Genomic DNA, 57,671 nt, shown 5'->3' with positions numbered 1-57,671 from the left:
GAGCGACTTGCTGCGATTACGATAGAGCACGGGTTCTTCACGTCGCTTTTGACGGCGCACCGCATCCGTTTCTAACTCGTCCGGAACTTGGAAGGTCACTCGGGTGATCAGGTCACGTGAGAGAATCTCTCCTTTGCGATAAGCAAATGGCGGCTTCCACGATTGGCACAACACCAACATCAGAAACGCCGCCATCACCGCCATGGCGACTCGCAGTGAAAAATCTCCTTTGTCGCCTTGCTCCCACCACTGGATGAAACGCGGCTTGGGGATTCCAAGCGACTCGATGCGTTCGGCGCGGGTCCGTGGTTTGTTGGTAGTGCTACTCATCGCGATGAGTATCGTATGCTTTGACGATTCGCCTGACCAACCGATGTCGTACGATATCGGATTCCCGAAGATGGACCGAGCCAATCCCTTCAATTTTGCCGAGACGATGCATCGCGTCCTTCAAACCGCTGGTGATTCCTCGCGGTAGGTCTTGTTGTGACGTATCACCACTGACCACCATTTTACTTTGCTCGCCCATTCGGGTGAGAAACATTTTCATTTGGGCTACCGTCGTATTCTGGGCTTCATCCAAAATAATAAACGCATCGTTAAGTGTTCGGCCACGCATATACGCCAACGGAATCACCTCGATTACATCCTGCTCCATTAAGGTCCGAGCTTGATCGTAATCAATCATTTCGCCTAACGCATCCATCAACGGCCGCAGGTACGGGTTAAGTTTGGCACGCAAATCCCCCGGAAGGAACCCCAAACTCTCTCCCGCCTCGACTGCTGGACGCACGAGCACTATTTTTCGGACTAAACCAGCACGCAGTGCTTCAACGGCCATCGCAACTGCTAAATAGGTCTTTCCGCTTCCGGCTGGCCCCGAGGCGAAGGTCAAATCGTGGCGTCGAATGGTATCAACATAATTCGCCTGTCCCGGCGTTCGCGGCTTGATTCGACGCCCAGCATGCTGGATATCGATCTCGTCGCCGCCGATTCGCGGGATAGCTCCTTCGACAATCGCTCCGTATTCCGTCGCCACACCGTCGACGTCGTCGATGCTGAGCGTCCCTTTCTTCAGAGAAATTTGCCGCATTTTTTCGAGGGCACGCGTCGCCTGCTGGACACGTTCTTCCTCACCTGCGATCCGAATTTTGCCGTCTCGCTGCGTGATACTGACATCAAACAGACGTTTGAGTTTGCGCACATGCTGATCGCGAGGCCCAAAAAGGGCCAAGATTTCATCCGCATTGGCGATCGCTAGAGTCGCTTCGGTCATTCAAATTCCTGTTGGATTCGCTCAAAAAAGGAGGCCCAACAACCGTCGCCCAGGCGGCGGGACCTCTACAAACATGCTCTGACGAGCGTTGCTACTTTCTTTTCTGACGATCTTTCTTATTACATTCCGAAAGGGTGAAAATACAAAGACTTTTCACTCTCGTCGCCGAGACGCAAAAGCCGCAAACTACCTACATCATTGGTCCTGCAACGCCAAAGGCAAAGCACAAATACGCCGGCATCACTGCTGCGATCAACGAATCCGTCACATCCCAAACTCCACCGAGCCCTGGCAGCCAATTGCCACTGTCTTTTGCCGCAGCATCACGCTTGACCAAAGATTCCGCTAAATCGCCGAGCATTCCGGACACTGCCAACATCGGACCGAGCACCAAGGCTCTCCAAAAAGGCGGTACCCCCATCGCTGCAGCGTCCGCAGGAGCCGTAGCTGCCATGAACGATGGAAAAATCCAAGCCAGAAATACAAACGCAACGATCGTACTGGTTAGGACTCCACCCAACGCCCCTTCGATGGTCTTACCTGGGCTGAGCCGCGGAATCAATTTGTGTCGCCCGATCGCCCGACCAACAAAATAGGCTCCGGCGTCAGATGACTTTGTCACCGCGATCGTGGTCAACAGGGCAAGCAACCCCCAATTCCCGCTACCCATCCCTCGCAGCGAAACGAGCATCGCCATTGGCAGCCCGACGTAAAGCGACACGAATACGGCCGATGAGGTGCGGTCGATTGCGGAACCATTTTGGTGTTTTTTTTGGGCAGATTCTTGATCGGAATTTGGGCTCCGATCTTCTTGCGAATCCTGATCGGAGTTCTTCGTCAGGTCCGCGCCGTGAAAGACAGCCATTTCGCGTCCGATTGCAATCATCACTGCAACGATGGCACCAATGACGATCCAGCCTAGGTTCCCAATCACAACATTCCCAACCGACGTCCGACCGGAAACCGACCAAAACAGCGGCACCCCCGCAGATATCGTCACCGTCGCCGTAGCGGCCAACGTTGTCGATCGTGAAATCGACCGACCACTCGCTTTCACGAGTCCCGACAAATCCCATGCCGTCCCGAGGGCAAAGAACAACAACACGGGCAACAACCACAAGCCTTCGCCACCAGAGAACGAATGCTTCGCATCCAAATAAACGAGCGCTCCGATGAGTACGATCAAAACGGCGGAAGTCTTTAGGCGATCAATTAACACGCGAAATTACTCATTAACACTAAGGCCACCGAATCGACGTTGACGCACTGAGAACTCAGCAATCGCGGCAAGAAAATTCTCTCGCGAAAATTCGGGCCAACACGTTTCGGTCACCCAAAATTCCGCATAGCTCAATTGCCACAGCAAGAAATTACTCACTCGCATATCGCCCCCGGTACGGATCATCAAATCAACTTCGGGTAGCCCAGCGGTATAGAGCCTTTCGGTGATGGATGCTTCGCAAATTTCAGATTCGGTGATCGAACCTTCGGCCACTTCGCGAGCTAATTCCCGAGCGACTTTCGTGAGCTCGTCTCGGCCACCATAGTCAATCGCCAACACCAACTGAGTGCCGGGATTGTCTTTGGACATCTCAAGCGTCTTGTCCATTTCGGCAATCACCCCATTCGGTAACCGGTCTCGCCGCCCAATCACCTTAAGCCTCAGTCCCTGATCCATGATCGTGCGGCGTTCTTCAACCAGATACTGCTCGAGCAAATGCATCAAGAAGTCGAGTTCCTGCTTGGGTCGTTTCCAATTTTCGCTCGAAAGGCAATACAGCGTAACGGCCTCGATCCCAAGTTCCGTTGCCGTTTCGCTGATCATTCGCACGGTCGAAACGCCGCGTCGGTGACCTTCGATCCGTGGCAATCCACGCGACTGGGCCCAACGACCGTTTCCGTCCATGATAATCGCAATGTGTCGGGGACGATTCGCGATAGGAGTCTCGGTCATCGGCTCAGCCAACAGGTTGCAGTTGCAAAACCGAAGCAGCTTCGGTGAAAATCGTTTGTGCTCGATCGGGCCCCACCGACAACACACCTACGGGAACGCCAACCAATTCTTCGATTCGGCGAACGTAAGCCAGTGCTTTTTCAGGAAATTCTTCCACGCTGCGAACGTGATCCACTGGCTCGTTCCATCCCGAAATCGTTTCATAGATCGGCTTGCAGCGTCGAAGCTCATCGGCGTGACCTGGGAAACGCGTGATTTGTTTTCCATCAAGTTCGTAAGCCACACATACTTTCAGTTCATCCAAGTGGGCCAACACGTCCATCATCATCAGCGACAAACGCGTCACGCCACTCAATCGAGCGGTATAGCGAACGGCAACCGCGTCAAACCATCCACATCGTCGAGGACGCCCGGTCGTGGTGCCATATTCATTTCCAAGTTCGCGAATCCGGTCGCCCGTGGCATCACTTAATTCCGTGACAAACGGACCGCCACCAACGCGAGTGCTGTAAGCTTTGCAGACCCCCAGCACGTGGTCGATCCACTTCGGCGGCACACCCGCGCCAGCACACACCCCGACACCGCTGCTGTTGCTACTGGTGACAAACGGATACGTCCCGTGGTCGATATCCAACAGAGCTCCCTGAGCTCCTTCGAAAAGAATCCGTTTGTTTTGCTCTGCGGCATCAAGCAACAAATCAGTCGTATCGCCGATCATGCCTGACAATCGCTCGGCCCAGGCCGCAACCATCGGGATAACAACTTCAGGTGCGATCCGTTGCAATTCTTCTTCGGATGCCCCAAGGTTTTTGAGCAGTTCCATTTTCTGCAACGCAACCGTTCGGATGCGATCGTCGCGATGGGCTTGAACCAAGTCGGTCATTCGAATCGCGTGTGTCCGTCCGACTTTGTCGCGGTAACACGGGCCAATTCCTCGATTCGTCGTCCCAATCGATTCGCCGCGAACTTCGGTCGCGTTAATTTGACGATCTTCGGCCATATGCCAAGGCATGACCAAGTGAGCCCGTTCGCTGATCAACAGGTTTTCTTCGCACTTTACGCCACGAGGTGCCAATGCATCGATTTCGTCGAGCATCGTAGCCGGGTTAAGCACGACACCAGGAGTGATCAGATTTTGGACGCGAGGGTGCAAAATCCCGCTGGGGATATGATGCAATTTGTAAGTTTCATCTCCTGCGACGACCGTATGCCCCGCATTCGCACCACCTTGGTAGCGAACAACTAGGTCAAATTGGGGTGCGAGCAAGTCGACTAACTTACCCTTTGCTTCGTCGCCCCACTGCAATCCAATGACACAAGTACCCGACACCAAACAAACTCCCATAAAATGATTTTTCTCGGGGATTCGCCCCGAAGGCGCAAACGGAAAAGCGTAAGCTGCTGTGCCGATACTGGCAAGAGCCTGACGGGATTGGATTTTGGGAGGGGATGTGGGCAATCGAAGCCGCAAATTTCCGCATTTGGGGCCTTGGACGGCCAGTCGAACTAATACCGGGCTGTGGAAGAGGCTTCCGATTTGCTTCGCTCGCCTTCACTCCGCTCGCTTGATTCGCGAAACAAATCGGCAATGACGTCCTCGAGAGGCGGATCTTCGACCGAAACGTCCTCAATCGGATTATCGCGAAGCGTTTCGGCCAACACACGCGGCACGTCCGCCCGGCTGACACGCACCCGGACTTTGGGCCAATTCTCGTCGAGCACTTCGCCAAATGCCGCCAACGAAGGGCGATGACCATCGGCAAATTGAAGCGTAATGATCTTCGAGCCTGAAAATTTGTCGATAATTCCCGCCAAGGAGCCGTCGTATTCAATACGGCCCCCGGCGACAATCACGACACGCTTGCACAAAGCAGCGACATCTTTCATGTAGTGGCTGGTCAGCAGGATCGTGATTTTGCGTTTTTCTTGGTAATACCGTAAGAACTTCTGGATGTTGTGTTGAGCGATCACGTCCAGCCCGATCGTTGGCTCATCCAAAAACAACACTTCGGGGCTGTGCAGCATCGCGGCGATCAATTCCATCTTCATCCGTTCACCGAGCGATAGCTCACGGACCGGTTGGCTAAGCAAGCGCGTAACGTCAAGCAAATCCGACAATTCGTTTAGGGTCGCTTGGGCCTGTTCCCGATCGAGTCCGTAAATTTGTTGATGCAGCCGGTAGGACTCCTGGGCAGGCAAATCCCACCAGAGCTGATTTTTTTGGCCCATCACTAACGCAAAACGGCGACGATACTCGTTTTTTCGCTGCCAAGGCACGAATCCCATCACCTCCGCAGTGCCGCTGGTCGGGTTGATGACGCCGCTTAGCAATTTCAGTGTGGTTGTTTTACCAGCCCCATTGGGGCCCAGAAATGCAACGAACTCACCCTGTTCGACGTTCAAGTCGATCCCTCGCACCGCCTCGACTTCGCTGTATTCGCGATGGAACAATCCGCGGATGCTGTCCGCCAATCCCTCGCGTTTCTTGTAAACGCGATAAGACTTGGTTAGGTTGCGGACTTCGATAATCGACATAGAACCGTTTACTTGGGCTGAATGGACCTGAGCTGGGGTGTCCAGCGTGAATGGGTCTCCCGATCGAATCGGTATCCCGCTTATTGGAATATTGGTCAGGGCACAATCGCGATGGTGTCGGTTATTTTAGCACCGATCGTCAAGCCCCCATGGTGAATTGCCTCCCTCTTACTGCTGAACATCGACCCTTTTTCAGAGCATCGAATGACTCCCTCCGTTCCCCCTTTTCGCATTGGCCTTGGTTACGATTCACACCGTCTTGGTAACGGAGGCCCGCTGCGCATCGGCGGGGTCGACGTTCCTGCGGAAGTCCATGCAATCGGCCATAGCGATGCTGATGTCGTGCTGCATGCCATCACCGATGCGTTGCTGGGGACCGTTTGCGAAGCAGACATTGGCCGATTGTTCCCAAATCATTCCGATGAAAACCGTGATCGCGACAGTTGCGATTTCGTTCACGAGGCACTTCGACGCGTTCGCCACCATTCGATGGATATCGTCAACATCGACTGCGTCATCTTGGCGGAACGTCCCAAGATGGCACCTCACATCGACGCCATGCGACATGCGATCGCCGAATTGCTTGACATCACCATTGATCGAGTCAGTGTCAAAGCCAAGACAGGTGAAGGCATCGGAGCGATCGGAAACGAAGCAGCCATCGCCAGCCACGTCGTTGTGTTGGTTCACGCGATTTAGCGATAAAGAAAAAAGAAGAACCAAATGCTTTGTCGGGCTCGGGGCTAACGCTTAAACAAAGGCCATGTGAGTCATCGGATCCATTAGAGGGCTCGCTGTGACGAATCCGCACCGAAGGCAATTCGGCACCGAGTCGCTCGCCAAATGCACGACCTCACCTCGCTTCACTGTCACCTAACGGGTCATGGAGCACGCCACTGTCCACACCGCGAAAACACAGCGAAAACACAGCGAAAACACAGCGAAAACACAGCGAAAACACAGCGTGAAGGGAAAGCGGCACCCGGATCAAAACCGCGATGGCTCACCAAATCTCGGCGTGCTCCAGGCAATGCAAAATAACGCTGATACGCGCAAGAGATACGGTGCCACCATGCTCCTACGTCGTCAAAGACGCCGCTGCCTTCATTAACGATTGGAACCTTCTTCGATCAGCAATTCCTCGACGATGTGACAATACGAATCGTAGCGCCGAGCATCAATCCGAGAATCGGCCACCGCGTTCTTGACCGCACAGGCGTCCTCGTTCAAATGCAAACAATCGGGATAGCGACACGCGCTGACGTAGGGACGCAAATCAGGCATCAAACCGGAAACCTCATTCGAGGCAATATCCCAAAGTTGAAATTGCCGGATTCCAGGCGTGTCAAACACCGCTCCGCCAACGGCCAACGGAATCAGCGTCGTCGCCGTCGTCGTATGCCGCCCTTTCTCGTTATCCAAGCTCACATTCGATACCGCTAAGCCAAGCCCCGGCTCAATCGCGTTAAGCAGACTGCTTTTCCCGACACCACTTTGTCCGGCCAATGCGGTCTGTTTTTCAGTAAGCAACGCATGAAGGTATTTGATGTTCACGCCCGTTTCGGCGCTCGTCATCAGCACTCGGTAGCCAAGTGATGCAAACACCCCGATCATGCTTTGTAGCGGCACGGGGTCGATAAGGTCCACTTTGTTGATCACCACCACGGGCTCAACACCACAGTGTTCGGCGGTCAGCAAAAAACGATCGATCAGTGCGGGCTTTAGTCCTGGCTGCGCGGCGCTCGTGATAATCAACAAGTAATCCACGTTGGCGGCAATCACATGTTGGCGTCCGCGACTGGTTCGGCTAATCACACCACCACGCGGTTCGATACTCTCGATCATACCATCGACCGGCGACTCGGCACGAAACCGAACACGATCTCCGGCAACGATGACATTTCGCTGTTCGATGTTCAGCGACTTGAGAACTTGGCGAACGGCGCATTCATAGAATTGACCGTTTTCACCGAGTACTTTGCTCTTCAAACCATGAACGCTGACCACGCGTCCTGGCAACAGCGACTCATCGGTGGCCGCACTCATTTCCGATCCGCTCTCTTCGAGAGTCTGGCTAGTGACGGTCCGCTTGCGAGTCAATTCGCCTTTGCCACTAACTCGTTCGGCGTTAACGATGTCAGCCAATTTTTCCTGATCACCGATCTGGAACGATCGCGTCATATCGCCCTTGCGAACGCGTCCCTGGTACTTCTTGCGAAAATCCGCTCGTTGCTTCGACCGTTTTTTTTTCGCCATAATCGCTTACCGCGATTCCGAATCAGCGGACGCATCTTTAGACGAAGCCGATGGACCACTGACAGCGGAACCTGGACTATGCGCACTCGCACTTTCGGGTGAAAGCGATTGTCCAAGTGCCATCGGGTCGCCTTGTTTGCGTTGTTTGGATTGGATCGAAGGCCCAATTAACTCGGTTAAATCGGCTTCCCCAAGCTCTTCGTGTTCAAGCAACGCACGAGTGATCGATTCCAGTTCGGCGCGATGTTCACGAAGCAACTGCTCTGCTTTCTGATCCGCTTCCAGGAGTAGTCGTGCGACTTCCTCGTCGATCAACTCTTGCGTGTGCTCGCTAAAGTTACGCGATTGATGAATCTCACGTCCGAGGAACGGATCTTCGTCGCTCGTCTTGTAACTGACGGGACCGATCTTGGGACTCATCCCCCAATGGGTCACCATTCGACGCGCGATACCGGTCGCACGTTCGAGGTCGTTTTCCGCGCCGACGCAGGTTTCGTTGTAGATGATTTTCTCGGCCGCTCGACCACCCAACAAGACGATCAATTGATGATCAAGTTCACGCTTGCTGATACTCAAACGATCTTCGCTCGGAACGTACTGCGTCGCCCCTAAAGCTCGGCCACGAGGGATAATCGTGACTTTGTGAACCACGTGTGCTCCGTCGAGATGCCAAGCGGTCAGGGTGTGGCCCGCTTCGTGATAGGCCGTCTTTTCTTTCTCGCTGTCCTGTAGAATTTCTTCGCGTTTGGCTCCCATTAGGATCTTGTCGCGAGCGTATTCGAAGTCGTCCATTTCGACCATTTTCTTGTCTTGCCGAGCAGCCCATAGCGCCGCCTCGTTGACCATGTTACGAATATCTGCACCGGTCAAACCAACGGTTCCGGCCGCCAATCGTTTGAGGTCGACGTTTTCGCTGAGTGGTACATCGCGGACATGGACTTTGAAAATCTCTTCGCGGCCCTTCATCGTCGGGCGACCGACGGTGATATGCCGGTCAAAACGTCCGGGTCGCAGCAATGCTGGATCAAGCACGTCCGGACGGTTGGTCGCAGCGACGACGATTACCGCTTGGTTGGAACTAAACCCGTCCATTTCACCGAGAATTTGGTTGAGCGTTTGCTCGCGTTCGTCGTTACCGCCACCGAGCCCCGCGCCTCGTTGGCGACCAACTGCGTCAATTTCGTCGATGAAGATAATCGATGGGCTATTCTCTTTCGCCGTGCGGAACAAATCACGCACGCGGCTGGCACCGACGCCGACGAACATTTGAATAAATTCGCTACCGTTGACGGAAAAGAACGGCACGCCCGCTTCACCGGCAACCGCTCTAGCAAGCAGTGTTTTGCCGGTTCCCGGAGGCCCGTTCAGCAAGACGCCCTTGGGGACGAAGCCTCCGAGACGCTGGAACTTTTCCGGTGTCTTCAAATAATCCACAATTTCCTGTAGATCCGCTTTCACCCCTTCCAGACCCGCGACGTCATTGAACGTGATCATTTTCTCGTTCGCTTCAAATCGCTTCGCAGGACTCTTGCTAAACCCAGACAAAAACCCGCCCCCCATCATGTCACTGCGGGTGCGCCGGAGCATCATGAAAAGGAAAAACAGAATCGCCAGCGGCAAACCGATAAAAGCGATCATGCTGAGAATTTGCTGCGTGTTGTCGAGCGGTGCGATCGAATAGGGAACATCCGCACTACGCAATTGCAGCTCAAGCTCCGAGGTTGCCCCAGGATCAGCGGCTCGAATCACCATGAATTCCTTGGGCAACTTCAGCGGTTTGCCCGCATCATCGGTGGGCTGTTTTGCAACGCCGTTTTCGATCACTTCCGGTGCAATCGGTTCGACCTTGAACGTTCCATAAATGCGACGCTCTGCGATCTCAACCGCTTCAATATTGTTGTTTGCGAGCTGCTTGTAAAAGAAACTGCTTGGGACTTCCGTCTTGTCCGCCCCTCGATTCATAAATAACATCGCGATCAGCGCAGCGACCACCACCGCAATCATGAACGAATTGTTCCCACGCTTGTTCTGAGCGGAATCGTCTTTTCCTGAATTTTTCTCGTCGGACCGATTATCCATTAGTTTCCTTTTGAAGCCTCAAGCGATTGGCTTGATTGTTGACCTAAGTTTGGAGACAAATTGTCAGCCAATGAGGTTAAATGAAGCGGTGTGCATCTCTTATGCCACCGTTGTACTTATGTTGCAACTTGTTTCAGATACGGCGTTTACGTCCATTCCAAAGACAGTCTAGCGGATCATCAAGCGGGAAATCACTGGTAGCGTCTTTCGCTTTCGCCTCGAAGCGATTGTATCGAATCGATCGCAGAATGCCTAACCGGCCAATTTGACAGCACTTTTGATCGGTTTCCCGGCCTCAACGCTCAATGAAAAGCGAAAAAAAACACCGAAGCTTCTGGCTCACAACCGTGAAGTCTACAGCCCCCCCACGCGGTTTAGCGAGCGTGGATGCTATCGGAGGAACCATTTTGGATCGACCGGATGACCAGCCTCGGCGGCCTCTTTCAACTCGATGGCCAACGATCCGACGCTACAGCGCCGAATCAACGCGATTTGGCTCATCGTGTAGCCGTCGCGAAACAGCCGCCACGTCCAATACGGATCACTCCCGTCCTGATCCAATTCATCGTCGCCTTCCTGCTCCTGCGACTCAGTTTCCGCCACCGGTTTTTTTTCGGCCTCTTCCTCAGCCTCTTCCTCAGGCTTCTCCTCAGGCTTCTCCAAAGGTGCCATTTCGCAGTCGATTTGGTCACCTCCATCCGCCTCGATGACATCCTCTGATGGGTCTGGGTTGAGCGTCAATAAAATCAACTCGACCAAGTCGTACCCAAATTGCTCGATCGTGGCCGGCCCAACGCCCGAAATGCACTCCAATTCGGAGGTCGTTTGCGGTGCTGCATCCGCAATTCGGTCCAACGTTGCATTGGTCAAAACACGATAGGCCGGAATCCCCAATGCTGCGGCGTTTTTCTGGCGCCATCGCTTGAGGCGTTCTGCTAATTCCGCCTTATTGTGAGCGTGCGACTTTTCAGTTAGCGATTCCGCCGTTCCTACTTGGCTTGTTGCGGGTTGTGACGACTCTTGCCCCGCATCATCCGCAGACGAACGAGCCTCCTCGTTCACATCACCCGATTCGATATTTTTTGCAGCCGCCGCCAACCGTTTTATCAGTGGGAACTTAAGGTCAAGCGCATCCTCAAGCGGATCGAGCGCGTGCATCACTCGATTACCCGGTTCGCTCATATGAATCGTCGGCCGCCGCTCGTCGACTTCCTGTTGAACCAAAAAGCCGCGAGCGATCAAAGCATCCATTACCGCGACCACTTCGCTTTGTTTCAATAGCGACAACATCCCGTAGGTACTCAAGCGATGCAATTTCCACTGCTGCAATTTTTTGCTTTTCGATCCGCAAAGCATTTGCGCGACAAGATTTTTACCGAACCGTCCATGCATACGTGTTACGCCACTGAGCACCACCCGCACCCCGCGAATGAAATCATCACGGTCGACTCCCGCGAACGGATCGCCCGTCGGTTTTGCATGAACGACGGTGGTTGACTTAGCCCCAGTCGGGTCACAACGGTCGCAGCGATCACAATTTTTGCTTTGAGGATCACCGAAATAATCGAGAATCACTTTTTGCCGACAACCGTTCGCACGAGCAAAATTAATCACTGCTTCAAGTTTACCGTGCTCGGCTTCACGGCGACGCGCCAACTCATTGAAATCGATTTCGAGACTTTCAAACGGAATGCCATGCTCGATCAAATGGACCGCACGCCCTCGAAACGGCGGCACGTAGTCAAAACCCTTTAAACGCCGCAAATCCCGCAGCGTTCGAGCGAGTTGATCGCGATCGACGTCCGCCATTTCACAAAGCCGCTTGGGGGTAACAAAGACATCCTCGCCCCGTTGATTACCAACCACCTTTTCAACCGCCAACATCACACGACGCCGGACCTTCGCTTCTTTGGGCAAAAAATCCAACATGGTTGGAGCGGTGCTGTCGATGCGAACCACGGCACTGTTGGCCGAGTTATCCAATCGTTTTAGGACCCCGGCTTTGGCCAACAAGGTTTGCGACGTTCCTATCGCTTCGTTTCCCTCTTTGACATCGATCGCCGCACGAACTTGCTCCAAAGTCAACTCGATCGGGTCTTCATCGCGCGACAGCAAGAATTCGTAAACTTTCTTAACGACTTCGCGTGACGGATAGCGATTCTCAATAAAGAATTCTTGGATATAGCGGTCACTGTATGAGAACAACAACAAACACTCGCTGTCTTTTCCGTCGCGACCGGCGCGGCCCGCTTCCTGGTAGTAGGCTTCCAAACTGCCGGGCATGTTGTAGTGGACGACATAGCGAATATCGGCTTTGTCGATCCCCATCCCAAACGCGTTGGTGGCAACAATCGCCGACAACTTTCCCGACATGAAATCATCTTGAACCTTACGACGTTGAGATGGATCTAATCCCGCATGATAGACTCCGACAGGACGCCTAGTTTTCTCTGGCAACCAAACGGCTATCTCTTCGCAGCGTTTGCGTGTGGCAGCATAAATGATCCCCGCGCCGTCTCGCTGTTTCAAATAATTCAGCAACTGTTCATTCTTTTCCGCGTCCCCTTTGGAATGGAGCACCGAGAATCGCAAATTAGTTCGCGCGAACCCCGTCACAAACGTCTTCGGATTACGAAGCCTTAGTAAATCAACAATGTCTTGACGAACCGTCGGAGTCGCGGTCGCGGTCAAAGCAATCGTTTGCACATTGCTAAGATAGCGATCGCGAAATCGGCCTAGCCGCGAATAGTCGGGACGAAAATCGTGGCCCCATTCACTGACACAGTGGGCTTCGTCCACCGCCAACAAACTGACATTGGCTGTTGAAACCGCTTCGAGAAACCGCGAATTGCGAAGGCGTTCGGGTGCGACGTAGACAAGGTCCAAAACCCCCATCGCCATTTCTTGCATGACACTGGTTTGCTCGGACAAACTCAAACTACTGTTGAGAAGCTTCGCATTGATCCCGTGTGTCGTCATCGAGTCAACTTGGTCTTTCATCAACGCGATCAAGGGGGAAACAACGATTGTCGTACCAGCGCGGCCAAGACTGGGTAATTGATAGCACAGACTTTTCCCGCCACCTGTCGGCATGACGCACATCACATCGTGCCCGTCGTCCACGGCATCGACGACGTCTCGTTGCCCAGGACGAAAACGGGACAACCCGAACCGGGCCAGCAACGTTGTCGGGTCGACATTGGTTCGGGGCATGGCGATGACTAAGAAAACGAGGATGAGAAGCAAACCTAAGTAGCAAACCAATTGTCGCAACGTGGAGTATAAGACATCATGACGGAATCATCGAGAACGGTTCTGCCGTTTCAATTTAATCTCGCAGTAACCCGAGTTAGTCTCGCAGTAACCTGAAAAACGGAGCACCGAAATGGATAGCGAAGGAAGCTATATCTGTGACAACTGTGGCGAAGAAATTGTTATTCCTGTCGACCCAACCACAGGGACTCACCAACAGTTTGTCGAAGATTGCCCCGTCTGCTGTAACCCCAATGTGATCCATGTCGATTGGAACGACGGCGAAGTTCAAGTCTTTGGCGAACCAGAACAGGATCGGTTTTAGCCCCCAATGCATATCTCCACTTCGCTGCTGCCACAACCGAATTTGAACGCAACGGATACCGATATCGCCATTGTGATCGATATTCTAAGAGCGTCGTCAGTGATCACCACATCACTCGCAAATGGCGCAAACCAGGTAATCACGACAAGCCAGGTCGATGAGGCGAGAGCACTAGCATGCGAACTCCCCCAAAAACCGCTGCTTTGCGGCGAACGTGGTTGCGTCGTCATCGAGGGGTTTGATTTAGGTAACTCGCCAGCCGATTATCGCGCGGAGGTGGTGACGAGACAAGATTTGGTTTTAACGACCACCAATGGCACTCAAGCGATTGAAGTGGCCTCCGCGGCAAAAGAAGTCTGGATCGGTAGCTTCTTGAACCTCTCTGTGATTGTTCGATCAGTACCCTGCAACGCTCGAATCGCCTTCATTTGTGCTGGGACAGACGGATCGATCACAATGGAAGATGTACTTTTTGCGGGTGCGGCCGTCACGCAATTAGAGAAACGATATTCGGCTCAAGTTGATGATGGGTCACGAATTGCGAAACAGCTTTGGCAATCTTGGTTCGGCCCTGACCGATTGCCGAATCCGAAGGAATTAGCAGAGAAGCTTAATGAATCCCGGGGGGGACGAAATCTGATTCGGTTGGGCTATGAAGCCGACATTCAGTGGTGTGCCAAAATTGACTCTGCTCCAATTGTCCCGGTGCGAATGCAAAAATCACCAACGTCGTTTCGGTGCAAAATGCCTGACAATCGCCTCGAAATGTAACTGGCTTGTAATAATCGATCGACTCCGACCGCAGGGAAACCCTTCCCATTCGCCGTAAACGCTTCTTCCATAAAGACTTAACAATTCTTAATTACCTTTTCACTTGGAGTTGACTCTGGCATGAAAGCTGCGATGCTTCCAATGGTATCCTCCGTTTGACGAGCGATCGCATTTGGAGAGGGGCTGGCTATTACCTGCCTGCTTTTTCCTAACGTCTTTTGGGCGGAAGGGAACCGGATGACCGATCGAGTGAAGAGGTTTTAGGTCCAACATGAGTAGCGCGACGCCGACGAAGGCAAAGAAATCCATCCAACCGCACCGCAGTCGCTTATACAACAACTTGGTACCGGTTTACCAAGGATTGTGGCCCGCCGTGGCGAAGCGAAACATTCGCAGTGCGATCGCGGCACTCAACATTCCGACCGACCGAAAAGTGCTGGAAGTCGGAGTCGGAACGGGGCTTTCACTCGACAGCTATCCTCGCGACATCCAATTGACCGGCGTTGACCTGTCTGAAAGCATGCTCGCCGAAGCTCAGCAATTGATTGAGGAACGTCATTGGCATCATATTAACGTCTTGCCGATGAATGCCGAATCACTGACTTTTGATGACGATAGTTTCGAAGTGGTGAGTTCTTTTCACACAATCAGTGTCGTATCGAATCCGAAAGCCATGATGAGCGAGATGATCCGAGTTTGTCGGCCGGGCGGTCGAATATTGCTCGTGAACCATTTCCGAAGCGACAATCCGGTCATCGCAAAAGTGGTTGACTCCGCTGGAAACATCACTCGCCATTTGGGGTGGCGAACCGATTTGGACATTCACGACGTCATTCGTGGTTTGCCGCTAAGGCTTGACCGCTGCTACAAAGCGACACCGCTTTCGATCTTTACGATCATGGAAGCGACGGTTTTGTAGTGCGGCGCAAGTGATTGCTAACGCGGCTTTTCAATTTTGACGATTTCCGCGTCAAAAATTTCGATGCATGATTTTACCAACGGATGATTTTCGATCTCTTTCATCCTCTGCAACCGTGCTTTCGCAGGTGGAATCGGCGCAGTTTTTACAGCCACTTGCTTCGGTGGCAAGAGCTGCAACTCAATCGCAATCTCTTGGCCCGCCAATTCCGAGACCGCTTGAGCGAGCGAATTCTTGTGATGAGGATTCTCACATCGGTTATGCGCCAGCTTCGATTCACCTGGGAACACTAACCGTAAGCGGCCTTCTTCGGCGACGACATGCTTGACCGCATGAGCCAAGGTCTCCGTCATCGGCTCGACCTTTTCCATGGCCTGTTTCCAAATCAGATCCGCGGTCGCTTGCGTCCAAACTTGACGCGTCGCAGCGGAACCGTTGGGCGCTGGTTCGACGACCGGTTCGACGACCGGTTCGACGACCGGTTCAACGGCCTGGTCCGCAGTGGGGGACTCGGCGACTTGCACCGGCGACTTCACTTCCACAGGCTGCGTTTGTGTTTGCAACGAGGCATCATCGGGTGCAACCGACGCGACCGATCCGGACGCGACCGATCCGGACTGAGGCTGGTCAGTGTGTGGAACGTTTACTTCAATGTTTTTTTTTTCAACCGATGCCGCAGAAGACGCCGCTGTAACACGGTTTGCTGAAACACCCGTTGCGTTCGACTTCACCGAACTGGCGGCCGCAGCGAGATCAACGATTCGCTGCAAATCGGGGAGATGACAAATCTGAATTGCCGTCGCTTCTAACAACACTCGCGAATAGACGCTGTGCCGAATTCGCACCAATGTCTCGTCGAGCAATCCAACTACGGCCAATACCGTTTGCAGTCCCCATCGCGAACCGAGTTCCACCAGCTCGTCATACATGCCCGCCGAGGTGTGCCGCATTAAAGTTTGGTCACAACCAACGGTCACCGCCATTAAGTCCCGAAAATAGGCGAGTAACTGTTCTGCCAAACGTCCCGCATCGACCCCGGCATCAATGCCTTCGTCCATTTGGCGAATCACCGCTGCCGCATCCCGATCCGCCATCGCTTTGGCTAACGCATGCAGGCGTTCGTCATCCGCGGTACCCAACATCGCGTGGACTTGCTCGACCGTCAATTTGCCATCGCTAAAACTAAGCACTTGCTCTAACAACGATTGGCTATCCCGCATCGACCCCGCCGCTCGACGTGCAATTAATTCCAACGCCTTTTCGTCCGCCTCGGCCGATTCTTTTTGCACAATTTCGCGAAGCCGTTCGACAATCTTCGGCACTTCCACTGGCGCAAAATCAAACCGCTGGCAACGGCTCAAAACCGTAATCGGAATTTTTTCCGGATCGGTGGTACAAAAGATAAACTTTACGTGCTCAGGCGGCTCTTCGAGCGTTTTCAGCAGCGCATTGAACGCCGCTCCCGTAAGCATGTGAACTTCGTCGATGATGTAAATTTTAAATCGTGATCGACTCGGCCGGACACTGACGTTTGCTCGCAGCGACCGAATTTCATCAATACCACGGTTGCTTGCACCGTCAATTTCGATCACATCGACATCTTCGCCTGAGTCAATGGCCAAAGCGACGTCCGATGTATTATCAGGCGTTCCGGTTGGTCCGGAAGGATCATTGAGCGCTTTGGCAAAAATCCGCGCCGTGCTGGTCTTTCCAACCCCTCGAGCCCCCGTGAAGAGATAAGCGTGACCAACTCGGTTGGTGTCAATCGCGTTTTTCAGTGCACGACCAACGTGATCCTGTCCAACGAGCTCATCGAACCCTCGTGGCCGATAGCGACGAGCGACAACGACGTAAGAATTGGACTTAGCGTCCGTTTTTTCGACACGGGGGCCAGCGGACTCAGGCATACGGCGGGTTCAATCGGCGGTGCGAGAAGAAGATGCGAAGAATACAGGGCAAAGAATACGGGGCGAAAAAAATCTTGTTCGGGGGAGGCAACCCTCGCACAAAGCTACACCGCTTATGGCTGCTCCAGTTAAGGCCTGACCAGGTTCACGATTCACAATCGCAAGGGTCGCCACCCTCGAACAAGACGTTCCACTTAAATCATCGACCCACATTCTTACAGAAACTAGGTTCCTTTGGAACCAATCAAGAAGATTTCTGTCGAATTCGCCAATATCGCTGACTGACTCTGCGTGGAGAAGAATCACAAATGTAGCGTTACTCGTGAACCACGAAAAGCCACCCAAATTGGGTTGAGTGCAGTTGGGCTGGTCGTTTCGCAAATCGCGGAGCGCCGTTTTGAAATCTGCTTTCTGAAAATAAATCTCGATTTGCCGCGCCCTGGAATGGCGTCTCACGAGCCACTGTGTCTATTAGTGGTGTCACGTTGGCAGCGTTTCCGTCGAAACTCTTCGGCGTTTTTGTTTTTTCGAAAGGTTCGCCATTGTCCGTTATTCAACTATCTGATGTCACAAAAAATTACGGAAAACACACTGCTGTCGAAAAATTGTCTTTGTCAGTACCCGCCGGATCGCTTTACGGATTCATTGGTCCGAATGGGTCCGGGAAAACAACAACGATCCGGATGATTTTGCGAATCATTCACCCCGACTCTGGGACCATTGAAGTCCTCGGCAATTTGGCCGCGTCGTCCGCCAACGATCGCCTAGGTTATCTGCCGGAAGAACGCGGACTGTACAAAAAGCTCAGCGTACGACGCATGCTTGGATACTATGCAGCATTGAAAGGAATGGCGTCCAACGACGCTCGCATCGCGGTCGAGGGTTGGCTTCAAAAGTTTGAGTTGACGCAGTGGTCCAGCAAGAAAATTGAAAGTCTATCGAAGGGAATGTCTCAGAAGGTTCAGTTTATCGCGTCGATCATCGCACATCCCAAAATATTGATTTTGGATGAGCCTTTTTCGGGCCTCGATCCGGTCAACACTGAGGCAATTCGCGAGGCCATACTCCATCTGCAGGATAGCGGCACCACCATTATTTTTTCCACTCACGACATGAGCACTGCCGAAAGGATGTGTGACTCCGTTTTCATGATCCATCAAGGGGTCAAGGTGCTCGACGGAACGCTTGATGAGATCAAATCGCAGTTCGGTACCGGTTCGATTCAACTCCGTTGGGATGGGGCAAGAGAACAATTAGCGTCCATCCGAGAAGTACATACGGTCATCGATTGTGAAGGCTATCAGGAACTTCAGTTTGACGGTGACCCACAGCGCGTGCTTCATCAACTGATTACCAAAGGAAGCGTACAGCGTTTTGAAATCGCACAACCTTCACTTCACGACATCTTTATCCGCATTGCGGGACCTAAAGCGATGGATTCGTCCGACTCACAATCACAACGGATCGGAGCTTGAACATGAACAAAGTATTCATTGTTGCTCGTACGGAGTATCTGATTTCCGTGACCAGCAAAGCCTTTCTGATTGGCATTGTCATGATGCCGATCTTTATGGGCGGGGCCATCCTGGTCCAATACCTGACGCACGACCAAATCGACATTGCGCCTCGCCGGATTGCCCTGGTGGATCAAACCGGAAGACTATTTGACAAGCTTCAGACGCGGGCAGAAATCCATAACCAAACCGAAATATTTGACGGCGAGGGCGAGCAGCGCAAACAAACGGGCGCTCCCTTCATACTGGAAAACTATATTCCAGAAGATCACGGTGACGAACGTGCGGATGTTGTCTTGACCCGCCGAGTTTCGGACGGGGACTTGTTTGCATTCGCGATCATTGACGACGGCATTTTTGAGGCCACCTCCGCTGGCAGCATCCGCTACCACTCACAAACCCCAAGCTATCAAACATTGGCAAATTGGCTTCGTAACGCGGTCAACGAAGAAATCAAGAGCGTTCGCATCGCCGAATTGCAACTATCCAATGAGACCGTCGCCGCACTATCGCGGCACGCACCGCTGCGACAATTCGGGCTCGTCGAAACGGATATCCAAGGCGGCGTGCAAGATGCAAAAGAAGAAAATCGAATCCTGACCTTTGCGATTCCCTTCGCAGGACTGATGCTAATGTTCATGATGATCATGTCCGTTGCACCGGCCATGCTCAACAACGTACTCGAAGAGAAAATCCAGAAAATCTCGGAGTTCCTCATCTCGTCCGTCACCCCGTTTCAGCTGATGGCGGGCAAGCTCCTGGGAGCCGTTTGTGTTGGACTGACACTCTCAACGCTCTACCTGGGCGCCGCTTTCGGTTTGGCCGTCTACTTCGATGTCAGCGACAGTGTGCCTGTTTCGCTCTACGCCTGGTTTGTGTTCTACTTGCTGGTCTCATTGGTCACATTCGGGTCGATCTTTTCCGCGATCGGAGCTGCCTGTTCTGAAATTCGCGACGCTCAGAGTTTAATGACTCCGGTGATGTTGCTGGTAATCATTCCAATGATGTGCATTGGCCCGATTTTAGATTCTCCATCGAGCACGTTTTCTCGAGCGATCTCACTGTTTCCGCCAGCGACTCCGATGTTGATGTTTGTCCGCATTGCGATTCCACCTGGTCCAGCCGTCTGGGAAATTGTGCTTGGCAGTGTCTTGACTGTTTTGTTTGCAATCGGCTGTGTTTGGGCCGCCGGAAAAGTTTTTCGCATCGGGATTCTTTCGCAAGGCCAATCGCCATCGATCGCAAAGCTTGCAACCTGGGTCCTCGCAAAATAGTGATTCTTAGGATTCCAGTCACTTCAATTGACTCAAGTCGAATCTCCATACCTGTTTCTCTGCGTCAACGACAAAGACGAAGCCGTTGTCCAAGGCGACCGCATAAAATTCACCTTGAGAGCGAGGATTTGCGACTGGCAACATGCCGATGTATTGGACGTTCCCGCTGGCACGGTCAATGCGAACCAACTTGTGATCGAGCGTTACGGTGACAAGCGAATCGTCGGACAAACCACTCGAGCGAGAAAACAGAAACGGATTGCCGAGCGACCAACGAACCTTACCACTGGCTTTCTCGACGCAAAACATCACACCCGGCTCGTTGAGACTCAGGTGGAAACAAGAGAATATCACACTGTCCCCGTTATCGACCGGTATTCCATCGGCCCAAACGTGCTGTCGATCCGAGAAGAAATCGGCGCAATTAAGCTTCCATGCGACTTGCCCCGTGCCAAAATCAACGGCGGAAAACATACCGTCTCGCGTCCCGAAATAGCATCGACTTTCGTCAACGATCACTTCACCGAAACTGGCTCCGCCAAGCGGTAATGTCCAAGCGGGTTTCGTTTCGCTCAAGTTGAAACAAACGAGTGAACCGGTGCCGGTGTAGTCGTTAGCGAGGTAGTCTTTGGTAACCAAAACGACCAGCTTATTTCCTTTTGCTGCGATTCCAAATCTCATCCCACCTGCACCACCCGCAAACGCATACGATTGAATGATGCGACCGTCCTTGGGTGACAGCGTGACTAACTGGTTCGTGCCCGCAATGACAATTTGTCCGTTATGAAACAACGGATTGCTGTAGCCGCAGCCGGGAATCTGCTTTTTCCAAACGACTTTGCCCGTCTGCGTTTCAACGCAGTGCAGCCAATCTCCGATATTGGGAAAGTAGACACGCTCGTCATGATGAATTGGACTCGCATCAACACGCTGAAGATCCCCGACCTTCCATTTCAATTTCCCTGATATCTTGTCGAGGCAATAGAAGTTTCCATCACAAGCACCAAAGAAGATCGAGGTTTTGTCAAAACAAGGCGTGGAGAAAACTTTGTCTTGGGCGGTGAAAACAACGCCTCCGACTGCCGCGCCGATCACGCTGGTCGATGAGGGAATGCTATCTGGCTTAATCACCTTCGGTGCCACGCTGGGGGTCATGCTCAGCGAGCCACTTGCTGGTGCGACACCAATCAGTTCGATGCCTTCGCGGACTTCGCCATCGGACACTTCTACGGTCACCGATGCGCCGTTATTGGCGTCCTCGGCAGAGAGCCAAAATGGTGAGACTTGAACAAAGTGTTTACCTGGCCTCAAACCACCCAGTTCGAAGCTGCCGTCGGGTTGAACTTCGACCGTCGGATCGTAGTAGCGGTTACCTCGCAAGTCAGCCGGGTGAGCACGGACTTCTCGTGGCGGTGAACCTGCGGCGTCCGATGTGGTCACTTTTCCGCGCACCGTTGAACCGCGAGTAAGAACGAAATCATAGTCTGAAACTTTTTGCCCCGGTTTGGTCTCCAATGGTTTGCGAGCGACCGCTCCCCACTTTCGCCACTTACTATATTCACCATCGAAGGCCATCAAGTTGTACTGAAAATCGTTGCCCGCGGGCATCACCACTTTGTAGGATCCATCGTCTCCGGTCTTGATGCTATACCGTGTATCACCAGTCAGTGAATTGCCGCTTCCGGTTTTCGCGGGTGCGACCGTCGCGCCGGCGCAAGGTTTTCCGTCGGGGTCGTAGACATGCCCGCTAAACTCGACACCTTGCTCGACAAAAATCTCTACTGGCTTCATCTCTGGGTGAAGATCAAATTGCAGATCGTCGAAATTTCGTTGGAATTTGCCAGCCGTTTTTTCCAACCGCTGCCACTCCTTGTTTGCCTCGGGGGACCACCATCGTCCCAGTGGCCCATTGAGATAGATTTTGTTGCCGTGATAATCAATCGGCTCGCCTGCTCCTACCGAAAACTCAAACTCGCCCGGCAACATGCCGTCGATGGTGATTCTACCCTGGGCATCGGAATTCCCCTCGAATCCCCGCTGCAAAAAGTTCGAAAGCACCAACCCTTCGAATGGCTCGCCAGTATTCGCATCTTTCACAATCGCCTCGAACCTGACACCGTTCTGAAGCTGAATATTCTTTTGGATCCCGTAACCGCGATGCAACTGAATTTTATCGGTTCTGACGACGCCAACGCTGCTCGCGATCGTGATCTCGTATCGGTCTGGTGCTGCATACAGCCGATAGTTGCCTGAATGATCCGTTTCCGTTTCCGTGACCACTTCGCTGATCGTCACGCCATCACCTCTGATGTTCTGCTGAGCACCGCGAATGGTCACTCCGGCCGCCGGCGATCCATCTACCGCCGTGACGGTTCCTTCGATATAGGTTGACGAGTCCATCTGAATGACCAAGCCTTTTCCACCTACCGGCTGCTTAGCGACATAGTGTGGGGAATAGCCGGGCTTCATCCAGCGGACTTCGACCTTACTCCGTCCGTTATCACTATCGGGGCGAAAGCGAAAAACACCCTTCTCATCGGTCGTTGTCTCATCACCCTCCTGCCAACTCCACGCATCGACCGTCACTCCCGATAGCGGCTTGCCGTCGGCATCCACCACGATCCCGGCTAACTCTGTTGGCTCAATATCACGAGGCTGATGACGAAGCACTTCCTGTGGAATCTTTTGCTTTTCAACCGCCTGTTGCGGTGAAGCGAGTGACATTCGGTAGGTCGACAAAGTCAACGCACTGACAATGGTGATCACCACTAGTAAACTCAATCCATCGATCATTCGGCTGGCCTTCGGACTGGGCTGCAAAGGTCGCCCCAACAATCGCATCAATCGCACCCGTAGCTGCGATTTTGATGAAACCGACGCCACACTCATGATCGCCGCATGCTTCGAATTCGAGGTTACGTTGGAACCACGGTTGACCAATCGACTCCGTGCTGCGATATCGACCAGTGTTCCAGCGTACTGCGTTGGCTCGACACCGCTTGCTACCACCGCCGCATCACAGGACAACTCGCGATACAATCGCACTTGGCGAGAAACCCACCACATCAGTGGATGATAAAACAGCAACGTCTCGATCACGTTTTGCAGAAAATTCACCAATAAATCGTATCGACGCAGATGGGTGAATTCATGCAGCAAAATATGTTCCAGTTGCACGATGGAAACGCCGTTGGCATAAGCAATCGGCAATAGCACCACTGGACGAAGCACGCCGGTTACCGTTGGGACAATCGCCCTTTGGCACCATAACACCGTTGGAGTCGCTCGCAATCGCAGTTGTTTGGTCAAGCGAACCGACAAGGCATGAACATCGTGACCCGCTACCGAAGTTCCTTGCCGCCGTAGCCGTCGACCGAAATACCATCCTCTCATTAAACGGATTGCGAAAACGATCACGCCGACCATGTAACTCAACGTTAGCAACTTAGCCCACGCAATAGTGGGGCTAAACCAAAGATGACCGACCTTTGTTGTATTTTGCTGCAAACTCGACTGCCGTGTAGCCGCTTTGGAAGTCGGAACAAGCGAGGTAACTTTGGGCGTAACGGTCGTCGGAGCAGCGACGATTTGGTCCGTTTCGGTGGAAACAATCGGCGTGCGGAAGTCGATAAACTCACTTCGGTCAAGCCGCGGCGTTTCGTTTGCCGGCGGCAAAATCGACCAGTAGACCGCGGCCATCATCATGAACATCATTGACCCGAGTGCAACGATGCTTAACCGATAACGCAATTCCAAAGCGTTTGATGAAATCATTCGCAGGGCAATTGCGAGTATCGCACAGGGGATGCATGCCAGCCACAAAAAGTGGAGGAGCGCGTAGGCAATTTGGATGTAAATGACATCGTTAAAATGGAACATATCGCTCACCCATTCCCTTTCTGCTGAGTTCGGTTGACTTCCTCGCGAAGGTCCTTCAATTCTTGGTCACTGAGGTCGGAAGACTCAAGCAAATTGATCATCGCGCTGGCGGTAGAACCATCAAAAAGCCGGTCGACCAAATCACGCATCATCCGTTTGGCGGTGGTTGGCTTGGTAATCCGGGCACGGTACTCGAACCGTCCACCCGACTTCTTTCGTGCGACGTAACCTTTCTCTTCCATGATCCCCAGAATGGTCATCACGGATTGGTAAGTCAGCGTCCGAGTCGACTCCAGTGCGTCACGAACCGCTCCTCCGGCAAGTGGCCCGGTGTCCCAGAGAACCTGCAAGACCTCCAACTCTAACTCCGTCGGATGTTTAGAAACTCGTCGCGGCATGACTCACCTCACTCGAATCAAGGCTTCAATATCGAACGATTTCGATTAACGAATTCATTAGATAAATAAGGCTGTGCAAAGTCAAGCTGGAAATTTTGTTTTTTTGACGAGGCCGAAGAGGCTGTGATTTACTTGAAACCTAAACTCTCACCTGAATTTTCACCGTTCAGCTAAAATTCAAGTGGAAGTTCTGGAAATCGCTCCTAGACCGACGACCTCGAAGGCCCAATCATTTGCCACTAAGACTTTGACTTGAGAATCACTGACGAGGAACCAGCGTCCCAGACCAGCATCCGCCGCTACTACGCAGCTAAGCCGGACGTTCTATTGAGGGGGGGATAAGCCGCAGACTCGCTTAGGAGATGATGTCTCGGCGGTTTTGCACGTAGTCCCAAACCACAAATCGATCCAAATCGCCCCCACTAGTGAAGAAAACTCGCCCCGTGGTCGCTTCGGCAAGGCGGTACGCAAACCGAATATCCTCTTCGCTCTGTGACCAACTTGGAACCAGAAAGATGTTAATGGTGATTCCTTCCTTTTGACAAAGCTGTGCCTCTCGCATCGTCGCCTGCTCGGTCATCGGATCCGGTGGGTAAAGCATGTAGAGCCACTCGTTGTCGAAGTGAGCCGTTGGCAAACCGTCGGTGATCAATACGATTTGACGGTTGGGAGTGTCGGTATTGACCAGGTTCTGCCTGGCGAGTTTCAAACCATGCTGAATATTGGTGAAGTGCGGATGAACCTCATGCTCGCTGATCTCTTGATCGCTCATGTCGGCTTTTAAGCGGACCCACGGATCGTGGATCGTGACCGGTTTGGGCATCAAGTTGATGATCTCACCCGGCGGCGTCAACTTGGCGAACGTGTACATTTCGATAAACCGGAGGAAGTCACCGGGATATTCTGAATTGATCAACCCCTGCATCGCCAAGGCCATCCGCTTGACGTTCACGTATTGACCGTCGTACCGCATCGATCCGCTCATGTCCATGATCACGCAGGTGGCACACTTGGGATGATTGCGTGTTTTGTGAACGACAATGTCATCGTTACGCAGTCGAATGGGTCGCTCATCGCCTTGCCGCAGCAGTGCATTGATCACCGTTTGTGGCAAATCAATATTCGCCACACTATCGCCGAATTCATACGGTTTGGTTCGTTGAAGTTCCACCGCTCCTTCGCCAACCACGTCACCACCATGACGACCGCTTCGCGACGGAGCCAATTCGCTGAAGATCCGCTCAAGCAACCGACCTTGGAAAATCTTGTAAGCCTTGGGCGTCAAGCGAAAACCACCCTGATTGTCAGGGTCCCGTTCAAGTCCTTGGCGTTCGGCTTGTTCACGCAACAGATTCTCGACTTGGTGACGCATCTCCTCTAACTGTTGCATATCACTTGGCTCAGCAAATTGGTTAAGCATTTCCATGTCGATCAAACCAATTTGAGCCGTCTTGGCCGCTTCTTCGAGCTGTTTTAAAAGCTCGTCAATCTGTTCAAGCTCACCCTTGATCTCCAACGCTTTCGGGATCGACATCGACTCAAGGCCGGTGAAGTCATACTCCGACGCCATCTCCTCGATGTTGTGTTTATCCGCCATCCGCTCGGAAACATTCAATATCTCACGGGCGGAATCACTATTGTCGTCTCCGGTTTGGTACCAAAGAGATTCAAGCAGGTACGGTTGTTCCTCAACGACCGCTCGACGGAACACCCTATCCATTGCTTTGGGCAAACGCACATGCTTGGTCGATTTTAAGAATGATTGCCGCGCCTTTTTCACCACGGTCGGCGTTTCGTACTTCTCAAGAATCCGGCGTTTTCGTTCTTCGAGCATTGCGCGAAGTGCATCGAGGCTTGGGCCCAAGCCAGCGATTTGACTCGGATCCAAGCGAATCGCTCGAGCCAATTCCTCTTCGGTCAACTCGCGAAAATTGCCGTACATCAGTGCCTGCTCAAACGCGGGCGACACCAGGTCGGGCGGAGAATCGGTCGGCGATGGAAACTTCGCGGGATCGTATTTCTGATAAGCGTGAATCACGCCACCGGGTCGATAAGCCATGCTGTGAATCATCCCTAGATTTCGTACTGGATTTGACCATGACGCTGCGACCGACTAATTCGGTCCATACTGTACAGTCCAGCCAAGACGAACTCGACACAACTTGCTCGCACCGCCTCGTCTTCACTCGCATTTAATTCAAACGCCTTGTCCCAAGCCGGCGGGACATTCTGCAAACGACCGGCATAGTCGCTGCTTGGCAACATGTCGCCGACTTCTACCCGCACGCCGCCTCGGAAGATTTCCGCGATCTCCGATAGTCCATGCTCTTCAACATATTCTTTAAACACAACCTCGATCGCCTGAGCAATCACAGCATCGAGCACTTGGCGTTCACTCATTTGATGGGTTCCCATCATGTCAAGTTCTAACTTCCCAAGCGAACTCGCATACAAGTGACCGAGGTCACTGATTCGCGGGACAGCAGGTCGCTCATTGTGAATGACGCCGCGTTGGCGTGCCGATGCGATGATCGTACGAAAGTTCGCCATCGAAAAGCGTGCCGAAACGCCCGACGCCTGATCGATGTATTTGCTCTTGCGAGCCTGGTTAGTGATCTCTTCGACAATTTGGTACATAAAGTAAGGGACTTGAACCGGATATTCGCCATCCAAATCGCTGCCGACTTCTTGTTGAAGGATTTCGATCCCTTGATCTCGTTCGCTCGGATAGTGCGTTTGGATGATTGTTCCGATGCGGTCCTTCAACTGCGGAATCACCTTCCCGCTGCGGTTGTAGGTTGCTGGGTTAGCCGAGAACAGAATCACCAAGTCGAGATCGAATTGGATCGGATAGCCGCGAATTTGCACGTCACGTTCTTCGAGCACGTTGAACAAACCGACTTGGACCAAATCATCCAACTCCGGCAACTCGTTCATCGCAAAAATGCCTCGGTGCATTCGCGGAATCAACCCAAACGACAATGCCTCTTCGGCACTCATGCTAACGCCACCCGTCAGCTTCGCAGGATCGATTTCACCGATGATATCGGCGAACTTGGTCCCTGGGCTGAGTCGTTCGGCATATCGCTCGCTACGATGCCACCAAGCAATCTTGATGTCTTCGGGCGAATGCTCCTCAACGATCCGTTTACCGGCAGCCGAGATCGGATGTTCCGGATCTTCATGCACAGGTAAATCAGGATGATCGATAAAGGGGATCCATTCATCCAAAAACCGAACCAACATCCGCATGATCCGGCTTTTGGCTTGCCCTTTTTCGCCAAGAAATAACATGTCGTGACCAGACAGCAAAGCCAGATTGATTTCCGGAATTACCGTGTCATCGTACCCCACGATTCCCGGGAATAATTCCTCACCATCAGCCAGCATACGGATAAAGTTATCTCGCATTTCCTGCTTAACGGATTTTGGTTTCCAATGGGTCGCCCGAAGCTCACTAAGATTGGTGGGTTTCGATGACGTCGTCGCAACATTCATGAATGATTCGTCCGGGAAAAGATTCGTCGATAAGATCTACCGCTAAATTGTAGAGTGTCGACCAGAGGAAAAGAGAAAAGGATTTTTGATGGTTCTTTGGATCGATCACCGATCCACTGCGGCCCCTCCTGAAATAGCCGCCCATTGCTCCGCAAAAGTGCGTTTACACACGGTTTATTGCAAAACCGGAGGCGTCACTCATTGATTTGCAGTGTCGACCGACCCGCTATTCACTGGTTTTTCGTGCTCTAGCTCCAAATCGTTTCCAGTCACTCCGTTTTGGATTCTCAACGATTCGTTTGATTGCGGATCAATTTGCAATCGCCATTGGATTGTATGCGTCCCTGAAGACAGCGCCAGCTGAGCAACATTGCTGTCAACTTCGAATTCGATTCGAGTTCCGTCGACAACCACACCGTCGCGATTTTTCGAGTAAGGAGAGATCATCACGCTCACAACCGTTTCCTCGTCCAATCGAACCACACCGGCAAAATCAACCAGCAAGATGCGTTCGTTGACTTTCCATACCTCTTCGATTTTGTCGATCGTGTCGGACGACAACAAAGAACCGTTCGCATAGATCAGTTGGATGGTTGTCAACTGACCATCAATCGTGACCCCACCAAGCATTCCGACGCCCCACTGAACCGGCGACTCTTCCGCAGACGCCAGCGATTGCGGAGGGTCGGACATCGAAGGCTGCGATTCTTCACTGACGTGACCCGACATAGTCCGCTGTAGTGCTGACCGCAAATACGACGGCAACATCGTTTCCAACTCTTCTAACTCGCGTTCTTGCTTTAGCTTCTCTAATCCGTCGAGCATATCGGCAATCGGTTGGCTCGCAATGCGTTGCTTGATTGTGATCGCATGATAGCGAATCGAATCAGCCGCTCGCCCTTGGGTTCGATCAGCAGCAATTTCCCAACGATCAGCGAGCGAATTCCAATCGTCGGATGACGCGGTGACGCCTTGTTCTTTTTCGATCAGTTCCAATTCTTGGCGGGCAAGATTTGCAATCCGAGAGTCGGACGTTTTGGCAAGCCAAGGCAATCCTTTGTCCCACTTTCGAAGCATCAAACAGTAGTATCGCCCAAGGATGCCAAGGTCGGCATCGGATTGCGACTCGATCGCCTCGAAGTCGATTCGACTAACCGTTTCCGCTAACTTCGCTGTTTGCTCGATGGCTTGAGTTAATCGGCTTGCCTCCTCTTTCGTGGTAACGTCGTCGACTTCGTCTGCAATCTCGTTCACCAACCTGAGGACTTGATCACGCGATTCAGTCAACTCTTCGCTTAGAAATCGTTCGGACATCATCAAGCCATTGGTTGCCAACTGTACTTTGCTTTCTTCCAAGTAAGCAATCGGCAACGCATGGGTGAAGCTATCCGCAACAAACTCGGATGTTTCGAAATCGAAAGTCTTGTGGAGTGATTCGACCCTAGTTCCGACCTGCTCCGATGCTTCGGTTAGCCACGTATGTTCAACGATCAATCGATTGGCCACAAATGCTTCGTCGCTTTCGACAGCAAATTCATCAAGCAAATTTTCAAGCTTCGCTATCACGTCTGGAATCTTGTTGGGCAGCAATCGCGTCCCCAATTCCGGAACTTTCGTTTGGATCAACGCCAAAGCATCGTCGAGTTGTTCGCTTGACGGAACAGCCACAAGCAACGCAGCTTCCTCCGATCCGGTATCGCTTTTAGCTGATTCGTCCAAAATGATCGTTGGAACTTCAGCAGCAGGCGGCTTTTTCAGCTGACTATTCATGGCCAGTGCAGAAAACGGATCTGGCAAATAGCCGCTTTCTTCAGCGGCTTCGGTTATTTGAGATTCTGTTTCAACCGATTCGGGGGCAACCATCATTCCGGACGTCGGTGGAATGGATTCGGAGGGTTTCGGGGTTGCCAGCTCCGAGGTTGCCAGCTCCGAGGTTGCCAGCTCCGAGGTTGCCAGTTTCGAGGTTGCCAGTTTCGAGGTTGCCAGTTCCGAGGTTGCCAGTTCCGGAGCAAGGATTGGAGCTTCCGATGGGCTCTCCATTTCAGCCAATTCAATACTACTATCGATTGCCGGCAGATCTAACTTTCTGGGTAAGGAGTCAGGCGAGATTGCAGCGGGTGACATTCCGGGCATTATCTCAGGCTTAGGGAACTCAATCTCAGGTTCAGGGAACTCAATCTCAGGTTCAGGGAACTCGGGGTCAGCCCCCCCTTCTTCAAGCGGCGTTTCGGTAGCCACAGCGGGACTAGGCTCAACAAGTGCAGTCGACGACGGCCCCGACTCCGAAGCAACGGCCTCTAACCTACTCTGGTTCGTCTCGATTACGGCGGATTCCTGCGGATCGATCCGCTTCAAAGCAACCGGTCTTGGGTCTAAATCCAAATGCGAAACGAAATAGAGTGTCACCAAGACTAAACCCAACAATGACAAAATCATCCAAGGATGCTGAATCGACCGGCGCATCGTCGCAATCCGGTGACGACGGGGACTCGCCAGAATCAAATCTTGAGAGTCAAGACTTTCGAGCCAATCGGTAAACGCATCATGTTCCTTCGATGTCTGCGAAAAGCTTGGCGTCACACCAACATCAAATAGCGAAGCCCCCTCATCGAACGTGATTTCGACCTCGGGCAACCTACTCTCAGCATCACCATTGTCAGCGGAATCGATCCGAAATTGGTTCGGGCTTGGCAACGAGAACGAATTCTGCAGCAGCCGACCGACTTGAATTCGCTGCATGAAGTCGGCCCGTTTACGCGGGTCGAGCAGCCGATAGGCGGAGGTTGCGATACGAGAAAGCTGAAGCTCGTTGTGTGAATTGGGTGTTGAAGAGGTGAGCTGTACTTTGGCTAACGATCGGCTACTGCGCGCAGCGGCCCTGCGGATCACCAGTGTCCGGCATTCCTGGGGGCGTACGCCAAGACGCCGAAAGTCTTCGATGCCTAGCTCATTCATCTCAAGAGTCGTTACTTGCATGAAAGTAGGATAACAGTCGGTCCGAGCAAGCCAAACAAGAATGACGCATCGATTTGCCGTTGTGTCCTATCAATGCCACTGAGGGGGTGATAACGTTGTTCGCTACACCCTACCCATTTCCGAAAGCTCGCTTGGCCTATTGTATGATATTGCCCCACAGATTGCGAAAATTGCGATCGCCCTTATGGTACGTGCACCGCAGCCCAAAAAGGTCGCTTGCGATCGGCGCGGCGGCGGGCATCTTCAAGCATCGTAGCAAGCGTCCCGTCAAAATTGCACTGAACACGACGGCCTCGGTAGCGAATCGTAACCGGCTGGGTCATATCGATTTCCCGCGTTGGCCGCAGCCAAACGGTAAACTGGTCACTCGGGCCTTGGTTGATTCGAATTTGGTTGTCGATGCCAACCGAGCCCGAAAGAGGAACCGCTCGCAATCGTTCGACCTGGTCCCATAATTGGGGGTCCACCGAAAGCCCTTCTAGAAATGGTCCCGCCTCGAGCCACCAAAAAAAGTTGTCACCTTGCCGCATCGTGACCACGTCGATGTCCGCCGGGATTTCTCTGCGCACGTGAGAGGGCAATCGCATCCACTCAAACAGCCGTGGCACTTCCTCATAAAAAAACTCGCGGCCACGACCTCGATACATCACCACCATCGCATCGGATCGAAATCCAACGTAGTCTTCCAATATCGGACCGTTGCGTACCAACGGCGTTGGTGCGCTGTCGCGTTCGCCCATCACCAAAACCATCGGAACATAGGGAGCGTTCGGATGATAATGCCGAATCGTTTTACTGGGCTCACCACTAATTGAAATCATGCCCGCCCACATGTCAGGGTGAGCGTATGCGATGTCCCAGGCGGCTTCACCACCTTCACCTCGTCCGACAAGAAAAACGCGGTCCGAATCGACCGAGCATCGTCGCATCGCGTCGCGAAGCGAAATAAGAATTCGCTCATGTTCCCGCGGCGTGTACTCATAACTTTGTTGACCAGTTCGCGTCCATAGCGGAGCGATCACAATAAAACCGTTTCGCGAAGCGTGCCCGACTCTCTCTTGCATCGATTCGTTGTAGGCACCAGCCCACCAATCGAGCTCCGAGACAGGACGCCCTCGCAACGGATGCAGTGCAACGATGCACGGATACTCGCGAAGGGGATTGTAATCCGGGGGCAATTGGATGACGTACCGGGGGACCGGAGGTTGATCGAGTTTTTCTTCTTCCTGCCCCATCCAATGCATCCCCGGGATCGTTTCGTCTTTGGACTCATCCGGCCACGAAAGCGTCGGCGTCAACAGGGGCAACATGCGGTCAACGTATTCTGGCTGCGCACCTTCAAGATTTCGCAAATCATTCAAAATCGCTTCGCGTCGCTGTGGATTCTCCGACCTTAGATACTCCGCGATCAAGTCACGGACTTTCACGAGCGAGATAACAACTTTCAAGTTATTCTCACCCGATCCACTACCCAGCAACCAACCCGCGACTGCAAGTGCGACGCGGTTTTCGAGCGGAATGGTTTCGGACGTACCCAAACGAATGTAATCACTCAAACGAGCAAGAGTCGCCGACGACAAGCCTGCTTTGATTTCGAGAAGTATCGGCTGCAATGCTGCAGCTTGATTAAGGGTGGAGGCCTGATCCTCAAGCTGTTTCACTAGAGCATCAACTTGGTTTTCCGAATCGCGAAGCTTGGCAATGGCATCTTGGACCTGCAAACGAGTGACGCGTCCAACCTCACCAACCGGAAAATTCCCGAGAATTTGCATCGCAAGTTTGTTTTGACCTACTTCCGATCGCAGTTTTGCTTCGTCAAGCAGTTGCGCCGCTTGGCGTTCGATCAACGCGACCAATTGCGCCTTCATCTGCTCGGCCTCGGGAAACGTATCAATCGCATTACGAAGAACGTCGGCGGCATCACCGAAACGTTCTGCTTCGATGAAAAACCGAACCACTTCCAATCGGCGATCAAGATTGTCCCAATCCAATCGTCGCTTGAAGATCGACTTGAGCGAGGCCGAATCAAGTGAACTGGTGGCAAGACGCATGTCCCAAATGTAGGAGACATCTCCCTTTAGCCCCTCGACTCGCGCGTAGCGACCATTGATCTCCGTGATGCCTTGAATCAACTGTAACGGCGCTCCGCTGACGCCCCGAACCGTCATCACTCGGCGACCAAATTCATTGAAACCCGAGATCCCCAAAATGCTACCAACGGCCGAAATTTCCTTGCCACCGAGTGGCGTGGGTTGCCAAAAGAAAATCGGGTCTTCGATATCGCGCACATCGACTGGCTCGGCTGCCGACATGCCTTTGCCGTGCAAATAGATACGCGTCAATCCATCATCGATGACCCAGATCGGACGAATTTGAATTTCGTTGCTGCCAACAACCATAAAGGCATTCGCATTGAGCGATTCGATTTCGGCCTTGGAACCCCTTAGCGTTAGCCCGTTTCGAAGCTGAAACAATTGCTCTGCTTGGACATCGATCACTATCAAGACCAAGAGAACAAAAAGCGAAAGAATATATCGCATTAGCTAGGTTGACCGTTCCCGCTCGTTGTCAGAATTGTAACCGCACGCAGGAGCGAACGACCTAACGGGGCCACACCTCGGCCAAACGATTGAACCGTCGGCATACTTTGCCGGACCCAATCGCGTTTCCTCACCACGTCCACCCACTCGGAGGCTGCAATCCGCGATGGAGGTGACTCGGTGAGTTGCTCGGTGAGTTGCTCGGTGGTTTCCTTCGACACAAAAGCGGTGGCATCCGGTGCTGCAATCGTCATCGGCGAAGACGCTAAAAGAGGTTTCGACCCCGACAACATTGCGAGCGATGGAGAACTGGATTCCGAATTCGGATCGGAGGTCATAACAACAAACGCGAAAAAAACCGAAGCCGCAATCATCGCAACCGACACCGCGAGTCGCGTGACAAAGCGGGCAGCCGACTTTTTCGGAACAGGTTCGCAGGTCGGCAGCACACGTGAAATCTGCTGCCACGCAAACAACTGGCCACCGCAAACGTCGCAGTGGGCGGCATGATGCTGAAGCGGAATGTCTTCCTCAAGCGAAAGACGTTCGTCGATGCGTTCATGTAACCGTTGCACAAAATCGTCACAGTTCATGTTTGCCCATCCTTAATGATCTATTCGATTTCCTATGATTCCTATGATTTTTTCGGATCCGCTCTTCTTGCGATGGATTTGCGGTTACCACCTCGCGTTTGAGCAACTGCCCCATCAATGCGGCTCGGGCCCGATGGACCCATGTTTTGGCCGTGCCGACCGGACACTGCATTGATTCAGCGATCTCGGCATAGCCCATCGATTGCTCGTGGAACAATGTGAAAGCGACCCGATGGTTGGTTGGCAGTTGGCGAAGCGCTAGACCAACCTCTTCGCGAAGGCTTTCTTCGGCTGCTCGTTGTCGCGTTGAATCCGCGGCCGGTTCAGCGGGCAAAGGCAACGTATGGTGAAGCCGCTGTCGGGACAAAAAGGTTCGACATCGATTCCCGGCGATCGTTGCCAACCACGGCTCAATTGGACGATCGACGTCCCATTTTCCCAAATATCGAGCGACCCGAGAAAAAGTTTCTTGAGTCACATCCTCTGCGTCTTGGCGATGCCGGAGCAATCGCATGCAGACGCCGAAAACGAGGCAATGGTATCGCGATACAAGTTGCTCGAAAGCACTCTCGTCATTCAGGCGATAACGCTCAATCAAAACTGGAGTTGGCAATAATGCAGTGGAGTCTTCCATTAGCCCATCTGTCTGCTAGCGGCCGCTAAAGAATCGCTTCAGCGCGTCGTCAGCCGCGTCTCGCGAATTTTCCTTCATTTGTTTCCTGAGACCTTCTGGCAACTTACCTGGCTTCATCTTTTCAGGAATCTTGCGTTTCTTATCATCCATCTCTGAATCATCCACCGACAACTCAGTACTATCACCGCTGCTTTTTTCATTCTCAGTAGCGTCGAGCTTGAGTTGTCGCGTTTCTGGATCGGATACTTTTCGGACACGGTCAATTTGGTCCGCTTCGTCCAACCACGAACTGACGTCCACCTCCTCAAACCGGCTGTCGTGCGATCCTGCCTCAACGGTCCTTGCCGCAGCGTCGCCAACTCCCGTGACTTCGGGTTTCTTGGCAGCTTGCAGACCATGCTCGATCACGATCTCAAACTCTAGCTTTCCGATCTTCAGAAGATCGCCAGGCTTGAGAACTTTCGCCATGCCGATAGGGAGTCGCTTCTCATTAACAAACGTACCGTTACGACTTTTCAGGTCCTGAATCAGCACACGTCCCTCTTTGAGCACCAAAATACAGTGTTTTCGGCTCACCGATTCGCTCTTTGGACGCAATTGACATGAATCACTTCTGCCAATCAAGAACTTTTCGCTCGCAACAGCGATCTCTTTTCCTGTGTGACTTCCCGTTAAGACTTTTAACTTAACCTGCATAAACTATCCTCTTCCTCTTGCTCGCGACCACTCTGTGCCAAGAAAACCGATGCCAAGAAAACCGATGAAAACAACCACCGTTGGTTCTCAAGGACAGACCCCGCAACCATGCGATACCGACTGAAAAAAATTGCATTGGATTATCCATTTGGTTAGTTGGAGTGGAGCACTCGCGAGCGCAACCGCGAGGGCACCCGATTCGCAAAGAGTGCAAAAGCACTGCAAACAACAAACCAAACATGAAACTCCATTTCATAAACGTCGGAGCGAACAATAAGATGAAAATAGATGGCGTCATTGAAAAAAACAAAAAAATAATCTCTGACGCTTTAAACATTCTAAACACGTTCTTGGCCGATAGCATGCCGTTAATGGCAATTAAACGCAATACCGTCCCCATAACAGAGAACCCACCCAAACACCGCCCCAAACCACCCGACAGGACGGTTCAGCAAGGAAACCGGGGCCGGTGATAAGAGTACCCATTAGCGTTTTTTGTTCCAAATAGTGCTGCCAAATCGCTCCTCGACGATTCGACGGGCTCGCTGGCGAAGAGACGGATCTAACTGGTACCCACTCAAATGGATGGAAAAAAAACCTTCTATTTGCGCAGCAAATTTTTCCGCGAACGCTTCGACATCGATCTGTTTGGATGCCAAAGTGTTGACTCCTGGCAATTCGGGAGCAAATGGGCTGACATCCATCAGAATGCTGCCGTGCTGCAATACCGCTCGCCGAGCCGTTCGCTGAGCACTTCCGGTCACCTTGTACCCGGCGACAATCAGGTCCTCATCGGTCCGCCGTGCAAAGCAGAGGAACGGTTCTTTGATTCCGTCAGGTTCCCCCCGAATTTGCCCGCCAACCTGCCCGCCAATGGGGTCACCGATGGGGTCACGGGAAACCTGCGAATCACCCTGATCTTCGTAGCGAGCCGCTCGAACGCCAAACTGCGCCAGCGTTTGAACGATCGCCTGATGCGTGCGTTTGTATAGATTCGACCTTGCGCCCACCAAGGACTTTGTGATCGGACACACGAAGCTATAAGTTAATTCATGGTGATGAACAATCGCGCCACCACCGGTCGCACGGCGAACCATCGCCAGTGACTGGCTAGTCGCATGTAAACTTCGATCGCCTGCGCGTTGAAAGTAACCGAGCGACAACGTTGGCTCGCTCCACTGATACAACCTCAACGTCGGGCCGGCGCCTTCGTCAACAGACTCAAGAATCGCTTGGTCGATCGCCATATTCAGAGCAGGCGAATTCTCAGTAAACACTGGCGAAGACAGCGCAATCAGTCTCGCGACGGTCAAATCAGACTCCTGATGTCAATTATCTAGCGACTGCTTAGCGGCTTCGGCAAGGATTTCTGGTGGCTTTAATTCGAACCGACGGCCCTCGACCTCCAACACGACATACTTGGGCGTCACGTCAATCACATTCCCTTTCAGGTGACCAATCTCGAACTGGTCCCCTGCACGTAACTTCAACGTCTTGCCTCTCGTGCGAACATTCAACCAAGCGGTCCAACCATCGCGGCCTTGCACTAACGCCGTTAACACCGTTTGCGAAGAATCATCGAATTCCTTTTTCGCCACTTCAACCGGTGGTGGTGGCGGGTCAACCACTGTGATCGACAATAGTTGCTCGGTCGTTCGGCGAGGATAACCATTGTCAAAGACCCGAACCAACACTTTGTATTCATTCTTTTCTTCCGAGCGAACCGTCAATGTCCCTGTCCGCTCGTCGAGCTTCGCAAAATCAGGAGATGCCTCGACAAACTCGTAACTCAAGGTATGGCCGTCAGGATCCTTGAACGTTAGCGGCGTCGTGGAGTCTTTACCAACAATCACTTCAATTTTCGCATTACCAGTAAATTCGGGTGCTTTGTTTGGCGGCTCAAAGAAGTTGCGATTCAAAATCGGGGCACTATAGGCGGCAACCGCCGAATCGACTCGCCATGAATCGTTCCCGGGTTGCCTTAAATCAACCGGTGCGCTAGTCAACGCGATGACATCAATGCTCATCTCCAGATCCAATTTGCCGGGTTGGTTTCGCGCCGGCGTGATCGACAGTTTACTAATTCGATGCAAGTAGTCTTTGGCGTAAAACGCATGCAGCAGCTCCACCAAATTCGGCAACGCAATCCGCCCATCGACTCGATAGGGCAATCGATTGTAAAGCCCCCCTACTGGGACCGGACTGGTCGGATTCACTCGCGGATCGTTCAACTGGTTTTCCTGAACCAACTGCAAGAGCCAACTTTGATAATCGCTCTGAGCCCTCTCGGGGCTTCCGGGCAACGAGCGTTCCAAATATTCACTCATCTGATGCTCGGCGTAAGCTCCGGCCAGCAACTGTTCTTCGATCTGTAGTTTTTGGACATTCAGCGATTCAATGCGACTGTTCCGAGTCCGCACAGCAGTACGATATTTCGTAAATCCCCATTGCAGCAAGACGAAAGCGATCAAACCACCCACGGCGATCGACAAGATTCGTTCTCTTTGTGTCATGATTGCACCTCCGGCGAAACTATTTGCACATCAGCATCCATCGTGTTTTCCTGTTCCGCGTTTTCCTGTTCCGCGTCGTTCTGTTCCGCGTCGTTCTGTTCCGCGTCGTTCTGTTCCGCGTCGTTCTGTTCCGCGTCGTTCTGTTCCGGAGCTAACGTTTCGGCTTCCGACGCGGCTTTGATTCCTTTGTAGCGTTGACTGTAAGCATACTCCGGCTGTATCGATATCTTCTCCGTAAAGACCCACTGGTAAGCACTGGGACTGTCCTGCTCGCTCGCCCCTTCTCCGACCACGCGATGATTCTCATCACGTATGGACTCTTCCAGTTCCTCTATCACCGCCGGCGATACTGCCGACCCGGTAATGGTCAATGTACTTACCCCACTTCGAGGATCGCTAGCAGCGAAGATCGACCTGAGCATTACCTTGTCACTTGGTGGCAAACGCTCAGCGAGCTCTCGTAGTTCTCGCACCCAAACCGCGTCGCCATCAAGAAACTCGTCAATCTTTTGGGTCGTCGCTCTACTGGCCAGAGCTTGATCGACCGATTCTTTCATCCCCGTATTTCCGCTCGAAAGCGACTCGATTTGCTGATCTAATCCGCTCAAGTGACGATAGCCAAAAAAGAGCAGAAGGATTGCCACCAACACAGGCACGCCCACCATTGCCACGGTCCGTCGATGATCCGGGCTCTCCTCTAAACGCTCTCGCGGGTTCAAAAAATCGATCAGGCGTTCAGGGCAAACTTCGTCGCATACCAACAATCCAACCAAAGGCGCAAGTCGCCCTACATGCTCGGGAAGTTTTTCCCTAACCTGAGTCTTCACTTCAACGAGGTCAAATGGATTGACCACGTCAATCTTTGATCCGGTTGCTTCGGCAATCTGCTCGATTTCGCTTCGGTGAACAGATTCTCGTCCCCACAAAACCACTTGATTCGGTTTGCCGCTTGCGCCACATGCCATCAAACTTCGGCGCAATTCGTTCACAAGGGCTCGCGGGCGTGTCGCCTCACTTGATGGCATCCGCACCGTTCGAACAAAGATGACGTTGCCATCGCGTACGACAATGATCTCAGCGTCATCGTTGAGTAAGTCGATCAGGACGGAGTCACCCTCGCCAACGTTGGGCTTCGCGCGACTGAGGAACAATCCAGCCGAGGCCAACGGGCGGAGTGCGATACGGTTGGCATGCAACTGAGCATCGCCACATACCTCTTTGATTTGGGCCAAAGTACTCGGTGATACCGCCGCGGCAATTGCCTTGACCCCCTGTTCAGTTCGGTCAGTGATCAAAAAATCTATCGTCGCACTGTCACCCGACGAGGCAAAGTTTCGGATCGCTTGAAAACGCACGATATCGGGCAACTCTTCGTCCGGCACCGGCGGCAATTGCAGCTCGCGCAGTTCCGCTTTTCCGCGACCAATTGCAACCAATGACTCGGTTTTCTCCAACCCACGTTCGGCTACGTATGAGCGAAGAGTGGCAAAGACGTCATCGGATTCAATGGCTAAGACCGCAGCATCGGTAACGACAACTTGCGGACCGCTGCAATTGGCTGCAACGATCCTTAATTCGGATTCATCCCAATCGATCGCTAGTTTGGTTGACATAGGGTTATTTGCTAATAGTTGGCGTCAGATGATGTCCCAATAAACGAACGGCTACCGAGTACCGAAAGTTCAAATCCTCGTCCCAAATGGCTCAGGTCTTTCCACGAAACCACCTTCGGATTCACCGTGGTAGCATCAATGATAACTTCACTTCGGCTCGATATCCCAGATTGTTCGTAATATCCTACGATCTGGGCACGATAAACGTCGCCACCGCCGGTCAGCAGCGGTATCAACGATCGCATTTGGTCGAGCGTCACGATGCCTTCGACCAAAGGCCAAGTCGCAAATTCATGATTTGGATCATCCGATTCGGCGCTACGGCCCTCCAAGATCGCTTCGACGGTTTCCTCATCGAGCGTCGGAATTCCGTAAAGCAATTCGGCGGGACATTCATTCAAATTGATTCGCCCAGGCATCGTGTCGGCATCTTGCGTCGCAATCACGTCCATTAAAATTGACATGTAGATCGCCATCGAGATCGGGCCTTCGATAAACGGTGAAGAAAACGTCCGAGCATCGTCGCCATTGCCGATCGTTACGGTTGCACCGACAAGATCAAGCACCTGGTTGATGCTATTGCTCGCTCCGCCGCTGAGGTCAAGTTGGTCCAAAACATCGGCTGTCCAAACGCCGATCGGGCCCGAACCGCCACCATCATCGCCCTCAGCGTCGCTTAGCGACTGCACCGTCGACTTTCCGGCAATGCGATAGGCCACAATGAAACTGGCATAGGTTTCGTCGCCAATTGCATCGATCAATTCCTCGTATAGCAATTCCAAATCGTCTTGGTTGACGTTCACTCGGGCCAAACCGTCACGCGTCTTGTTGCCTTCGGCACCGTAAACGGTGAGGTATGCTGCCCAACCTAGTGAGCCAGGTGTATCGATACTGACGCCAAAACGTTGCTGTTCATCCGCATCGAGCACCCCGTTACGGTTCGCGTCGGCCCCAAAAAGCAACGTCGGCGTCACGCCGCGAACAAGCAACAATTCCTCGACGCTTTGCATCGGACCGTTGCTTGGTGAATAGGGTGTTTGCAGAGTATTGTAATAGTCTGATTCGGCGCCGTAAGGACGCACTTCTTCATCCTCATCAAGCCAATCCAAAATCGCATCGGCGACATCTTCGGTCATGCCGGGAAGCGCCATCAGCAATGACACTGCGATGTTGTCCGTCTCGACCTCTTCGGTGTCGGCACCCGTAACCGCCATCGCGGGAACCAATAAGTCTGAATTATTCTCAAGCACCGTCAGCGTATTGATGTTCAATCTTGCTGATTCGTTTTGAAGCCCAAACCGAATCCCACCGAGCATTCCTGTTTCGGTTAACCCAGGCGCGACGACCGTAAAACTAGACGCAGTTGCGCCATCGACACCCATCGAACAATTTACCGCTTGGAACATCGACGCGTTATTGAACACACCGCCATAATCCAAACGCATTGCAGGAGGTTGAGACAACAAAAGCCGAACCGTGTCGACACCGGATTCGACATTTACACGTGCTTGTACCAAATCAGCTGCTAAATAGGCGGAATCGTCGTAAGCAACCATCAATTCCGTAAACGAATAGACCGCCATCGTACAAATCGCAATCACGACGAGCACAAGGACTAAGAAAAAGCCACCTCGATTTCTGCTTTTACAACCAGGGGTGCGAATCATAGTGCCACCTCCGTCGACTCGGATTCCGTTTCCGTTGTCTCGATCGGGCGTGCCATCGGCAATCGAACGATATGAGTGAACACACGAGTCGTGATTTCATCCGCTGCATCCGTACTAAGCGTGTCGGGGCTCTGCATCGAAATGCTAACGCGAACCGCAGCAGGCAATTCACCATATTCGTCACTGTTCCATTCCAACAACCACATCGTGCCGTCCCAGTACTCAAACTCAATTGCCGTTATTTCAGGTGCCAAAAGCTCTCCGGTTTGGTTCAACGTTACCATCGATCCGCTATTGATCGAATAGGTTGTTGCGGCTCGGTCGAGGACGCGGCGGACGAGTCCACCCGATGCACCCATTTCCGTTTGGCTGGTCGCGTCAACATCCAATTGATCCAAGGAATCGACCACGCCCCCAATCATGCCCGGCTGCTGAACGTAGTACGTCACCGTTTTCAGGTCACTCGGAATATCGTCGATGTTTGCATTGGTAACGTCCATCATCACCGTATACTCTTCCAATCGAGGCAACCGACTCAGGTCGACTTGGATTTGATATTGGTTGCCGATCAGGCCTGGCGTTTGAAGCACAGACGCTCCCATCTCCAAGTCCGTCGTTGCAGCGTCTACCTCAACCGCGGTTGAGTCATCACCACTTTCAACGCCTGCTGCGGATAGATCGACGTCGCCCGCCGCGTTGGCTGCACCGCCGATAGTCTGTGATGCGGTGGAGGCCAACAGGCTTTCGAGTGCGGATGTGTCGATCGGTGCCGGATGCTGGGAAGCTCTCAAGTCATCTTCAATCATTTGCATCACGGCCGACGCCAAATGCACTTGGCGAATATCCAAGTCTTGGACTGTCAAGGTTTGCGAATAAAACTGAATCGCGCCACCGACTAGAATCATCAGCACGACCGACAAAGAGAGCGTCAATAAAATCTCTAGCAACGTGAACGCCGACCGGTTCAGTAAAACACGATTCAAAATTCGCCCCCCCCACTTTCGTCCGTCGCCGCCGACTCCGCAGCCGCTTTCTCAGCTTCCTCCGCTTCCTCGGCTTCTTCAAGCCCCAGCGCCGGATCGATCATCCAACGTGTCAACGCATAACTTGCAATGGAAGAACCGCCATCGGGATTGACTCCGTCAACACTTACGCGAATCGACAACAGTCCATCGAGCGGTGCAGGCAATACTTCGACCGAGTAGGTGAACTCCGTGACCGACCCTGAATCACTTGATTCGATCGGCACGCTATCGACAGCTTGAGGTGCGATATCTTGGATCAAAAGTTCTGATAACTTCGTTTGGCACAAAATCCGTGCGATCGAAAGATCCCGGCCTTCGCGGGCCGCGTCCGAGCCAACGCTGGCGATGGTGCTCAAGATGGCTAACGATCCACCAAGAATCGCTAAGGCAAGCATGATTTCCAAAAGCGAAAAACCTCGCCGGCACTTTTGGGAATAGTCGAGCGATGCACTCAAGGAATCACCTCGCTTAGGCTCACCTCGCCGATGGTCGACTCACCCGTGATCCCTCGCAGCTTGACCGTCACCCGACCCGAGGTTGGATGCGTAAGCGTGACCGCGGCCGTGCTGGTTGTCCCGTCGGCGTAAAACAAGATTGGACTTGTCGAAGCAATCGTAGGGTCAAGCGTCATTTGTCCGCTGCCAGTCTCTTGACCCATCTGGAACGAACGAGCTGATGATACGACGACAATCGACTCGATCGTCACTTCCTCGGGAAGATCGATGGTCTTTTCCTCTACTTCGGATTCGAACGGCATGGCAACAACCGCCGCCTGATCGGCTCCGGTTAACAACCCGGATTGTGAATTGGAACCACCCACAGTCTCGATCGCATCACTGGCAGAAATATACGGCTTTACCTGAAGTGTCGACGTTCCGATTTCGCCCTGAACGATCATCACCTGACCGCCACGCATTGCTTCGATACGCATACGAGTCATCTCAATACGCAACTGTTCTGCGGCACGAACAAGGTTTTGCTCACCGAGAAGGGGTGCTAACTTAGGAATAATCACCGCCGTCATCGCTGCGAAAATCGCCAGCGTTAGCAGTAGTTCGAGAAGAGTAAAGGCGATGCGATGGCGCAAGGAGGACCTCCGGGGTCTGTCTGGGATCCCACAGCCGAGGATCAAGGTCCCGTTACCACGATGTCGTCTTCCGTGTTGGCTTGTCCGTCGTTTCCGTTACTGCGGATCTCGTATTTACCACCGCTGGCGGAATACTCGAACGGATTGTTCCACGCGTCATTGGGAATCGTTTCAATGTAAGGATCACTCCACTTCGCTTTTAACGCCGGATCGCTCGGTCCATCACGCAGAGCTTCAAGCGTATCCGGAAGTGCGTTCATCTTCAGCTGGTACCGGGTAATCACCGGTTTAAGCAGCCCGATTTGGGCTCGAGTCGAGTTTTCGTTCGCTTCCTTGGATGCACCGACCAAATTGCCGACCACAATCCCGCCGAGCACGACCAGGATCGATAGAACCAGCAGCAACTCAAGCAGCGTAAACGCCACTCGGCGGGAACGTTGACGACAGACCGCTCGATTCGGAGAAGTTCGCTCGGATAGTGTTTTTGGGGAACGCGGAGTATTCATACTGGTATCGGATGCATTTTAAAGAAGGATGGACGTGAGACCCCCCTGTTGTTCAAGAGGATCCGAAAGTCACGCGACAAAAAAGAACGCCAATCGAGGTTTTCTCCGATTCGGGGCTTTGCTGTTGTCATGACTTTCTTGGCGGCATGGCTCATTATAATTGGAACCGAGCAAACTCTAAAAGGTTTCGGTCTTTCCCGCTGGACACATTCGTTGTTCCAGTAAGGATCTTGGGGGCAACGAGCTAGGATGAATCGGGGTGCTAGACCAGAGAAAAAAGGCCCGGTTATTTCAACCGCACCGAATAAATTGAGCAACCGCGATGGATCGAGAGTTGCTTTTGGGGGGAAGGGCTCGACAGCATCGCTCGGCGGATTTTTCCGCACGAATTTCCCATACGACAGGTAGAATAGTCAAAAGTCGGCAAATCCTGCCCGATTGCCACCTAATTGGTCCGTTTGACAGTAGAATTAGGCAAAATGGCGAATATGCTTAGGGAGTGACTCTTGCGCAGGGTCTCGCTATCGCTTGCCGCTAGTTGGCTAATCCTTCAATTCCTCGAAATTTCGCTTCGAAACTATGGTTGCACGTGACGATTCGCTGATCCGCGGCAGTTTAATTGCCAGTTTAATCTTTCTTGTCTTGTCGATTGCCCTGAACTTTTTTCTATGGTTCCAAGGCAATCTAGCTTCCGCCGACATGGCCAAGGCGAAAGATCAATTGAGCACCGTCAATTCCAATTTGAAGACGCTCAAGGATCAATCGAGCTTGATGAAAGCCATGCTCGGTCAAGGGACCTTGAGCGAAGCGGAATTTGACCTGCTCAAACAAAGTGCCAGCGGCGATGCCGAAATGGAAGCGATTGAGCAACAATTTGTCCAAGACATGTCATTGTTCGGTGCCGACGAAGACGCTCAGGATCGAAACTATCCGAAGCTGCCGGAATACCTCATGAATGCGATTCGCTCGCGGAACGAACAATTCCGAGAAGCGACCGAAGATTTACGTCGAGTTCGCGCCCAAGCCGAAAGTGATGTTGCCAATGCACGCAAAGCTCAAGATGTCGCGGAACAGAAGGCTCAAGACTTGCAGAAGAAACTCGACCAAGAAAACGAACTCTTCACCCAAGATCGCGAACGCATTAACAAGGAAAAAGAAGACACTCGTGATAAGTTGACCACGATGGAACAGGACTTCCGAAAGTTCCGTGCTGAGAAGGCCGACGAAACCACCAAGTTGTCGCGAAAAGGTGACCAGCTTCAATCGACGATCGAAACGCAAAAACTACAACTCAATCAACTTCGCAATGACCGGTTCGAAACCGCGCAAGGTCGAATCCGATTCGTGCGAAATGATTTGGTCACAGTCAACCTAGGTTCAGCCGACGCATTGCGACGGGGCATCACCTTCGGCGTGATCGGCGGAGATGAAACGAGACTTCAAGACGCAAAAGTCAAAGCGACCATTCAAATCACTCGCATTTTGGGTGCCCATTTGTCCGAAGCACGCGTCGTCGCTCGACCGGAAATCGAATACCCGATCATCCCGAACGATATGATTTACTCGCCATTCTGGGCGCCAGGACGAAAAGTCAAAATTGCACTTGCAGGTAGCATCGATATAGACAACGACGACCGCCCCGATAACGAAGCGATCATTGGGATGATCAATGCCGCCGGAGCCGATGTGGTGACGGGGGAACTTGATGCAAGTATTCGGTTCTTAGTCGTTGATGACAAAACCGACGACCCTGACCGTGATTTCGACGAGCAACAAGAACAGGAAATCGGCCGCGTCAAAGCACGCGCTCGTGAGTTGGGTCTGACAATCATTCCCGCTTGGAAGTTGCAGGCTTACCTCAAGACGATCGACGACACGCTTACCACCCCTCTCGGGTCGGGCGTCCGTGGTGCCGACTTCAAACCAACATCCAATGTTGGTGCCAATCAGCGTTACCCTACGTCACTGCCCGAGATCTTTACTCGGCAAACCGAAGGGGTTCAGCGAACCAACGAGATTCTTTCACCCTAATGCCCGATGGGCCGAAGAGCATGTGCTTGGCGTTTCAGCGTCTCGGTCTGCCGGTTTAACTTGGCACTGAGACGCTTTAATTCTTGATCAAGCCGATCGCTTGCCGCTGTGGATGGCTCAATCGGTGCTGTACCGAGCCGAACTTGATTCGCATCGGTAAACGTGGACGCCGATGAGGCCCCCAAGGTTTCGCGAATCAACAGGTCACTGAGCTTCGCAGCGGTGGCACGATGATCAAGTGTAATGAAGCTTGGCTTGCTCCAATGCAGTCGAATGCTCGCCAAATGGGCTTGCGCAATATCGGTGATCGTTTGAATTCGAATGCTGACGTCGTTTGCATCGGCATCAAATATCCAAACCCAGTGGCGGTGATCCACTCGGTAGGCTAAGTCAAAAAGCCGCAAGTGAGTTTGCAGGATCTGGTCGAAACTCTCGGCAACATCACGCGGCATCGCTGCGCCAATCGATACCGTCCCTAGCGACAACAACTCGGCATGCTTTGGAGGCGCGCTTTCGTGAGATAGCTCTACTGATAAAAGGGGTGGATCCAAGCGAATTCGACGTTGGATCTTGCTTGCCCCTAGGGCCTGACTTTGGGAATCGCCCGTTCCTTGGTTTGAACCTTGGTTGTTTGATGTTGGCTTAACCTGTGTCCGTTGTCGCCATCGGACCCAACAATGTGCCACTGACTTGGGGCTTGCCGTTGGCGTTTGAAAAATCGCTTCGGTGCCATATCCCGCTCGCGAACGTAGTCGCAAGGTCGAAAAATGCAGCGCCGCTAATTGGCGACTGATCGCGAGCCCAAGTCCTTCACCCGCGGATGAAGAAAATTGTTGATTTTCAATGCGTTGCATTTGGGCTTGAGTGATTCCGATTCCTTGGTCAATAACCGACCAAATCACGGCGTCACCGCTGGCAGAAGGCTGAAGCCGCACCAACACCGAATCGCCTTCGCGTGTAACACGAATCGCATTGACCACCAAATTGACGATTAAACGGCGCAACACCGCGGGATCTGCAAAGACAATTACATTGGGGTCATCGGCACCGTCCCAAAGCACTTCGATCTTTCGTGGAAGCGACCAAGGTTGCAAGGTTTCTTGGACCGCCTGGCGAATGTCAACCACCGAAATCCAACGTCGGCGAATCCGAGGCATGCCGGTTCGCAAACGCTCTAGCTGCAACATCTCGCCAACCATTTGATCGATACAATCACATTGGTCGATCGCAGCGGCGAGGCAAGAATGTTGGTCAATATTGATTTCGCCAAACTCCCCTTCAGCCACTAACCGGATCGATTCGCGGACCGTCGTCAGCGGTGAACGAAGATCGTGGGCTGTCTCGCTGAGCATCTGCACAATCGCGTCGACCGTTTGTTCCATGCTGGGCTGAGCCGGATTGGAAACAGGGGACGCATTGGGCGCGGGAACCGTTACCGAATGATTGGCTTGATTTGCAGCCCCTGTTTGATTTGCAGCCCCTGTTTGATTTGCAGCCCCTGTTTGATTTGCAGCCCCAGTTTGATTTGCAGCCCCAGAGACCATTTGGCTGAAATCCCGGGCCTGGGTGCGGCTGGATGTATTGGTATTGGTCGTTGACAGTTTTGACACGCAGAAATCTCCATGGTGGATACGCGTACTTCCGAGTCGAACGAATCTGGCGTTCGTCGGTGCGCATAAATCTCTGTTCGTCATCGCGCCGAGGGCAAAAACAATGAATGTCCTTGTTTGGATCCTGCGAAATGGCCCAAACGAGTGTTGTACCGGCTATTCCGTTCGTGAGGGATAAATGGCTCGAAAATTGGCACGCATCCCAATTCTAGTTTCACTGATGTTCCCCCCGCGTAGTGCAAAAGCAAATGATTCGATACACTGAGCGAATGAAAACCGATGTGGATGACACAAAAACAACTGAAATTACATCATTTGACGACCTTGACCTATCGTCCGTGATGCGGCGTGCCCTCCGCGATGCGGGGTTTGAAGAACCAACGCCAATTCAATCGAGTTTGATCCCAGCTGCCCTTGAGGGTGAAGATGTGATCGGGCAAGCGAGAACTGGAACGGGAAAAACCGCTGCGTTCGGTATCCCCATCCTGGAACAACTTGATCCGCTCGAAGAGTGCCGGGATCCGCAAGCGATCATCATCGTACCGACGCGTGAATTGGCCGACCAAGTTGGCCGAGAAATCGTCATGTTGTCCAAGGGCGTTCCGACCGAAGTCGCCGTCTTAGCGGGTGGTAAGGACATCAAACGCCAACTTCGGGTGCTCGAAAACGGCGTCCAAATTGTCGTCGGTACCCCCGGACGACTACACGATCACTTGCAACGTCGATCTCTTCGAACCGACAAAGTATGGTGCGTCGTGTTGGATGAAGCCGACCGCATGCTCGATATCGGATTCCGACCGCAAATCGAACGAATTCTTAGACGCTGCTCAAAAGATCGGCAAACGCTGCTGCTTTCTGCAACGCTGCCGCCAACGGTTCGCAAATTGGCGGAATCGTATATGCATCATCCGTTGGTAGTCGATTGCTGCGACAAAGACATTGCTGTCGATACGATCGAACAGCGGTATTTTACCGTCCCACAAAACAAGAAAGTCGAATTGATCGAACAATTGCTCGAGCGAGAAGACCCCGAGCAAGCGATCATCTTTTGCCGCACCAAGCGTGGCACCGACCGCTTGTACCGGCAACTAAGCCGTACCTATAACGATTGCGGCAGTATGCATGGTGACTTGGCTCAACGTGAACGTGATCGCGTCTTACAACAACTTCGTGAGAGAAAACTGCGGATTTTGGTCGCCACCGACGTAGTCGGCCGCGGCATTGATATCAGTACCATTTCGCACATCATTAATTTTGATGTGCCCCAAGACTGCGATGATTACGTGCATCGCGTGGGCCGGACCGGACGGATGGGCCGTGAAGGCATCGCCTTTACCTTTGTCGTACCAGGTGAAGGTGATTTTTTAACCAGCATTGAGCAGCGAATCAACAAATTGCTCAAACGAGATCATCTAGATGGGTTCGAGGAACCCGAGGTGAAGTCGGCGCCTAAACCAGATGAACCGAAAAGAAGTCCATCAAAGAAGCTCAACCCGATGCACCGCAAAATCACACGGCGGCGACGATAGGCAGCTTTCGCTGCCGAAGGGGGAATCCGGAAAACGTTCATGTGTTTTCGATGAAGTTGGCGACTTCGAATTGCCATGACATTTATTCAACGAACGGCAGCTCAATGCCACTTCTTTATCAATGAGTCACATCGACAGAATTGATCACGCGTAGCCCACCGGCGATCGGGCGAACGCTCTCTTGGGCAAGTTGCTTGTGATAAAAACTGCGAACATGTCCGCTCAGTTTCAATTCATTGCCACTCTCATCCACTCGAAGCTTTCGCAGCTCTGCAACCGAACTGCGTGACAATATCTCAGTAGCTGCCGAAGCAATGTCTTGCTGGTATGTCTGTTCCATCATGTTGTGTCCCGGTTGGAATGACACAAAGAGAAGCATCTTGGAGTGAAAAAAACTCTTTGCAATCATGCGCAAAATTTTCTTCCGCTGACTCTTTGCTCTCGAAGGTAGGTAGATGTGTGAAAGCGCTTCAAACAAATATCACACATTTCTCGAATCGTGACTACGTGAATATTATCGGATTCTTATAGTCCCTTTGACAAGCCCCTGTTTCAAAACATATTGCTAGCATAAGCGGAACCTCTTTAATTTGACTCATGAAGAAGACCTCGCGAGCAAATAGGTAAACCGTGTCGCTGAAAGCGTCCGTTCAAAGTCTTACTGAGATTAATCGTTAGGACCGCCAGGACATGCACAAACAGCCGATTGAATCCGAGCAAGCCGTGAGCGGTTGCCCAATTGGTCGAGGCAAAAGATGCAAATGCGAGCTATATCACCACAGGAAAACAAAGGGATTGGCTCGCTTCGTTTTCCTAATGATTCTGTTGGCTCGTGTTTTTGGAATAATTTGATGCTTCTCGACTTAGCGATTGCGTTTAGCTGTGCCGGTGTGGGAATTTCCTGCGGGTGGGTTATGCACGGACTGGGTTGGATTGAATCCTCCGACGAGGCTGCTGTGGGTCAAATTTCACGTGTCGCAGTGGAGCTGAAGCAGGTCCATGACGAACAAGATCGCCTTTCCATCGTCGCCGAGCGACTTCGTGATTATGCGTTAAAGATGGCAATTGATGTTGATGAACATCAACACAATGTTCAAGAAGTAAGCGATTCATTGACGGGAGAAAAAGCGTTATCGGCCGAGGCGATGTGCGCAGCAGTCAACCGATTGATTGAAGCCAACGAATCGATGCAGACAAAGTTGCATTCGGCGCAACAACGTATTCACGCTCAAGCCGAACAGCTCGAATCGGCAGAACGCCGTGCTCAAACCGATGCGTTGACAAGCGTGTCCAACCGTGGTGCGTTCGACGAGCATCTGGCCCGTCGCCACGCTCTCGGTGCCGGTCGTGCGGGAACCTTGATGCTATTGGATGTCGACCACTTCAAGAAATTCAACGACGAGTATGGTCACCGGGCCGGTGATGAAGTCCTCAAAGTCGTCGCTCAAATGCTGCATGCTCGGCTGAAATCGTACGGTATTGTCGCCCGTTTTGGTGGCGAAGAATTCGCTGCGATCATTGACGGCTACTCCGTTGACGAGTGCAAGAAGATTGTCGAATCGGCTCGTGTTGCGATTGGACAACAATCAATCGAATTCGAAGGGAACGTACTGAACGTTAACGCCAGTATTGGGGTCGCCGAGCAGATTGATGGCGACAGTGTCGAGCAATGGATCGAGCGTGCGGATGCGGCAATGTACCACGCCAAGAATCACGGGCGTAATTGTGGATTCTGGATGAACGAAAACGAACCGACCCTAATTTCGCTTGATGGAAAAGTGGAAAAGAAAACTCGCCCAGCGCCCAAACAAGAGCCCAAACGCGAGGAAAAATCGTTCCTAATTCCAGAAGTCGATGAGCCCATAGCGGCCGATGGCGTGAAAGAAACCGTCGCTGACACAATCAAGTCAGTCGGCAAGAAAAAAGCCTCTACCCAAAAAACGGAATCCGAAGCCACTGAAACACCAAACAAGCCCGAAGCAACAAAGAATGATTCGCCGAATCAAGAGCCGGCACCGCAAAAGACGCCAGCAAAGAACGAGGAAGCGCCAAGCCGCGGTGCCTTCGCCAGTTTGCCAGGCCGCGCCGCACTTGCGGGATCGTTTGCGGAACTGCAGGAACGCTCGAAAGCGATTGGCAAATCGACACACATCATGGCGCTACATGTTACTGGCGAGCCGGTTGCAGGTTCGATGCGAGCTCTACTGCAAATAGTCCGAGCAACTTTGCTCAGCGTCGATCGTATTGGGGCAGAAGACGCTAGCACACTGTTAGTATGCATTCCTGGAATTGATGCAAACACAGCACAACAGCGTCTTGAGCAAATACAAGCGAGTGCGGCATCGATCCAATTTGGAGATTCTGCGAAGGGAACAGTCGAAAAGCTTGAAATAGGTTTGGTTCAAGTCTCAGAAAAGGAAACCTTCGAGCAATCTCTCAGTCGCCTGTTGGGTTAGTCCTTTCGAAGAACTGCCGGCTTGATTGTGTCCGGATAATTCAGCACCAATTGCTTTACCGCGATACGTGCAAAGCCTGGGGACATATAACGATCAAACGCAGCATGTACCAAACGCTCGTTGGCTTTTCGCGAGTAAGGGACCAAATGCGACTTCAAATCACCAGAAAGATCCGTATCAATGTCAAGGATCAACGTTGGTTCGGTGGGTTCGAACGCGAGGTCATCCAAGTCGATCCAGCGACGGTTCGAAGCCCTTTGCGTTTTGAATTCAATGCGTCTCTGTTGAGGCTGATAAACGATTGCCCATTGCGTTAAATTGCCTTGGGCAACAGATTCGAGCGAATGAAAAGCATAGTCAACCTGCGTTTGATCTGTGCCGTTGCTACCCGCTTTGTCTATCGCGCTAACCGCTCGAAGATATCGCTTCTCGCTCGATGATTCCCACCAACGGTTTGCGAAAGCACGACGAGAATCCTTCAGCGTTGAATTTGCGAGCGCACACTGCGATACATTGCTTCCGGTTTGGACGACCGGAACTCCATTAATAAACTCAATCACCGCCACACCACCTTTTTCATCCGTGACGAAGTAATGCACGCGTTCGACGGTTGGCAGCAGCGGCATTGGATAAACACGATCGAGACTTTTGATTACTTCTTCGACACTCTTTGCGGTATCCAATTGGTACTGAACCCATTGAATGACATTGACGCTCCTGCCCGCTCGTTTGGGTGTGGGAAAACTTGCCTCGTGTAGCTGCAGTAGGTCAACCGTCAGGCCTACCTCATTCATCCCCGCGAAGGGGATCTCACGGCCAAACTGCACGAACGACACGCTGCCATATTTCGATGTCCAGATGGCGGGTTGGACTGCGGAGATGCCCTTCTTCTCGATGCCACGTTGATTGACCACCATCAACCCGTCACCGAACGGCCAATCGTGATTTCGGGCGACAAAAAGTTGCCCATCCACCGAAAACCGCATCACTGTACAAGCATGGGCTGAAATGCCACCCCCATTAGATACGATGCTGCCAATTGTGAGCAAAGCGACAAAAATGTGTGAGACCTGGTACGTTCTATTCATTCAGTTTCTCCAACGCGCTTGTGCTATGGGGCCGAGGGCGACCTAGAAGAGACCCCAAAAGTAGCGTTCGAACAACACAAAATCGGAAATGCAGCGACACTAGCCGAAAAACCAACTGATCATTATTCTGCCATGATGAACGATGCGACGCAACAAAACGAGAAAACGAGTTCGCAAATCGCTGCATTCGATGCGATCATGGCAACCGCTTACCACGAAGCCGGTCACGCAGTAATGGCTTTGTCGCTCGGACGATCGATTCAAAAAGTGACCGTTTCCCCGACCCGAACCGCACACGGTCAATCGCGGCTTGGGGTTTGCGAATTAAAAAAAGGGCGTTCAAAAAAGTCAAAAGACGCCGTCGAAGACGATACGTTAATTTTACTCGCCGGAATGGTCGCGGAAGCGCGTTTCACGGGTAGCTACTGCCATCAAGGTGCTTCGCAGGATTTACGGTACGTCCAGTCCCTTTTGTCCAACCGCGCGGGCAACGCCCGGCAAATTGAACGACTCCAACGCCGGTTGCTTGATAAGACCGAACATTTATTACTTGAGCCTGGACACGCCAAGGCGATCCAACAGATTGCCAACGAACTTGTTGAGAAAACGACCATCAGCGGGCGTGCCGCGAGACATTTTTATGATCAGTGCGTTGCATCAAAATGATCCATTCGCCAAATTCTTGATCTTCAATTTCAATGCAACCCTCGTTTTCAACGGCGACTCATGAGTATCCCATCATTTCCTGTTTTTGATCTTGAAGCAGCCACCCAAGCCATCGCCAAAGACCTTGGAATCCCTGTTCACCAAGTGCAATCGGCGGTTGAGCTGTTCAATGACGGTAATACCATTCCATTTATCGCTCGTTATCGAAAAGAGGCGACAGGCGGTTTAGACGAAATTGCGTTGCGGGCGATCGAGGATGCACTCGACAAGGCAAACGCACTGGCAACACGGAAAACAACCGTGCTTAAGTCAATCGACGAACAAGGCATGTTGACCGATGAACTACGGGAGAAAATTGAAACCTGTGCTGACCTGCGTTCGCTTGAAGCGATCTACCTTCCCTTCAAACCAAAACGACGCACTCGAGCAACGATTGCTCGCGAACGCGGACTCGGACCGCTCGCTGAGATCATTCTAAGCCAAACCAAACTGTCGAAATCGAAACGTGACACCCTTGGCGATTTTGTCGACAAGGAAAAAGAGGTCCCTGATCGCGACGCGGCACTGCAAGGTGCATTGGATATTGTTGCCGAACAATGGTCCGAAGACGCAGAAACCAGGACTTGGATGACGGGCCAAGCGTTGTCGTTTGGCAAGATCACTTCAAAAGTGAAACGAGGCAAGAAGGAAGACGCGGGCAAGTTCGAGTTGTACATGGACCACCATGAACCAGCGAACAAAATTCCGTCACACCGAGTCTTGGCGATGCTACGAGGCGAAAGCGAAGGAGTCCTTCGCGTGGGTGTCGAGTTGGATGATTCCCGCGTGGCAAGGGAACTGAAATCCAGGTTCGTACATAATCCTCAGTTTGATTTTTACAACGAATTGGTCTCAACGGTTGACGATTGCTACGAACGACTATTGATGCCCGCGACAACATCGACCGTGCTGCAAACACTGAAAGAAAAGGCGGACGAGGAAGCGATCAGTGTATTCGGCAAAAACCTACACGAACTGCTTATGTCCGCCCCTGCGGGACCTCGTGTGACCATTGGTATCGACCCTGGTTTTCGCACCGGATGCAAACTTGCGGTGGTCGACGGCACTGGTAAATTCCTAACCAACACCACGATCTATCCAACGCCTCCCAAAAGCGATACCGATGGTGCAGGGAGAAAACTCTTAGAACTGATCAAGAAATACGAAGTCGAGCTGATTGCCATCGGCAACGGAACCGCGTCGCGAGAAACCGATGCCGTTGTTGGTAATCTGATTCGTGAAAACAAACTGAATGTGACCAAGGTGATGGTCAGCGAATCGGGGGCGTCAATCTACTCTGCCAGCGAGCTTGCCTCGAATGAGTTCCCCGATTTGGACATTACCGTCCGAGGTGCCATCAGCATTGCACGTCGACTCCAAGACCCATTAGCGGAATTGGTAAAAACCGACCCGAAATCGATCGGTGTAGGCCAATACCAACATGACGTGAATCAAACTCAACTGCGAAAGTGCCTCGATCGCGTGGTTGAATCGTGTGTCAACAATGTGGGCGTTGATTTGAACATGGCTAGCGTACCACTGTTGTCGCATATCGCGGGTATCGGCCCAAAGCTTGCTAGTAACATTGTCGAATACAGAAACGGTCACGGCAGCTTTTCGAATCGCAAAGAATTGACAAAGGTACCCAAGCTTGGAAAAAAAGCGTTCGAGCAAGCGGCGGGCTTTTTGCGAATCCGAGGAGGCGATGAACCGCTCGACAATTCCGCCGTCCATCCTGAAAGCTACACGGTGGTCACTCGAATGGCCAAGACGCTTGGGGCTAATTCAAAAACACTCGTTGGCAATGCAACACTTAGCCAGAAACTGAAACCCGAACAGTTCGTAGACGACCAATTCGGCATCCCGACGATCGTTGACATCATTAGTGAATTGGCGAAACCGGGCCGGGACCCGCGCAGCGAGTTTCGAGCGGTGAAATTTGATGATGCAGTCAATTCGATGGAAGACTTGAAAGTCGGAATGGTCCTCGAAGGGGTCATCACCAACGTAACTCACTTTGGCGCATTCATCGACATTGGTGTCCATCAAGATGGACTCATCCACATCTCACAACTCGCCAACAGCTTCGTAAAAGACCCCAATGAAGTGGTCTCAGTGGGCGATTTGGCGAAAGTCAAAGTCTTGGAAATCGATATTCCAAGAAAACGGATTTCGGTTACGCGAAAGTTTTGAACCGCTTAGTGCGGCTGCCGAAGCACAAGCACAGGACAGCAGGATGTACGAACCACGCGTTCGGCAACCGAACCGAGCCACATGTGCTTAAGAAATCCATGTCCATGTGAAGGCATGATGATCAAATCCGCAGACTCACGTTTGGCACAGGCAACGATCTCGTGTCCTGGGTCTCCAACTGCAACTCGAATGCGAACGTTTGCATATTTGTCGTCAGCCAACTGTTTCTTCAATCGTGCCTTTGTCGCGTCCTTCCGATCACTATCGGTCACAGAGCCGTACAAATCGTTGGACTCCATGACCAAAATCGGCGGCAAGACATGAATCACTTCGACCGAACCCGAATCGCCCGCGATTTCGACCGCAGTATTCAGGGCGTTCAAGGAGAGTTCACTAAAGTCCATTGGAACAACTGTTTTTTTGGGATGAAGTCCAGCCATTGTCTGTTCTCCGGGAGAGGCAACGTGTCGATGCCCACCGCATCGTCGGCAAAGCCTACAGCGGAGCAAACCGAGTGCCACATAAATGTGGTTATGAAACACTCATCTATTGTGAGTTTCCTTTCTTTGTGCGCGCTCTTTTGACACACAAGCGTGACATAATCACACAGTGCCGTTTCATAGTATCGACAATTTACCGCATGTGGCGATTTCTTGTCATTCGTAAGCCATGTGGAACCAAACCTGACATCTTCCTAAAGTATCGATTCAGATGAAGAACCACTGAACTCAAACCATTGAGCCATATTTTGCGTGAACATACGATCGAGCTGCGAGTTCGTTATGACGAAGTGGACCCGATGGGTTTCGTCCATCATTCAAACTACTTGCGTTTTTTTGAAATTGGAAGAACCGAGTTTCTCCGCGCTTCGGGAGGCCGCTATCGCGACATGGAAGAAGCGGGGCAATTGGTCGTCGTCGTTCGAGTCGATTGCCGCTATCGGAAACCTGCCATGTACGATGACTTAATCCAAGTGCAAACACGAATCGCCAAAGTCACTGCCGCGAAGATCATCCACGAGTACCAAATCACTCGCGATAGCGAGGTCTTGGTCGATGCGACCGTAACGCTCGCGGTGATCGATCGCACGGGGACACTCCAACGTGTCCCAGACGCCCTGCGGGAAAGCTATGAAGCGTTGGACTGAAAAGACACGCGTTTGTTTGGGAAACAATCACGTGCGTGCAAAACGATCACGTGGCAACTCGGGACGCATCACTGCCAAAAGGCTCGAGCAGCTCGGATGTAGGGAACGTGTTTCGAAATCTCGTCTGATGTTCGTTTCTTGAGCCGCTGCTCGTATTGACGAAGCCAGTCTTGAAAGAACGCAGTCGCCTCTTTGGTTTTTCGCCGTTTTCCGTCAACGTCGATGTACCACGGCGCACTCATCGCAGCTCGGAAATGGTCTTCGTAACGCGTTACAACGCGGATAACAACCCAGCTGCTTTCTTCGATCTCGATCGGCTCGATCACTCCACCCGCCTTGGCAAATTCATCCAACCGCGCACTGTAATGGACGCGTCCGTTGCGGATCACTTCCAAATAATCAACTGGGTCACGTACGGACAACCGAACCTCCGGCTGCAAACGAATCTTCTCTCCGCTGTGAGCGGTGAATACGTGTCCGGGGATTTTTCCATCAAGCGTCGGCTGTAGCATCGGTCCGTTCGTTGCAACACTTTGCCCATTCCATGCCGCTTGCCACCATTGCTCGGACGATTGCACCCGAGCGGCAATTTGTTGTGACGCAGTTGCCGATCGACCATCGGGTTGCTGGGCGACGTAGAGCCGGTTGTAGCCGACCGGAGTGGCTCTGCCACCTGACCCGCTGCCGGCCAACGGTGCAATTCGGATCCCTGCTTCGAGCAAATTCCAATAGACTCGTTCGGCAAACCGTCCCAATTCGCTGGCATCGCCGGTGCGTGGGCCATCGGGTGACCGACCATCTTTGACCGTGTACTGTTTTCGATCGAGTTGCAACCAATCACCCAAGACAAAGATCCCGTCAACTCGTCCACTGGCAATCCAAACCGGAAGCGGCCATGCAAATGGATTCTCAATTGCGACCCGAACGTCGTCATTCCCGCGAGGCAACCTAGCCAGTCGACTCGCCACGGGTTGCTCAACCGACGATTGACTTTCGCCGTCTTGTTCCCCTCCATAAAAAACGAGCCCGCGATCTTCGAAGACGTCTTCACGTAGCCATGACGGATCATTCTCGATCGGATCTTGCGCGTCGCGGCCAGCGATAGGCAATGCGTCGACATGGCCAAGGACCGCAGCAAGATGCAAGTCTTCGGCAGCCATCCGTAGTGGCAAACTATTGGCCGAAGAGGGCACACAACAATCGCCGCTTATCCAACCTTGTTCGG

General features: G+C 52.4%; 44 protein-coding genes and 1 other RNA gene (2 of these 45 cut by a window edge). 12 read left to right on the top strand and 33 right to left on the bottom strand.

The features are described 5' to 3' along the window. From CA13_RS25315 to CA13_RS25290, 6 genes are all read right to left on the bottom strand, one after another. Positions 1 to 330: the 5' end (the start) of an HD family phosphohydrolase gene (locus CA13_RS25315; RefSeq protein WP_146401440.1), read on the bottom strand. 2,073 nt of this gene lie to the left of the window's left edge; only the first 330 of its 2,403 coding nucleotides appear in the window; its start codon is at positions 328 to 330; its stop codon lies off the left edge, out of view. Further along, complete coding sequence (locus tag CA13_RS25310; protein ID WP_146401438.1) at positions 323 to 1,276, bottom strand: PhoH family protein; 954 nt, start codon at positions 1,274 to 1,276, stop codon at positions 323 to 325. Before CA13_RS25310 ends, CA13_RS25315 begins: the two co-directional genes overlap by 8 nt. Positions 1,277 to 1,466: 190 nt before the next feature. Further along, positions 1,467 to 2,495: a phosphatidate cytidylyltransferase gene (locus CA13_RS25305; RefSeq protein ID WP_146401436.1), complete on the bottom strand. Its 1,029-nt coding sequence runs from the start codon at positions 2,493 to 2,495 to the stop codon at positions 1,467 to 1,469. A gap of 6 nt (positions 2,496 to 2,501) precedes the next feature. Beyond that, the gene (uppS, locus tag CA13_RS25300) at positions 2,502 to 3,230 is read right to left on the bottom strand and encodes a polyprenyl diphosphate synthase (RefSeq protein ID WP_146401434.1); all 729 of its coding nucleotides are present in this window, start codon (positions 3,228 to 3,230) and stop codon (positions 2,502 to 2,504) included. A 4-nt stretch (positions 3,231 to 3,234) separates the two neighbouring features. Further along, positions 3,235 to 4,560 carry an adenylosuccinate synthase gene (locus CA13_RS25295; RefSeq protein WP_419194799.1) on the bottom strand — a complete coding sequence of 442 codons (1,326 nt, stop codon included), beginning with the start codon at positions 4,558 to 4,560 and terminating at the stop codon, positions 3,235 to 3,237. Positions 4,561 to 4,736: 176 nt separating this feature from the next. Continuing rightward, entirely contained in the window at positions 4,737 to 5,765 is a 1,029-nt protein-coding gene (locus CA13_RS25290; RefSeq protein WP_146401432.1) for an ABC transporter ATP-binding protein, read from the bottom strand. A gap of 204 nt (positions 5,766 to 5,969) precedes the next feature. Between CA13_RS25290 and ispF the strand changes: the two genes are divergently transcribed. Then, positions 5,970 to 6,464 (top strand): 2-C-methyl-D-erythritol 2,4-cyclodiphosphate synthase, encoded by a 495-nt coding sequence (gene ispF, locus CA13_RS25285; RefSeq protein WP_146401430.1) that lies wholly within the window; start codon positions 5,970 to 5,972, stop codon positions 6,462 to 6,464. A gap of 408 nt (positions 6,465 to 6,872) precedes the next feature. On the opposite strand, the gene rsgA is transcribed toward ispF, so the two are convergent. The 3 genes from rsgA to CA13_RS25270 form a co-directional block, all read right to left on the bottom strand. Next, the gene (gene rsgA, locus CA13_RS25280; RefSeq protein WP_146401428.1) at positions 6,873 to 8,021 is read right to left on the bottom strand and encodes a ribosome small subunit-dependent GTPase A; all 1,149 of its coding nucleotides are present in this window, start codon (positions 8,019 to 8,021) and stop codon (positions 6,873 to 6,875) included. A gap of 6 nt (positions 8,022 to 8,027) precedes the next feature. Beyond that, positions 8,028 to 10,100, bottom strand: coding sequence for an ATP-dependent zinc metalloprotease FtsH (ftsH, locus tag CA13_RS25275; protein ID WP_146401426.1), 2,073 nt, complete (start codon positions 10,098 to 10,100; stop codon positions 8,028 to 8,030). A gap of 390 nt (positions 10,101 to 10,490) precedes the next feature. Beyond that, positions 10,491 to 13,313 carry a RecQ family ATP-dependent DNA helicase gene (locus CA13_RS25270; RefSeq protein WP_146401424.1) on the bottom strand — a complete coding sequence of 941 codons (2,823 nt, stop codon included), beginning with the start codon at positions 13,311 to 13,313 and terminating at the stop codon, positions 10,491 to 10,493. 172 nt (positions 13,314 to 13,485) lie between these two features. On the opposite strand from CA13_RS25270, the gene CA13_RS25265 reads away from it, so the two are divergent. The 3 genes from CA13_RS25265 to CA13_RS25255 all read left to right on the top strand — a co-directional run bounded on the left by CA13_RS25265 (position 13,486) and on the right by CA13_RS25255 (position 15,367). Continuing rightward, entirely contained in the window at positions 13,486 to 13,677 is a 192-nt protein-coding gene (locus CA13_RS25265) for a CPXCG motif-containing cysteine-rich protein (protein WP_146401422.1), read from the top strand. 6 nt (positions 13,678 to 13,683) lie between these two features. Then, a complete protein-coding gene (locus CA13_RS25260) occupies positions 13,684 to 14,448 on the top strand; it encodes a 2-phosphosulfolactate phosphatase (protein ID WP_146401420.1) in 765 nt (254 codons plus the stop codon). A gap of 271 nt (positions 14,449 to 14,719) precedes the next feature. Continuing rightward, on the top strand, positions 14,720 to 15,367 hold the full coding sequence (locus CA13_RS25255) for a class I SAM-dependent methyltransferase (RefSeq protein WP_146401418.1): 648 nt from the start codon (positions 14,720 to 14,722) through the stop codon (positions 15,365 to 15,367). A 17-nt stretch (positions 15,368 to 15,384) separates the two neighbouring features. Here CA13_RS25255 and dnaX read toward each other — a convergent pair whose 3' ends face one another. Both dnaX and ffs read right to left on the bottom strand, forming a co-directional pair. Then, positions 15,385 to 17,274: a DNA polymerase III subunit gamma/tau gene (dnaX, locus tag CA13_RS25250; RefSeq protein WP_146401416.1), complete on the bottom strand. Its 1,890-nt coding sequence runs from the start codon at positions 17,272 to 17,274 to the stop codon at positions 15,385 to 15,387. Between the two features lie 80 nt (positions 17,275 to 17,354). Next, an RNA gene (gene ffs, locus CA13_RS25245) (signal recognition particle sRNA small type) lies at positions 17,355 to 17,449 on the bottom strand. A gap of 289 nt (positions 17,450 to 17,738) precedes the next feature. Between ffs and CA13_RS25240 the strand changes: the two genes are divergently transcribed. Together CA13_RS25240 and CA13_RS25235 are read left to right on the top strand one after the other, a co-directional pair. Further along, positions 17,739 to 18,749, top strand: coding sequence for an ABC transporter ATP-binding protein (locus CA13_RS25240; RefSeq protein WP_419194798.1), 1,011 nt, complete (start codon positions 17,739 to 17,741; stop codon positions 18,747 to 18,749). Positions 18,750 to 18,751: 2 nt separating this feature from the next. Next, complete coding sequence (locus CA13_RS25235; RefSeq protein WP_146401412.1) at positions 18,752 to 20,062, top strand: ABC transporter permease; 1,311 nt, start codon at positions 18,752 to 18,754, stop codon at positions 20,060 to 20,062. A gap of 18 nt (positions 20,063 to 20,080) precedes the next feature. On the opposite strand, the gene CA13_RS25230 is transcribed toward CA13_RS25235, so the two are convergent. The 17 genes from CA13_RS25230 to CA13_RS25150 form a co-directional block, all read right to left on the bottom strand. Then, on the bottom strand, positions 20,081 to 23,941 hold the full coding sequence (locus CA13_RS25230; protein WP_419195155.1) for a M56 family metallopeptidase: 3,861 nt from the start codon (positions 23,939 to 23,941) through the stop codon (positions 20,081 to 20,083). A gap of 5 nt (positions 23,942 to 23,946) precedes the next feature. Next, positions 23,947 to 24,339: a BlaI/MecI/CopY family transcriptional regulator gene (locus tag CA13_RS25225; RefSeq protein ID WP_146401408.1), complete on the bottom strand. Its 393-nt coding sequence runs from the start codon at positions 24,337 to 24,339 to the stop codon at positions 23,947 to 23,949. A 355-nt stretch (positions 24,340 to 24,694) separates the two neighbouring features. Continuing rightward, on the bottom strand, positions 24,695 to 26,398 hold the full coding sequence (locus tag CA13_RS25220; RefSeq protein WP_146401406.1) for a vWA domain-containing protein: 1,704 nt from the start codon (positions 26,396 to 26,398) through the stop codon (positions 24,695 to 24,697). Between the two features lie 14 nt (positions 26,399 to 26,412). Further along, a complete protein-coding gene (locus CA13_RS25215; protein ID WP_146401404.1) occupies positions 26,413 to 27,837 on the bottom strand; it encodes a magnesium chelatase ATPase subunit I in 1,425 nt (474 codons plus the stop codon). 198 nt (positions 27,838 to 28,035) lie between these two features. Next, positions 28,036 to 30,813, bottom strand: a complete 2,778-nt coding sequence (locus tag CA13_RS36170; protein ID WP_473087486.1) for a hypothetical protein — start codon at positions 30,811 to 30,813, stop codon at positions 28,036 to 28,038. Between the two features lie 182 nt (positions 30,814 to 30,995). After that, positions 30,996 to 33,353: an alpha/beta hydrolase family protein gene (locus CA13_RS25205; protein WP_146401402.1), complete on the bottom strand. Its 2,358-nt coding sequence runs from the start codon at positions 33,351 to 33,353 to the stop codon at positions 30,996 to 30,998. Further along, positions 33,353 to 33,946: an anti-sigma factor family protein gene (locus tag CA13_RS25200; RefSeq protein ID WP_146401400.1), complete on the bottom strand. Its 594-nt coding sequence runs from the start codon at positions 33,944 to 33,946 to the stop codon at positions 33,353 to 33,355. The genes CA13_RS25205 and CA13_RS25200 overlap by 1 nt, the downstream gene beginning before the upstream one ends. After that, complete coding sequence (locus CA13_RS25195) at positions 33,936 to 34,580, bottom strand: RNA polymerase sigma factor (RefSeq protein WP_146401398.1); 645 nt, start codon at positions 34,578 to 34,580, stop codon at positions 33,936 to 33,938. The genes CA13_RS25200 and CA13_RS25195 overlap by 11 nt, the downstream gene beginning before the upstream one ends. 15 nt (positions 34,581 to 34,595) lie before the next feature. Then, a complete protein-coding gene (locus tag CA13_RS25190; protein WP_146401396.1) occupies positions 34,596 to 35,276 on the bottom strand; it encodes an FHA domain-containing protein in 681 nt (226 codons plus the stop codon). A 485-nt stretch (positions 35,277 to 35,761) separates the two neighbouring features. Beyond that, entirely contained in the window at positions 35,762 to 36,589 is an 828-nt protein-coding gene (locus CA13_RS25185; protein WP_146401394.1) for a lipoate--protein ligase family protein, read from the bottom strand. Positions 36,590 to 36,604: 15 nt separating this feature from the next. Continuing rightward, a complete protein-coding gene (locus CA13_RS25180) occupies positions 36,605 to 37,789 on the bottom strand; it encodes a cadherin repeat domain-containing protein (protein WP_146401392.1) in 1,185 nt (394 codons plus the stop codon). Further along, positions 37,786 to 39,402, bottom strand: coding sequence for a hypothetical protein (locus CA13_RS35635; RefSeq protein ID WP_419194795.1), 1,617 nt, complete (start codon positions 39,400 to 39,402; stop codon positions 37,786 to 37,788). Before CA13_RS35635 ends, CA13_RS25180 begins: the two co-directional genes overlap by 4 nt. Positions 39,403 to 39,413: 11 nt before the next feature. Next, complete coding sequence (locus CA13_RS25170; protein WP_146401390.1) at positions 39,414 to 41,069, bottom strand: type II secretion system minor pseudopilin; 1,656 nt, start codon at positions 41,067 to 41,069, stop codon at positions 39,414 to 39,416. Further along, complete coding sequence (locus CA13_RS25165; protein WP_146401388.1) at positions 41,066 to 42,052, bottom strand: prepilin-type cleavage/methylation domain-containing protein; 987 nt, start codon at positions 42,050 to 42,052, stop codon at positions 41,066 to 41,068. Before CA13_RS25165 ends, CA13_RS25170 begins: the two co-directional genes overlap by 4 nt. Beyond that, on the bottom strand, positions 42,049 to 42,549 hold the full coding sequence (locus CA13_RS25160) for a type II secretion system protein (protein ID WP_419194794.1): 501 nt from the start codon (positions 42,547 to 42,549) through the stop codon (positions 42,049 to 42,051). Before CA13_RS25160 ends, CA13_RS25165 begins: the two co-directional genes overlap by 4 nt. After that, a complete protein-coding gene (locus CA13_RS25155; RefSeq protein WP_146401386.1) occupies positions 42,546 to 43,181 on the bottom strand; it encodes a hypothetical protein in 636 nt (211 codons plus the stop codon). The genes CA13_RS25160 and CA13_RS25155 overlap by 4 nt, the downstream gene beginning before the upstream one ends. Positions 43,182 to 43,222: 41 nt before the next feature. Beyond that, positions 43,223 to 43,687, bottom strand: a complete 465-nt coding sequence (locus tag CA13_RS25150; protein WP_146401384.1) for a type II secretion system protein GspG — start codon at positions 43,685 to 43,687, stop codon at positions 43,223 to 43,225. Between the two features lie 579 nt (positions 43,688 to 44,266). Here CA13_RS25150 and CA13_RS25145 point away from each other — a divergent pair. Then, the gene (locus CA13_RS25145; protein ID WP_146401382.1) at positions 44,267 to 45,718 is read left to right on the top strand and encodes a hypothetical protein; all 1,452 of its coding nucleotides are present in this window, start codon (positions 44,267 to 44,269) and stop codon (positions 45,716 to 45,718) included. Here CA13_RS25145 and CA13_RS25140 read toward each other — a convergent pair. Continuing rightward, positions 45,715 to 47,328, bottom strand: coding sequence for a sensor histidine kinase (locus tag CA13_RS25140; protein ID WP_419194793.1), 1,614 nt, complete (start codon positions 47,326 to 47,328; stop codon positions 45,715 to 45,717). The genes CA13_RS25145 and CA13_RS25140 overlap by 4 nt on opposite strands. Positions 47,329 to 47,576: 248 nt before the next feature. Here CA13_RS25140 and CA13_RS25135 point away from each other — a divergent pair, with 248 nt between their 5' ends. Beyond that, positions 47,577 to 48,857, top strand: a complete 1,281-nt coding sequence (locus tag CA13_RS25135) for a DEAD/DEAH box helicase (protein ID WP_146401377.1) — start codon at positions 47,577 to 47,579, stop codon at positions 48,855 to 48,857. Positions 48,858 to 48,975: 118 nt separating this feature from the next. Here CA13_RS25135 and CA13_RS25130 read toward each other — a convergent pair whose 3' ends face one another. Next, positions 48,976 to 49,266 carry a BON domain-containing protein gene (locus CA13_RS25130; RefSeq protein ID WP_146401375.1) on the bottom strand — a complete coding sequence of 97 codons (291 nt, stop codon included), beginning with the start codon at positions 49,264 to 49,266 and terminating at the stop codon, positions 48,976 to 48,978. A 442-nt stretch (positions 49,267 to 49,708) separates the two neighbouring features. Between CA13_RS25130 and CA13_RS25125 the strand changes: the two genes are divergently transcribed. Continuing rightward, positions 49,709 to 51,313, top strand: a complete 1,605-nt coding sequence (locus tag CA13_RS25125; protein ID WP_419194792.1) for a GGDEF domain-containing protein — start codon at positions 49,709 to 49,711, stop codon at positions 51,311 to 51,313. Here the strand turns inward: CA13_RS25125 and CA13_RS25120 are convergent. Next, positions 51,310 to 52,401 carry a linear amide C-N hydrolase gene (locus CA13_RS25120; RefSeq protein WP_146401371.1) on the bottom strand — a complete coding sequence of 364 codons (1,092 nt, stop codon included), beginning with the start codon at positions 52,399 to 52,401 and terminating at the stop codon, positions 51,310 to 51,312. The two genes, CA13_RS25125 and CA13_RS25120, sit on opposite strands and share 4 nt — an antisense overlap. Before the next feature lie 132 nt (positions 52,402 to 52,533). Between CA13_RS25120 and CA13_RS25115 the strand changes: the two genes are divergently transcribed. Further along, positions 52,534 to 53,067 carry an ATP-dependent metallopeptidase FtsH/Yme1/Tma family protein gene (locus CA13_RS25115; protein WP_146401369.1) on the top strand — a complete coding sequence of 178 codons (534 nt, stop codon included), beginning with the start codon at positions 52,534 to 52,536 and terminating at the stop codon, positions 53,065 to 53,067. Positions 53,068 to 53,127: 60 nt separating this feature from the next. After that, the gene (locus tag CA13_RS25110; RefSeq protein ID WP_146401367.1) at positions 53,128 to 55,299 is read left to right on the top strand and encodes a Tex family protein; all 2,172 of its coding nucleotides are present in this window, start codon (positions 53,128 to 53,130) and stop codon (positions 55,297 to 55,299) included. Positions 55,300 to 55,304: 5 nt separating this feature from the next. Here the strand turns inward: CA13_RS25110 and CA13_RS25105 are convergent, their stop codons facing one another. Continuing rightward, the gene (locus tag CA13_RS25105; protein WP_146401365.1) at positions 55,305 to 55,739 is read right to left on the bottom strand and encodes a universal stress protein; all 435 of its coding nucleotides are present in this window, start codon (positions 55,737 to 55,739) and stop codon (positions 55,305 to 55,307) included. Positions 55,740 to 56,044: 305 nt separating this feature from the next. Here CA13_RS25105 and CA13_RS25100 point away from each other — a divergent pair, with 305 nt between their 5' ends. Next, complete coding sequence (locus CA13_RS25100) at positions 56,045 to 56,446, top strand: acyl-CoA thioesterase (protein WP_419195154.1); 402 nt, start codon at positions 56,045 to 56,047, stop codon at positions 56,444 to 56,446. 68 nt (positions 56,447 to 56,514) lie between these two features. Here the strand turns inward: CA13_RS25100 and CA13_RS25095 are convergent, their stop codons facing one another. Next, positions 56,515 to 57,671, bottom strand: the 3' portion of a protein-coding gene (locus tag CA13_RS25095) for a CehA/McbA family metallohydrolase domain-containing protein (protein ID WP_419194791.1). The gene runs 397 nt beyond the window's last position; 1,157 of the gene's 1,554 nt are visible here — the last part of the coding sequence; its start codon lies off the right edge, out of view; its stop codon occupies positions 56,515 to 56,517.

This window comes from Novipirellula herctigrandis, from assembly GCA_007859835.1.
Classification (GTDB): domain Bacteria; phylum Planctomycetota; class Planctomycetia; order Pirellulales; family Pirellulaceae; genus Novipirellula_A; species Novipirellula_A herctigrandis.
Note: the sequence above shows the minus strand (reverse complement) of the source record. Positions and strands in the feature narration are given on the sequence as shown.

What these genes read in the sequence shown, in the direction of transcription:
- CA13_RS25150 (WP_146401384.1), bottom strand. Translation starts at nt 43,687, where the DNA reads ATGAATACTCCGCGTTCCCCAAAAACACTATCCGAGCGAACTTCTCCG.
- CA13_RS25270 (WP_146401424.1), bottom strand. Translation starts at nt 13,313, where the DNA reads ATGCCCCGAACCAATGTCGACCCGACAACGTTGCTGGCCCGGTTCGGG.
- rsgA (WP_146401428.1), bottom strand. Translation starts at nt 8,021, where the DNA reads ATGGCGAAAAAAAAACGGTCGAAGCAACGAGCGGATTTTCGCAAGAAG.
- CA13_RS25110 (WP_146401367.1), top strand. Translation starts at nt 53,128, where the DNA reads ATGAGTATCCCATCATTTCCTGTTTTTGATCTTGAAGCAGCCACCCAA.
- CA13_RS25200 (WP_146401400.1), bottom strand. Translation starts at nt 33,946, where the DNA reads ATGAACTGTGACGATTTTGTGCAACGGTTACATGAACGCATCGACGAA.
- CA13_RS25170 (WP_146401390.1), bottom strand. Translation starts at nt 41,069, where the DNA reads ATGATTCGCACCCCTGGTTGTAAAAGCAGAAATCGAGGTGGCTTTTTC.
- CA13_RS25290 (WP_146401432.1), bottom strand. Translation starts at nt 5,765, where the DNA reads ATGTCGATTATCGAAGTCCGCAACCTAACCAAGTCTTATCGCGTTTAC.
- CA13_RS25265 (WP_146401422.1), top strand. Translation starts at nt 13,486, where the DNA reads ATGGATAGCGAAGGAAGCTATATCTGTGACAACTGTGGCGAAGAAATT.
- CA13_RS25255 (WP_146401418.1), top strand. Translation starts at nt 14,720, where the DNA reads ATGAGTAGCGCGACGCCGACGAAGGCAAAGAAATCCATCCAACCGCAC.
- dnaX (WP_146401416.1), bottom strand. Translation starts at nt 17,274, where the DNA reads ATGCCTGAGTCCGCTGGCCCCCGTGTCGAAAAAACGGACGCTAAGTCC.
- CA13_RS36170 (WP_473087486.1), bottom strand. Translation starts at nt 30,813, where the DNA reads ATGCAAGTAACGACTCTTGAGATGAATGAGCTAGGCATCGAAGACTTT.
- uppS (WP_146401434.1), bottom strand. Translation starts at nt 3,230, where the DNA reads ATGACCGAGACTCCTATCGCGAATCGTCCCCGACACATTGCGATTATC.
- CA13_RS35635 (WP_419194795.1), bottom strand. Translation starts at nt 39,402, where the DNA reads ATGTCAACCAAACTAGCGATCGATTGGGATGAATCCGAATTAAGGATC.
- CA13_RS25260 (WP_146401420.1), top strand. Translation starts at nt 13,684, where the DNA reads ATGCATATCTCCACTTCGCTGCTGCCACAACCGAATTTGAACGCAACG.
- CA13_RS25230 (WP_419195155.1), bottom strand. Translation starts at nt 23,941, where the DNA reads ATGTTCCATTTTAACGATGTCATTTACATCCAAATTGCCTACGCGCTC.
- CA13_RS25130 (WP_146401375.1), bottom strand. Translation starts at nt 49,266, where the DNA reads ATGATTGCAAAGAGTTTTTTTCACTCCAAGATGCTTCTCTTTGTGTCA.
- CA13_RS25215 (WP_146401404.1), bottom strand. Translation starts at nt 27,837, where the DNA reads ATGAATGTTGCGACGACGTCATCGAAACCCACCAATCTTAGTGAGCTT.
- CA13_RS25180 (WP_146401392.1), bottom strand. Translation starts at nt 37,789, where the DNA reads ATGACACAAAGAGAACGAATCTTGTCGATCGCCGTGGGTGGTTTGATC.
- ftsH (WP_146401426.1), bottom strand. Translation starts at nt 10,100, where the DNA reads ATGGATAATCGGTCCGACGAGAAAAATTCAGGAAAAGACGATTCCGCT.
- CA13_RS25225 (WP_146401408.1), bottom strand. Translation starts at nt 24,339, where the DNA reads ATGCCGCGACGAGTTTCTAAACATCCGACGGAGTTAGAGTTGGAGGTC.
- CA13_RS25135 (WP_146401377.1), top strand. Translation starts at nt 47,577, where the DNA reads ATGATTCGATACACTGAGCGAATGAAAACCGATGTGGATGACACAAAA.
- CA13_RS25205 (WP_146401402.1), bottom strand. Translation starts at nt 33,353, where the DNA reads ATGCGATATATTCTTTCGCTTTTTGTTCTCTTGGTCTTGATAGTGATC.
- CA13_RS25115 (WP_146401369.1), top strand. Translation starts at nt 52,534, where the DNA reads ATGATGAACGATGCGACGCAACAAAACGAGAAAACGAGTTCGCAAATC.
- ispF (WP_146401430.1), top strand. Translation starts at nt 5,970, where the DNA reads ATGACTCCCTCCGTTCCCCCTTTTCGCATTGGCCTTGGTTACGATTCA.
- CA13_RS25220 (WP_146401406.1), bottom strand. Translation starts at nt 26,398, where the DNA reads ATGGCTTATCGACCCGGTGGCGTGATTCACGCTTATCAGAAATACGAT.
- CA13_RS25125 (WP_419194792.1), top strand. Translation starts at nt 49,709, where the DNA reads ATGCTTCTCGACTTAGCGATTGCGTTTAGCTGTGCCGGTGTGGGAATT.
- CA13_RS25310 (WP_146401438.1), bottom strand. Translation starts at nt 1,276, where the DNA reads ATGACCGAAGCGACTCTAGCGATCGCCAATGCGGATGAAATCTTGGCC.
- CA13_RS25195 (WP_146401398.1), bottom strand. Translation starts at nt 34,580, where the DNA reads ATGGAAGACTCCACTGCATTATTGCCAACTCCAGTTTTGATTGAGCGT.
- CA13_RS25120 (WP_146401371.1), bottom strand. Translation starts at nt 52,401, where the DNA reads ATGAATAGAACGTACCAGGTCTCACACATTTTTGTCGCTTTGCTCACA.
- CA13_RS25190 (WP_146401396.1), bottom strand. Translation starts at nt 35,276, where the DNA reads ATGCAGGTTAAGTTAAAAGTCTTAACGGGAAGTCACACAGGAAAAGAG.
- CA13_RS25105 (WP_146401365.1), bottom strand. Translation starts at nt 55,739, where the DNA reads ATGGCTGGACTTCATCCCAAAAAAACAGTTGTTCCAATGGACTTTAGT.
- CA13_RS25235 (WP_146401412.1), top strand. Translation starts at nt 18,752, where the DNA reads ATGAACAAAGTATTCATTGTTGCTCGTACGGAGTATCTGATTTCCGTG.
- CA13_RS25145 (WP_146401382.1), top strand. Translation starts at nt 44,267, where the DNA reads ATGGTTGCACGTGACGATTCGCTGATCCGCGGCAGTTTAATTGCCAGT.